The organism is Streptococcus loxodontisalivarius (assembly GCF_016908645.1).
Lineage (GTDB): Bacteria > Bacillota > Bacilli > Lactobacillales > Streptococcaceae > Streptococcus > Streptococcus loxodontisalivarius.
Map to the genome: position 1 here is coordinate 1 of NZ_JAFBEH010000011.1, position 53500 is coordinate 53500.

Here is a 53500-nt window from a genome sequence, read left to right on the forward strand (position 1 = left end):
ACGACTTAACAAGACACCTCTACTTTAACACAAAGAAAAAGTAGTGAATACTCTCTCCCGTCGGAGATTTCCTCACTACTAATCTTAGTATGTTTTTGTATTTTTAAAAATAAATTGACAATTCTGACATTTTTGAGTAATCTAGGAGCAAAGGAGTCACGATATGAAATTACCACGTTTTGGTGTTGAAGAATGGTTGAATACTTATGAAAAATCTGCCACTCACGATATTGCAGGAGTATCAATATCTGCTTTAACTTTAGCAGAGCTTTTTGAATTGACTGGAGATAGTCAAGTAGACTTTTTAGAGCAGGTCAGCCAGACCAAGTTAGACTATGGTTGGATAGAAGGTTCGCCGCAATTTAAGGAAGAAGTGTCTAAGTGGTATTCAAATACCAAACCCCAGCAAATTCTTGCTACCAATGGTGCAACAGGTGCTAATTTACTTGCCCTTTATGCCCTTATTGAGCCAGGTGATCATGTTATCTCGCTTTATCCGACCTATCAGCAACTCTATGATATTCCAAAATCATTAGGAGCAGAAGTTGATTTTTGGGAAGTTAAAGAAGAATTGAATTGGCTTCCCGACTTGGAGGGTCTGCGCAAGCTTATCCGCCCTAACACCAAGATGATTTGCATCAATAATGCCAACAATCCCTTTGGAGCGCTTATGGATAGAGCTTTTCTGGAGGAGTTGGTGACCATAGCAGATCAGGTTGGAGCCTATATCTTATCTGATGAGGTCTATCCGTCATTTCAAGAGGGGCTTGATGTCCCTGCTATTGTAGATATTTACAGCAAGGGAATTTCGATTAACAGCCTTTCCAAGTCACTCTCTTTGCCAGGAATTCGTGTTGGCTGGGTGGCTGCCAATCTTGATGTGATTGATCTGCTTCGTGATTACCGTGACTACACCTTGATTTGTACCGGTGTTTTTGATGATCTGTTGGCGACCTACGCTTTGCAGCATAAGGAACTTATTTTGGAGCGTAACCGCCAGATTGTAGAGACTAATTTTTCGATTTTGGAAAAATGGCTGGCGCAAGAACCTAAAGCGTCAGCGATTCTACCAGAAAAAGTATCTACTAGTTTTGTCAAACTAGATGTAGAACAACCGATAGAAGAATTTTGTATTCGACTACTAAACGAAGAAGGCGTCCTTTTGGTGCCGGGAAGTCGCTTTGGAATCGAAGGTCATGTGCGCCTAGGCTACTGTGGAAGTCAGAAGATTTTGTCAGAGGCGTTGGAGAAACTTTCAAAAGTTTTACATACAAAATAGTTTGTATTTTTATACTGAAATCATTGACTAAAACTCCTCTATTCTGTATAATAGACAAAGTGTTATAAGAAAACTTTAAGGAGTATTTGACTATGAAATTGAAAAAAATGCTTTTGGGAGCTCTTGCAGCTCTCTCAATCGTGACGCTTGTAGCCTGCTCGTCATCATCTTCATCAACAAATGAATTAGAATCTATTAAAAAAGCTGGTAAATTAGTAGTAGCAGTTAGCCCTGACTATGCACCGTTTGAATTTAAGGCTTTGGTAGATGGTAAAGATACGGTTGTTGGTGCTGATATCCAACTTGCGCAAGCTATTGCTGATAAAATCGGTGTTGAACTTGAAGTTTCAACAATGAGCTTTAACAATGTACTTTCAAGTGTCAAATCAGGAAAAGCCGACTTGGCAATCTCTGGTTTGTCTGTGACAGAAGAACGTAAGAAAGCTTTCACTTTCTCAGATTCATACTATGAAACTGAAAATGCTATTCTTGTTCGTGCAGATCAAGTTTCAAACTACACATCACTTGACAACTTTAGCGGTAAAAAAGTTGCCGTTTTGAAAGGTACTATCGAAGAAACCTTGTCTAAAGACCAATTATCTGATTCAAATATTGTTTCCTTGACAACAACGGGTGAAGCAATCAATGAATTGAAATCAGGTACTGTTGATGCTGTTGACCTTGAAAAACCAGTTGCAGAAGGTTACTTGTCACAAAACTCTGACTTGGCACTAGCATCAGTTGCTCTTACCGTAAGTGACGGTGATGCCAAAGCAGTTGCAATGCCAAAAACAGGCAGCGATGAACTTGCAGACGTTGTAAATGAAGTTATCAAAGATCTAAAAGACAACGGAACTTACAAACAATACATCTCAGATGCAGCTGCACAAACAAGCTCACAAGTAGAATAAGATAAAAGAGTGGAATTTCCACTCTTTTTCTTTAAAGACAAAGTCTTTTTTCGATACTTTCCTTAAGTGATGGCGGACGTCAGCGAATTCCTACAGAATTTCATGACTAATATTTGAGCCTAGTGTCTCAAATATTCCGAGTGTAAGAAATGTTTCATATAGTCATTTCTTACACTTTCATCACGGCGGAAGTATCTTGAGGGGCTTGCGAAAATAGAAAAATATATTTAAGGGAGCAGAGCTTTGTATCCTGTTCTGTTGAAAATTAGGTTCGTCTATATTCTTAAGAGTGGAAATTCCACTCTTTTTGGTTTTGTGGAGATTTTAAAATTCTAGGAATGGTTATGAAAAAGGTGTATAATGGTAACATGTTAAAAAAACCGACGTCAGCTTATGTGCATATTCCATTTTGCACACAGATTTGTTATTATTGCGACTTTTCAAAGGTCTTTATCAAAAATCAGCCTGTTGATGCTTATCTGCAGGCTCTTATTCGTGAGTTTGAGTCCTATGATATTAGAGACTTGAAGACTCTCTATATTGGTGGTGGGACGCCGACATCAATTACGGCGCAGCAGTTGGATTATCTTCTGACCAACCTAACGAAAAATCTCAACCTAGACTTGCTTGAAGAGTTCACCATTGAGGCAAATCCTGGGGATTTGACGGCGGATAAAATCGCTGTGCTGGAAAAATCAGCGGTCAATCGTGTGTCTTTGGGAGTGCAGACTTTCAATGACAAGCACCTCAAACAGATCGGTCGTAGTCATAATGAAGCTCAGATTTATGAAACGATTGATGCTCTAAAAGCGGCAGGTTTTGATAATATTTCCATCGACCTCATCTATGCCCTGCCCGGTCAGACCATGGAGCAGGTCAAGGAAAATGTTGCCAAGGCTTTGGCTTTAGATATTCCCCATCTCAGTCTTTATAGTTTGATTTTGGAACATCACACTGTTTTTATGAATAAAATGCGTCGTGGGAAGCTTAATCTTCCGACCGAGGATTTGGAAGCGGAGATGTTTGACTACATCATTGCTGAGCTTGAAAAGAATGGTTTTGAACACTATGAGATTTCCAACTTTACCAAGCCCGGTATGGAAAGTCGTCATAACCTTATGTATTGGGAAAATGATGAATACTACGGAGTTGGCGCAGGTGCCTCTGGCTATCTTGATGGGGTGCGTTACCGCAATCGAGTTCCTATTCAACACTATCTCAAGGCTGTTGATGAGGGCAATGCTAGACTGACTGAGGAGCATCTGACTAAAGAGGAGATGATGGAGGAGGAGTTCTTCCTTGGTCTTCGCAAGAAATCAGGTGTTTCCATGTCAAAATTTGAGAAGAAGTTCGGCTTGTCATTCGAGGAGCGTTATGGTCAGATTGTGGCTGGTCTTGTAGCAGACGGTCTTTTGAAGATTGACGGTGCCCGTATTCGCATGACCAAGAAGGGGCTTTTCTTGGGAGACAATGTTGCAGAGCAATTTATTATTAATTAGAAAGTAGGGTGTTATGGGACATATTTTTAGACGAGATTATCAGATTCCCTTTTACGAAACGGATGTCAATCACGAGGTCAAGTTACCGCATCTCTTGTCGGTTGCTTTGCAGGTGTCAGGTGAGCAGTCATTAGAGCTCGGTGTTTCTGATGAGGCGATTTTTGAAAAATACCATTTGGTATGGGTCATTACTGAGTATAATATTGACATTAAACGTATGCCTCGTTATGCAGAGACAGTGACCATTGAGACTGAGGCGATTTCTTACAATAAATTATTTTGCTACCGCTATTTTAGAATTTTTGACCAAGCTGGTGAGCAAATCATGACCATTTTCTGTCATTTTGTTTTGATTGATTTTGATAGTCGTAAGGTTGCTCAGGTACCAGATGAATTGGTTGCACCTTATCAGGTTGAAAAGATCAAAAAACTTATTCGAGGTCATAAATATCAAGACCTGAAAGAGGCAGAAGAAACCCTCTATCATGTTCGCTACTTTGACCTTGATATGAATGGGCATGTCAATAATGGCAAGTATCTGGAGTGGATGTATGATGTCTTAGATATCGATTTTCTGCGCCAGCATTGTCCTCAATCGGTCAACCTCAAATATGTCAAGGAAATTCACTACGGTGGTGATATCCAGTCTCGTGTGGAAAGAGATGGACTGGTCAGTCATCACGATATCACTTCGGAAACGGGCGTGAATGCGCAAGCTATTATCACATGGAAGGAAAGAGAAAATCATGTATAAGGGTTATTTAATCGACTTAGACGGAACAATTTATAAGGGCAAGGAGCGTATCCCAGCAGGTGAGGCATTTGTTCATCAACTGCAGGAGCGTCAGATTCCTTATCTTTTTGTGACCAATAATACCACTCGTACACCTGAGATGGTGCAGAATATGTTGGCTCAGCAGTTTAATATCCAAACAGGTATTGAGACTATCTACACGGCAACTTTAGCGACGGTAGATTATATGAAAGACCTCAACAAGGGAATGACTGCCTATGTTATCGGCGAAACAGGCTTGAAGACAGCTATTGAGGCAGCAGGATTTGCTCATGATGATGAGGCACCTGCCTATGTTGTGGTTGGCTTGGATACTGAACTCACTTATGAAAAGTTGGCAATTGCAACGCTGGCGATTCAAAAGGGAGCGGTCTTTATCGGAACCAATCCCGACCTCAATATTCCAACTGAACGTGGCATGCTGCCAGGAGCGGGGGCTCTTATTGCTCTTATTGAAGCAGCGACTCGTGTCAAGCCAGTTATTATCGGAAAACCTGAAGCGGTTATCATGAATAAGGCCTTGGATGTGCTTGGGACCAAACGTTCAGAAACAGTCATGGTTGGCGATAACTATCTGACTGACATCACTGCAGGGATTAAGAATGATTTTCCAACCCTGCTGGTGACTACTGGCTTTACCAAGCCAGAAGAAGTAGCTGGGCTACCGATTCAGCCTGATCATGTTTTAGCCAGTCTTGCTGACTGGGATTTTGATGCTCATGACTAAACTAAGACTTCCAGCCCTCCTCTTGTGGCTCTTGTCCTTTTCAGTTTTGGCAACTATCTACCTAGCTTGGTTAATCTATCCTTTGGAAATTTCTTGGTTGGGTTTAGAAAAAGTGGTTTACTTGTCATCAAAGACCATCTCCTATAATTTCAACCAGCTCATGCAGTTTTTGACGATTCCTTGGGTATCTGAATTGAAGATGGCTGATTTTCCGACTTCTGACAGCGGTTTGGGACATTTTGTTGATGTCAAACACCTTTTTGTTTTTTGTCAGCTTGTCTTTCTAGTTCTTCTTTATCCTAGCCTGGTCTGTCTACGTCAGCTTTTCCAGAAAAAAGGGCTTTGGCTCCATCAGAAAGCCTTTCTATTAGCGGCAGTCTTGCCACTTGTGATTGCTGTTATGGCGGCCTTGATTGGTTTTGATGCCTTTTTCACACTCTTTCACCAGGTTCTTTTCCCCGGCAATAGCTCATGGCTCTTCAACCCTTACACTGACCCTGTTATCTATATCCTGCCCGAGGATTATTTCCTGCATTGCTTCTTGATTTTCTTTGTCATCTATGAGTTGCTCTTTTTTGGACTTTATGGACTTGGGAAATGGCAGTGGCGCAAAAGACAGTGATAATCTTCTCTCTTTGAAAGTGGAGTTAGCAGGTGTCCTGCTTGCTATTTAGAATTTGTTTTCGGAAAAGTATCTGAAAATTTACTGAAAAATAATTTCGTGTTACAATGGACTCTGACTAAAAATGGAAGTGGATTGTAATGGAAAAAACATTTTTTATGATTAAGCCTGATGGCGTTGAACGTGGCTTGGTAGGAGAGGTCTTGAAGCGTATCGAACGTCGTGGTTTTGTGTTGGAACGTTTGGACATGCGTCAGATTGACCGTGCTAGTTTAGAAAAGCACTATGAGGATCTTGTAGACCGTCCTTTCTTTCCAGCGATTGCAGACTTTATGATGTCTGGTCCAGTTGTTATGGGAATTATGTCAGGACCATCTGTTGTGAAATCATGGCGTGATATGATGGGTGCAACCAACCCTGCAGAAGCTGCGCCAGGTACGATTCGTGGTGACTTTGCGACTGCACCAACAGGGAATTTTATTCCTAATATTGCCCACGGTTCAGATTCTCTCGAATCAGCAGCACGTGAAATAGCTATCTGGTTTCCAGAAGACTAAGTAAGAATATCTAGTTGCAGGTCTAGTCTTGCGATTAGGTATTCTTTTTACTTTGAATTATTCCCGTTGTTTTTTAACCCAATCCTGATAAGGCTTTGCTGAATCTCAAAAAATTAAATCGCCACGAGAAATTAGGGATTTCATCATATAGGATTGGAGGTTAATTTTTGAAGCGAAACTTTATGCGTACGAAGTACACCGCCTTCGATAGTCTCCGCCGTGGTGCTAAGAGCGACAAAGTCGCTCGGGGGAGAGGAAAAGACCCTAGGCTTTTCCTTTAGTAATGAAACTGAAGGTTTGCTTACGACCCCACCACTTAAGGAGAATATCGAAAAAACAAAAACTCAAACAACGGGAATGATTCACTTTGCAAAAGAGTTCCTTATCTAGGGGAATTTTGCTATAATAAAAAGTAAAGACTATTTTTAGAACAAGCCCTGAGCATAGGGTCAGATGAGCTCGTCTCTTTGACTTTGTGTTTATAGGATTTTGTATATTAGAAGGACTATTTAGAACGATATGGCAATTGATTTAAATGAACTGAAAAAACGACAGGAGAAGATTCGTAACTTCTCGATTATCGCCCACATCGACCACGGGAAATCAACCTTGGCAGACCGTATTTTGGAGAAAACAGAGACCGTTTCAAGTCGTGAAATGCAGGCGCAGCTCTTGGACTCAATGGATCTGGAGCGTGAGCGTGGAATTACCATTAAGCTGAATGCGATTGAACTTAATTACACAGCTAAAGACGGAGAAACTTATATTTTCCACTTGATTGACACACCAGGACACGTTGACTTTACTTATGAGGTTTCGCGTTCCTTGGCGGCTTGTGAGGGTGCTATTCTTGTTGTAGATGCTGCGCAGGGTATTGAAGCTCAAACACTTGCCAATGTCTATCTTGCGCTTGATAACGACCTTGAAATCATGCCAGTTATCAATAAGATTGACCTTCCAGCTGCGGATCCAGAACGTGTTCGTCAAGAGGTTGAAGACGTGATTGGTTTGGATGCTTCTGACGCTGTTTTGGCATCTGCTAAGGCTGGTATCGGTATTGAAGAAATCTTGGAGCAAATCGTTGAGAAAGTGCCTGCGCCAGCTGGTGACTTGGAAGCTCCGCTTCAAGCTCTTATCTTCGACTCTGTTTACGACGCTTACCGTGGTGTTATCCTGCAAGTTCGTGTGGTTAACGGTATGGTCAAACCAGGCGACAAGATTCAAATGATGTCAAATGGTAAAACTTTTGATGTCACAGAAGTCGGTATCTTCACACCTAAGGCAGTCGGTCGTGACTACCTAGCGACTGGTGACGTTGGCTATATTGCAGCTTCAATCAAGACTGTAGCTGATACACGCGTCGGTGATACGGTGACTCTGGCTGATAATCCAGCAGATGAACCGCTTCACGGCTACAAGCAAATGAACCCAATGGTCTTTGCCGGTCTTTACCCAATTGAATCAAACAAATACAACGATTTACGTGAAGCTCTTGAAAAATTGCAACTGAATGATGCCAGTCTTCAATTTGAACCAGAAACTTCTCAGGCCTTGGGATTTGGTTTCCGTTGTGGTTTCTTGGGTCTCTTACACATGGATGTTATCCAAGAGCGTTTGGAACGTGAGTTCAACATCGACCTTATCATGACAGCACCTTCCGTAGTTTACAATGTCAATACGACTGACGGTGAAATGATTGAAGTGTCAAACCCATCTGAATTCCCTGACCCAACACGTATTGACAGTATCGAAGAACCTTATGTTAAGGCTCAAATCATGGTGCCACAAGAATACGTTGGTGCTGTTATGGAATTAGCCCAGCGTAAACGTGGCGACTTCGTAACCATGGAATATATCGATGACAACCGTGTTAATGTCATCTACCAAATTCCGTTGGCAGAGATTGTTTTCGATTTCTTTGATAAGCTCAAATCATCTACGCGTGGCTATGCCTCATTTGACTATGAAATCTCTGAATACCGTCGTTCAAACCTTGTCAAAATGGATATTCTCCTCAACGGTGACAAGGTTGATGCGCTCAGCTTTATTGTCCACAAAGAGTTTGCCTATGAACGTGGAAAACTTATCGTTGATAAGCTCAAGAAAATCATTCCACGTCAGCAGTTTGAAGTGCCAATCCAAGCGGCTATCGGTCAAAAAATTGTGGCTCGTACAGATATCAAGGCTCTTCGTAAGAACGTTTTGGCTAAATGTTATGGTGGTGACGTCTCTCGTAAACGTAAACTTCTTGAGAAACAAAAAGCTGGTAAGAAACGTATGAAAGCCATCGGTTCTGTTGAAGTACCACAGGAAGCCTTCCTCAGCGTCCTTTCAATGGATGAAGATGAGAAGTAGAAAAATAGACAAGTAAGAGTAGAGAAAAATGATGCAAATTAAAGCTCTTGAACTACAATTCTCAGTTTGCAAAGTTGAAGATTACAGCCAAGTGGACTTGGTAGCAGATTTCGTTTTTCTGTCAAAAACAGATGAGGAAAATTCTCTGATTTTACCGACTGAGCTGGTACCGACAAATACTATTGAACGTGAGGATGACTGGTCTGCCTTTCGTATTCAAGGTGTCTTAGATTTCTCATTGATTGGGATTTTAGCAAAAATTGCAGGGCTTTTGGCAGAAGAAAAGATCTCAATTATTGCTCTGTCGACCTTTAATACGGACTATGTTTTGGTTAAGTCTGACCAGTTCGAGTCTGCCCTCAATCTTCTCGATAAAGCGGGCTATCACATTTTAAAATAAGATAAAAAGCTTGTTGTTCCTAGAAGCCTGTCTTTCTATGACGACAAGCTTTTTCTTTTTCCCATTATAAGTAGAAATATGTTATAATAGACAATGATTGTATCTTTAGAAGAAGGAATTTTCGACCAGATACAGAATTAAATAGAATACCATGTATTAGAATGAGGTAAAACCTTGCGCCATGTATTTATTATCGGAAGTCGTGGTCTTCCTGCCAAGTATGGCGGATTTGAGACTTTCGTTGAGGAGTTGGTGTCTCACCAACAATCAGACCAAATCAAATACCATGTTGCCTGCCTCAGTGATGAGGAGCACGGTACACACTTTGACTTTAAAGGTGTGGATTGCTTTAAGGTAAAGGCTTATGCCTTGGGACCAGCGCGTGTTATCGCCTATGATATGCAGGCTCTTGACCTTGCCTTGGCTTATATCAAAACAGAAAAAATTACTAACCCAATTTTTTATATTTTAGGAAATACAATCGGTGCCTTTATTGCACCTTATGCTCGAAAAATTCACAAGAGCGGCGGTCGCCTTTTTGTCAATCCTGACGGTCTTGAGTGGAAGCGTAGCAAGTGGTCACGACCAGTTCAAGCTTATCTCAAGTATGCGGAAAAAGTCATGACCAAACATGCTGATCTGATTATCTCAGATAATGTCGGCATCGAAAATTACATCAAGAAGTCCTATCCCTGGTCTAAGACTAGCTTTATTGCTTACGGAACAGACCTGACGCCATCAGGGCTCACAGCTAGCGATAGCAAGGTCAGAGATTTTTTTGGAAAATGGCAGAGCAGTGAGAAAGAATACTATCTCATTGTGGGGCGTTTTGTTCCTGAAAACAATTATGAAACAGCCATCCGAGAGTTTATGGCCTCTAAGACAGAAAGAGACCTGCTCATTATCTGTAATCATGAGGGTAATGCCTACTTTGACAAACTCAAAGAAGCGACCCAGTTTGACCAAGATCCACGTGTCAAATTTGTTGGGACGGTCTACGACCGAGACCTTCTAGCCTATATTCGTAAGCAAGCTTTTGCTTACATTCATGGTCACGAGGTTGGAGGAACCAATCCAGGTCTGCTTGAAGCACTAGCCCAGACAGATTTGAACCTTGTTCTAGGAGTTGACTTCAACCGTCAGGTTGCTAAGGAAACAGCTCTTTATTGGTCAAAAGAAACTGGCTCTCTAGCGCAGCTTATTGACCAAAAGGACCAAGAAAGTGACTTCACTCAGCTAGGTCAGGCTGCCCGTAAACATATGGCAGACAACTACACTTGGCAGAAAATTGTTGCAGAATACGAGGAGCTATTTTTAAATGAAAGTTAATATCCTCATGTCAACCTACAATGGTGAGCAGTTTCTGGCAGATCAGATTAAGAGTATCCAAGCACAGAGCTTTACCGACTGGACGCTCTTGATTCGTGACGACGGTTCAAGTGACCGCACGCCTGAAATCATCGCCTCCTTTGTAGCAGAAGATGACCGAATCCACTTTATTAATGCGGATAATAGGGAAAATTACGGTGTTATCAAGAATTTCTACACGCTTTTGAAGTATGAAAAAGCTGATTTCTACTTTTTCTCTGATCAGGATGATATTTGGTTGGAGAATAAGCTGGCGCTGACTCTAGAAAGAGCCCAAAAAGAATCACAAGACAAGCCTCTCTTAGTCTATACAGATTTAAAGGTGGTTAATCAAGATTTGGAAGTCATGAATGACAGCATGGTAAGAAGCCAGTCTCATCATGCCAATACACGCTTGGCCGAGGAAATCACAGAAAATACGGTGACTGGTGGTACAGCTCTCATCAATCATGCCTTGGCAGAACTATGGACTTCTTATGAAGACCTCCTCATGCACGACTGGTACCTAGCCTTGATTGCTTCAGCTATGGGGAAATTGGTCTACATTGACCAGCCGACTGAGCTCTATCGTCAGCATGAGTCAAATGTGCTGGGAGCTAGAACCTGGTCAAAACGCATGAAAAACTGGCTGATTCCTCACAAACTTGTTGCCAAGTACTGGTGGCTGATCGGTGCCAGTCAAAAGCAGGCAACTTTTCTGTTGGATCTCGATCTGACTGAGGAGAATCGTCAGTTGGTTGAGGCATTTGTAAGCATCATGGATCAGCCTCTAAACAAGCGTCTAGCAATTTTAAACAAATATGGTCTCCGAAAAAACCGTGCCTTCCATACGCTGGTTTTCAAGACCCTAATTATTACCAAATTTGGTTATAGGAGAAAATAAGATGGATTTATTTAGCAAAAAGAATCGTATTTTGTTAAAAGAATTGATTAAAACCGATTTTAAACTGCGTTACCAAGGTAGCGTGATTGGCTATCTTTGGTCAATCCTCAAACCAATGATGATGTTTGCCATCATGTATCTGGTTTTCATTCGCTTCTTGCGTTTGGGTGGGGATGTTCCTCACTTTGCCGTTGCCCTTTTGCTTGCCAACGTCGTTTGGTCATTCTTCTCAGAAGCAACATCAATGGGGATGGTTTCTATTGTTACCCGTGGTGACCTCTTGCGAAAACTGAGCTTTTCAAAGCATATCATCGTTTTATCAGCAATCTGCGGAGCAATGATCAACTTTGGTATCAACCTGATTGTTGTGCTCTTGTTCTCAGTCATCAATGGTGCTGTGACATCATGGCGTGCAATCTTTGCCATTCCGCTCTTTTTAGAACTCTTTGTCTTGGCATTCGGAATTGCGCTTATCCTTGCGACACTCTTCGTTAAATTCCGTGATATGAATCAGATTTGGGAAGTCTTCATGCAGGCTGGTATGTATGCCACTCCGATTATCTACCCAATCAGTTTCGTATCTAATCAAAGTCTTCTTGCAGCCAAAGTGATAATGCTTAATCCCTTGGCTCAAATCATCCAAGACCTACGTTATATTTTGATTGACCCAGCTAATACACCAATTTGGAAAATGTCAAATCATATTTGGTATATCGCTATTCCATACATCTTGCCATTTGTCATTTTTGCTATTGGTCTTGCTATTTTCAATCGCAGTGCTAAGAGATTCGCGGAGATTATCTAATGACAGAAAATAATATTGCAGTAAAAGTTGACCATGTCAGCAAGTTTTTCCGACTTCCGACAGAAGCGACACACAGCTTGCGCACAGCTATGGTCAATCGTTTTAAAGGAATCAAAGGTTATAAAGAACAGCACGTTCTTAAAGATATTTCCTTCGAAGTTAACAAGGGTGACTTTTTCGGTATCGTTGGACGTAATGGTTCAGGGAAGTCAACACTTCTTAAAATTATTTCTCAGATCTATGTTCCTGAAAAAGGATCAGTGACTATCGATGGGAAATTGGTTTCCTTCATCGAGCTCGGAGTTGGTTTTAACCCTGAGCTGACTGGTCGTGAGAATGTCTACATGAATGGTGCTATGCTTGGTTTCACAACTGAAGAAATCGATGCCATGTACGATGACATTGTAGAATTTGCAGAGCTAGAAGACTTCATGAACCAAAAACTCAAGAACTATTCTAGTGGGATGCAAGTTCGTCTTGCCTTCTCAGTTGCCATCAAGGCACAAGGTGACGTTTTGATTTTGGACGAAGTCTTGGCCGTTGGTGATGAAGCCTTCCAACGTAAGTGTAATGATTACTTCATGGAACGCAAGGAATCTGGAAAAACAACGATCCTCGTTACCCACGATATGGGAGCAGTTAAGAAATACTGTAACCGTGCCGTTTTGATTGAAAATGGTCTCGTTAAGGCTTATGGAGATCCTGAAGATGTTGCCAACCAATACAGTTTGGATAATACAACTGTTCAGGTAAAACCAAAAGAAACAGTTAAGGAAGAAAAATCAGACTCTGATGTAGAAGAAGTTGTCGAAGAACCAACAGTCTTGGTTGATAACCTTCAAGTTAAACTCTTGTCACCAACTCAGGTAACACAAGATGATTTAGTAGAGTTTGAAATCTCTTATGATGTGCTTGAAGATATTGAAGCACATCCAGTCTTTTCTATGACAGATATTGACCGTAATATCTGGATCTACAATGACAATGCCTATGACTACCCAACTAAGACTAAAGGTCACAAAGTATTGAAATACTCATGCAGTCTGGAAAGTGTTAACAATATCAAGTTGAAATTACAAGTGACGATCCTAGGAAAATCACGTGAGATGTTGGCTTTTGCAAACTCAGAAAATGCACCAATTATCATGGTTACACGTTCTGATATCGCTCGAGATGACTTCTCAGCAGTGGATTCTGCAGCTGGTCTAATTCGTAGAAACGGAAGCTGGGTCATCACAGAAGAATAAAAGGAGGCAGCTATGTCCAAACCTCTTGTTTCCATTGTTTGTACCGTCTACAACAAAGCGCCCTGGTTGCGTGAAACGATTGACAGTTTCTTAAAGCAAGAAACAGATTTTCACTATGATATCCTTTTGATTGACGATTGTTCAACAGATCAGTCAGCTCAGATTTTGGAGGAGTATGCGGAAGGTTTTCCAGATAAGATTCGTCTTTTTAAGAACGAAGAAAATATGGGAATTGCTCGTACTTGGTTGAAAATTTGTGATTTGGTGGAAGCTCCCTATCTGGCACGTTGTGATGGTGACGATGCCTGGACAAATCCACAAAAATTGCAGTTGCAGCTGGATGCATTGCGCAAGCAAATGGATTCAAAATGGGTAACAACCGATATTGACTTTGTCGATGAAAGTGGACAGATTATAGGAACTTCTATTTTTGAAAGTCACCAAATGCCTTATGTGCATGACTTTGAAACCATGCTTGCAACAAGAGGTTTTTTAGCACCCTCTACTTGGTTGATTGAGACAAAACTGATGCAAGAAATCAATCATCAAATCGATTTAAATACGGCTGATGATACCTTTGATATGCAATTGGATTTGTTCCAAAAAACCAAACTAACCTACCTTCCAATTTCAACGGTTGCCTACCGTATCAACCAAGGTTCTGATTCTAGACCAAAAGATTTTGAAAAGATAGAAGAGCGTTTTAACAAACTGCTCTCTACTCAAGAAGCCTATCTTGATAAGTATCCTGATAGCAATTATCGTGAGATGCTGAGAATCTTGCTAGAGCGAAATAATAGTTATGAGCTTGAATTGACAAGACATCAGGCAGGTCTAGCTAAACTTGGAATGGAGAAGGTAACCATCTATCTGGATTGTGGTCAGGGCTTTCGTCAGGAAGACATTCTGCAGTACCCTCTTGCTAATGAAGATGACATCAAGTTCATTTTGCCTGAGAATTGTCGCTGTATTCGAGTGGATTTATCAGAAAGTCCAAGCTTTTACAAGGAAGTTCGTTTGGTATCACTTACTTATCAGACAGAAGTACTCCCTAAATTTACCAATGCTATAGTGCTGGGAAACAGTTATGTTTTTCCAAACCCAGATCCTCAGATGATTTTTGACATTCAAACAGACTTATATGGACGTGAGATGGCCTTGCGTTACAGTTTGTTTGAAATCAATGATATCTATTCAGATAACTATGTTGCCAAAATTTTGGCACAAGAATTGCTTGATGTGAAACATGAAAAAGAAAGGTTGCACCAAGCACTCCATCAATACAAAGCCCAGTATGACAATCTGACAGAAAAAGTGGAAAGACAACGAATTGATCTCGAAGAGGTCACTCGTGTCTATAATTCCGTAACCCATTCTCGTCGCTGGACAATTCCAACCAAATTGATTAATTTCTTTAGGAGAAAATGATGAAGCGTTTGCTTTTGTACGTACACTTTAACAAATATAATCGACTCAGTCAGCATGTCCTCTACCAACTAGAAGAAATGCGTCCGCTTTTTACCAAGCTAGTCTTTATTTCAAACAGCCAATTATCACAAGATGATCAAAATCTCCTTTTTGACAAAGGCTTGATTGATGATTTTATTCAACGTGAAAATAAAGGGTTTGACTTTGCTGCTTGGCGAGATGGAATGAATCATGTCGGTTTTGATCAGATTAAAACTTACGATTCTGTGACTGTCATGAATGATACTTGTTTTGGTCCACTTTGGGACATGGCACCGCTTTATCATAAGTATGAGGCTGATGAGTCAACAGACTTCTGGGGGATGACAAATAACCGTGAGACAGCTAAATCACGTCACACACAAGGTTTCCGTGAACACTTGCAGTCTTATTACATGGTTTTCAAGTCTCCTGCTATCAAGAGTTCGGCCTTCAGCAATTTTTGGCAAAATGTTGTTGATTTTGATAATGTTCAAGATGTTATTGACCATTATGAAACACAGGTAACAACAACCCTTTTGGATGCTGGATATCACTATAAGGCGGTCTTTGACACAACCAAAGAAGATGCCAGTCATCTGCTTCATGCCGACTTTTCTTACTACCATCCGACAGCGATTTTGGAGCACCGAGTTCCATTTATCAAGGTAAAGACTATTGATGCCAACCAGCACATTACGCCTTACATCCTCAATCATATTACTGAGATTTCATCTTACCCAGTTGACTTGATTGTGAGCCACATGTCAGACATCAACTATCCTGACTTTAAGTATCTCTTGGCTCGCAAGTATTTGGATAAATCTAAAGCTTTGGTAACTGTTTCTGGAAAAATTGCAGTGCATCTTCACGTTTTCTACGTTGACTTATTGCAAGAATTTCTAGATGCCTTTAAAGCCTTTCACTTTGACTATGATCTTTTTATTACAACAGATAATAGTGAGAAAGAAGCGGATATTGAAGCAATTTTGATTGAGAACAATCAGTCTGCGCGTGTCTTTGTGACAGGTAATGTTGGACGTGACGTCCTTCCAATGCTTAAACTCAAAGAATATCTAGAAGCTTATGATTATGTTGGTCACTTCCACACTAAAAAATCAAAAGAAGCAGATTTCTGGGCTGGTGAATCATGGCGTAAAGAGTTGATTGATATGTTGGTTAAGCCGGCGGATGCTATTCTCGCGTCTATGGAAGACCAGTCTGATCTAGGTCTTGTCATCGCTGATATCCCAACCTTCTTTAGATTTAATAAAATCGTTGATGCCTGGAACGAAAATCAAATCGCGCCAGCCATGAATGACCTTTGGCAAAAAATGGGAATGACCAAGTCAATCGACTTTAACAGTCTTCATACCTTTGTCATGTCATACGGAACCTATGTCTGGTTCAAGTATGATGCTCTAAAACCTCTCTTTGACCTCAACCTCTCAGAAGAAGAAGTGCCAGCTGAGCCATTACCACAAAATTCTGTTCTGCATGCTATCGAGCGATTATTGATTTATATCGCTTGGAATGGTCACTATGATTTTCGTATTTCACAAAATCCAGTTGCCCTGACACCATTTATCGATAACAAATTGCTCAATGAACGTGGTGATACAGCTCCGCACACCTTTGTTGATTTCAATCATTTAGGAGGAATAAAAGGTGCGCTTAAATATATCGTGATTGGCCCTGCACGAGCTGTCAAATATATTGTTAAGCGTTCTTTGGAAAAAGTTAAGTCATGAAACGTCGATTAAAACATAGCAAGTGGGCCTATTATTGGGATTTGGTCAAAGATTACACTAAAGATTATTCATCTGAAATCATGATGGCACTTAAGTTTATCTTTCCATTTATTCTTGTCATCATGGCAGCCATCTCAATGGGGCAGTTTGCCTACTTTTTAGTAGGAATCTTTGAACTTGCAAGTATTCTTATCATAACCAATATTATCTACACTAGGCACGAAAAGTGGGCTTACGCCTTCAACTGTCTAGCCTTGCTAGTATTTAATATTCAATTCTTTGTTCTTTATTATGGTGGTTCCTTTGTGACTTTGGTCATGTTGACCAATGTTGATTCACTAGGTGCTCTGAGTGGCAAGTTGCCTCTCTATATTATTGGGATTTTAGTCATGCTGGTTATGACCTTCCTTCCAATCATGGAATTGGAGTATCCTTTTGAACATGCTAAAATGCTTTCTGTTGTAGTCATTTTGGATTTGATTTTCACTCTCTTTGCCGGGAATGGCTACTCTGCAGCCTTTGGCGTTTTCGATATTTTTCAACAATACGCTGAAAATCGACAAATGTTACAAAAGATTGCTGATCAGGACAATGTTGCAGAAACTTTTTACCAGGCTGGAATCCAGAGTGCCATTGATAAACCTGCTAACCTAACTCAAAATCCAAATGTGATTGTGATTTTTGTCGAAGGGCTATCACAGAATGTCATTGATGACGAGCAGAATATTATGCCCAACGTTGCCAAATTTCAGGAGCAATCGCTGAGCTTTAAAAATTATTACAATCATACCTTTGCTACCTACCGTGGCTTGATCGGTCAACTCTTTTCTGGATACCAGTTGGACAACTATGACAAGAACAATTTGGTTTCAATGCAGAGCATTCTTGCCTCTCAAGGTTACCAAACATCCTTTGTCAATACAGAGCCTGAAAACACCCAGTTCACTTCTTATCTAGAAAATCTGGGTTACAATGAAGTGATTTCTGATACTTCTAAAACATCTGGTTCTGAAAATACGCTTTCGGATAAAGAGGCCTTTGACAAACTCTTTGAGGTTGCTAGTCAGCAGGAAAGTACAGGTCAGCCTTTCTTCACAACCATGTACACTTTTGGTACCCACATGTCGCTTGATTCGACAGATGAGAAGTATGGCGATGGAAAGAGTGCCTTTCTCAATAAGTTCTACAATTTTGACTATCAGTTCAACGAATTTATGAAGAAATTCAATAACAGCTCTCTATCTGATAATACTGTTATTGTCTTTACAACTGACCACTCAACCTATACGGATAATGATTATTCAGAAGCCTTTCCAAGTTATACCCGTGAAAATGGAGATGTGGATCAGGTGCCATTCTTTATCTACTATAAAGGAATCACTCCTCAGGAAATCGATGTTCAGGGCCGTAACTCACTAGACATGGTGCCGACAGTGCTGGACTACTTGGATATTTCAGAAGAAAACTACTTCCTTGGAGTCAGTCTCTTTATGCCAAAAGAGAATAATAATAATTACGATACAGTCTTCCATGATAACTCAAATCTTCTATCAACTGATGGCGCAAGCATTTCAGCCCTGACTGCTAGTCAGCAAGAAATTATTGAGAATCAATTGACCAAGTATTTTGCAGCAAAATTGGAAGTTGTGAGGTAGGAGATGTCATTAAAACGAATTATTTTAAATGCCTATTATTTGGCAGCTAGTTTGATTTTCTTGATTGAAGCAACGACCTTTATTAAAAGAAATGGTGACCAGATTTGGTTTGCTGAACGAGCTCAACATCTAAATTACAATTATTTGGGTTTTGCTATTGAACGTTATATGACATGGAGTAGCCGTCTCTTGATTGAGTCTGCGACCATGTACTTCTCAGTTCATACCATTCTCTTTCAAGTTGTCTTATTTATAGGTAGCTTTGTCTTTCTCAAGCTCTTTAAAAATTACTTCTTCAAAGGAAATCTTATCCTGGAATTGACTCTACCAATTCTCTTTTTAGCAACATTCTTCCCAGATACTTATACAAGTGCTGGCTTGATTGCTACGGTAACCAACTACCTTTTCCCAACATTTACCTTCATGATTGCTTGGTACATGACGGAGAAGAGAGGTCCTAAATGGTTTTACGCTTCAATTCCTTTCTGGATTTTTACCTGCATGCAGGAACAATTTGCCATTATTACCTTTATCCTCTGTCTTTTCCTTTTAGGTAGAGAACTTCTTATGGCAAAAGGAAAAGTCAAAATGCTCAATGTCTATCGACTGTCAGCTTTTGGATTTGGTATCTTGGGAATCTTATCAGCCCTTGTATCTCCTGGTAGTGACATTCGTTCAAAATCAGAGATTACAAGCTGGTACAGTCAGTTTTCAAAATTGACAGTCCTTGATAAGATTTATCAAGGATTTGTGGAGACTAACCGAATGGTTTTCCTCAATTTAACCTTCTCAGTTGTCTTTCTCTTACTAGCGGCTTTGGTCTTGTTAGCCTTTCTTAAACGTGATTGGATTTCAGGGCTGATCAGCCTTGCCGTTTCAGCCTTACTCATTCTGACAAAATTGGAAATGATCGACTGGTTGAAATCAATTATCAAGGCAATCACTGTTAAGGATATCTATAAGGGACTTGTTTATAATCTTGCTAAGCAGGATTGGTTAACACCGACCTTATTCTTCCTTGTACTGATTTTGCTACTAGTAATTGTTATCTTCCGAGTCTTTGATAAATCGCATGCCTACCTAGCATTCTCAATGGTTGCTGCAGGTTATGCCTCAAGAATGTTGATTTCATTCTCACCGACAATTTATGTTTCGGAAGAAAGAACCTACACGCCATTAATTTTTACACTGTTCTTTGTATTGATTATGGCATCACTTGATATTTACAATGAGCTGCGCAAGCCATTTCTAAAATCAGAAGAAATATAAAGACTAAATAGGAGTAGTGAAAGTTCTCTAATGCAAAAAAAGAGTTCTTTACCTGCTCCTTTTTATGTTACAATGAAAACTATGAAAAGAAAAAATGAATTATCCAAATGGAGTCAGTATGCATTAGTTTTACTGGTGAGCGTGATGTGCCTCTTATCACTTTATTGGTTTTATGCAGCAACAGGGCTCTTAGCTGGCTTAGACCTAGCCATAGTCTTAAGTGGTATCCTAATACTGGCTTTGCTATTCGTTAGTAAAAAAGGGTTGAGATGGGCTGGACTTGTCCTGCAAAAGGCGATGCCTATTAGTCTGATTCTTCTAGTCAGCTTGCAGATTGCTATGTTGCTGTCGACTAATCTTATGATTCGTTCTGATGCTGCCATGGTTTATAATGGTGCTAGTAAATTAGTTGATTCTGCTATTATCTCAAGCTATCTGACTGAGAATACCAACAATCTGACTCTCTTTTTGTATGAGCGCTTTTTCTATAATATCTTTGGAAGTAATGCGATTTGGGTCTTGCAGGGCTTGAATATGCTTTTTGTGGATAGCGCAGCCATTGGTTTATACGGTTTAGCTCTGCGATTTTTCAACAAGAAAACCGCAGTAATCAGTTTTTATGCCTATCTTCTGATTTTAGCAGCTACGCCGCAATTTCTAGCCATGTATACAGATGTTATGGCCATGCCTATAGTCGTTTGGCAGCTTTATCTTGTCTTTAGCTTAATGGATCAAAAAAGTCTGGCTTGGAGTGGAGTTCTGATGAGAGGAGTCTTTCTTGGCAGCTTATCAGGTTTAGCCTATGCCATTCGTCCACCACTTTTGGTTTTGATGATTGCCTTTTTCATGATGCTTTTTCTTTATGGAAAAGCCAAGCTACTCTTGCAGGCTAGTCTTGGTTTTCTTCTAGGATTTGCCTTACTTTTTGTGACATTGACAGTTATACAAAAAAATCAAGATCAGGTTGAGATTACCTATGGTCAGAGTAAAACCAGCCTAGCCTTTATTGATCTAGGACTGACCTATTTGGGAACTGATCAGGCGGATTTCCAATCTGGGCTGGCGCTTTTTACTGATGAAGTGACAGACGGTAGTTACGATGGTCGCTATTCAAATGAGGTTGTCCTCAAAGATATCAAGCGCCGTTTAGAGGATTATAGCTTGTCGACATTTGTAGGTCATTTACTCCTCAAATCGAGTTTGACCCTGCGTGACGGAACTCTAGGTTGGACTTATAAGGATGCCAGCTTAGAAGGTGCCTCCTTCCAAAATCCTCTTTATGAAAAATTCAAGGATCAGTCATGGGCAAAATGGATTAGCAGTCATTTAATCTATACTGACCAAGAACATTTTGTCTTTGCTAGAAGCTATTTGCAGCTGGTTTGGCTGGTGCTGATTTTGGGACTGCTACTTGTCTTTTTATGGCCAAGGTCGCTCGGTATAAAAGAGCATTTTCTCTTGTTAGCTCTACTAGGAGGTTTTCTCTTCCTTATGGTCTTTGAGGGGAGCAAGACACGTTACATGATTCAATTTCTACCTCAGTTCTTGCTATTAAGCGCAGCGGGATTTGACAAGCTGATAACAAGACGTTTATCTTAATATCACTGGCTAGTATTTGATTTGACGAGAGTATGAGTTAAATACTGGTCTTTTTGTTTTCTCTTTTTACGAATAGTATGATTAGGAAGCCCTTTCAGGAAGAAGGGGTTATCAAAAATCTATTTTGATAAGAGGAGAATTTTATTGAAATTTATTAAGACAGCTCTCTATGCAACCGCAATTCTTAGTACCTTTGCAGCAGGATCAGCAAGTGCTGACAGTTTGGATGCTCAGTCACAGGTCTTGAATTATTCAGAACAAGCATCTGAATTTGATGTCCTAACACAAAAGGTTGGTAAGGACATTCAGCAGATTGATGTGGCAATTTGGTCTGAGGAGGGAGGTCAAGACGATATTCGCTGGTATTCGGCAAGTACAGACACAGATCAAGCTTCAATTCACTTTTCGCTTGCTAATCATGGCAACAGGGCTGGGACTTATAGAATTCATGCCTATACTAGCTATAAAGATGGGAGTCGTAGCGGTAGCGATTTAGGAAGTTATCGTATTTTACCGACTGCGCCTCAAATCAATCTAGATTTGAATACGGTCAGCTTACAGTCAGAACGACTAGCAGCAACTGGTAGCAAAATAGTAACAGCAGTCTGGTCGGATCAAGATGGACAGGATGACCTGAGATGGTATGAACTTAATGACACAGGACGAGCCCAGTTTGATGTGACTAACCATAAAGGTTATGGAGTCTATCAAGCTCACTCTTATCTCAGTCAGGATGGCAAGATGATTCCGATTGGAAATCAAAGCTTTGAAGTCGCACGACCACAGTTGACACCACGATTTGAAAAATTGTCTGATACTCGCTATGATGTCTATATCGATAATGTTCCAAGTCATATAAGTTCTTTGAAAATTCCAATCTGGAGTGACACTAATGATCAGGATGATATCCAGTGGTATCAGGCACAGAAGGTAGCTCCAAATACTTACAAGGTCAGTCTTAATCTCAAGGCGCATGCATTTACCTTAGGAAGCTATCAAGCTCATATCTATGGTGAGAGCAGCCTTGCTCAAGGTTTAGAAGGTTATGGTGCAGGATTGCTGACAGTTGATACCATTTCCCACTTCGATGAGCCAGAAAGACGGATTACAGATAAATCGTCTGAGGGCTTTCGTGTCAGCGTTTCAGAGACCGACGCATCAAAAATGATTCAGTCCGTCAGCCTAGCCGTTTGGTCGGAAGCTGATAACAGCAATCTGAAATGGTACCAAATTAATCAAGCGACTGAGGGACAATTCACTGCCAAGGTCAATGTCAAAGATCATGGGAATAAAAGTGGTCTCTACCAAGTTCATGTCTATGTCACCTTTAAGGATGGCAGTGTCTCAGGTTATGTTTTGGATAGTCAAGAATTGACTGCAAGTAGCCAAGTGGCAGCTAGTCCAGTCATTACTAGCTACATCTCAGAAACTAATAGCTATCCAGTTGGTCAGTGTACTTGGGGAGTCAAGGCACTAGCTCCTTGGATTCCAAATAGTCTAGGAAATGCTAAGCACTGGGCAGCGAATGCCAGTCGGCTTGGGTTTAGAATTGGAAATCAGCCACAGGTCGGTTCCATTGCCGTATGGCCAAGAGATGGTGGCGGATATGGACATGTTGGCTATGTTGTTGCCGTAGATAATAGTCATCGCATTCAGATCAAAGAGGCGAATTACAAGGGAAATCAGTATATCAGTAACTTCCGTTCTTGGTTTGATCCTCTGGAAAGCATGTGGGGTGGCGAGGTAGTCTATATCTACCCCAACTAGTCTCTTGGAAAATAGCAGAGCAGATTTCTTGTCTGCTCTTTTGTTTTGTGTTAAAGTATGACTATGAAGTTGTACCGATTGGTACAGATCTATCGTAGCCAAAAGTTGAGACAGCTTGGCAAATATGATAGAGTAGGGTAAGAATTTAAAAATAAAGATAGGAGTTCACATGGTTAAAGAATACGACTATATCGTTATCGGTGGTGGTTCAGGAGGAATCGCAAGTGCTAACCGCGCAGCAATGCATGGTGCAAAAGTTATCCTGTTTGAAGGAAAAGCAGTTGGTGGTACCTGTGTCAATGTTGGCTGTGTCCCTAAAAAAGTTATGTGGTACGGAGCTCAGGTTGCTGAGACAATCAACCACTATGCAGCTGAATACGGTTTTGACGTAGAGCAAAAAGCCTTCAATTTTGAGACTTTGAAAGCCAATCGTCAAGCCTACATCGAACGTATTCACGGATCTTACGAGCGTGGTTTCGATAGCAATGGCGTTGAGCGTGTCTATGAGTATGCAACATTTATCGATGCCCACACTGTGGAAGTGGCAGGTGAGCGTTATACTGCGCCGCATATTCTGATTGCGACTGGTGGTCATGCTCTTTATCCTGAAATTCGTGGTGCTGAGTACGGAATCACTTCAGACGGTTTCTTCGAATTGGATCAACTTCCAAAACGTACTGCCGTAGTTGGTGGTGGCTATATTGCTGTTGAGGTTGCAGGTGTACTCAATGCTCTTGGTTCAGAGACACATCTCTTCGTTCGTCAAGATCGTCCGCTCCGCAATTTTGACAAAGAAATCATTACCACTCTTGTGGATGAAATGCAGGTCAATGGTCCACAACTTCACACCTATTCAGTTCCAAAAGAAGTCTTGAAAAATGAAGATGGCAGCTTGACACTTGTTCTTGAAAATGGTCAACGCCACATCGTTGATACTCTTATCTGGGCAATCGGTCGTCGTCCAAACATTACTGGTTATGGTCTTGAAAATACTGGCGTTGAATTGAATGAACGTGGCTTTATTGCGACAGATGACTTTGAAAATACAAACGTTGAAGGTCTTTATGCCATCGGTGATGTTAATGGTAAAATCGAATTGACACCAGTTGCCGTTAAGACAGGTCGTCAGCTATCTGAACGCCTTTTCAACAATAAACCAAATGCCAAAATGGACTACAAGGATGTGGCGACTGTTATCTTTAGCCACCCAGCCATCGGTTCAATCGGTTATTCAGAGGAAGCAGCTATCGCTGAATTTGGCGAAGATCAAATCAAAGTATATCGTTCAAGCTTCACACCTATGTACACAGCTTTAGGAAACCACCGTCAACCAAGTAAGATGAAACTTGTTACACTTGGTAAGGAAGAAAAAGTTATCGGACTTCACGGTATCGGCTACGGTGTTGATGAGATGATTCAAGGCTTCGCAGTTGCCATCAAGATGGGAGCAACCAAAGAAGACTTTGACAATACAGTTGCCATTCACCCAACAGGAGCAGAAGAATTCGTTACAATGCGATAAGAGAGTGGGATAGTAAAACTATCTGGGAGATAGTTTTAGCATCTAATGAAGGAATTCGATTTTGTCAGCAAGTTTTGACTTTCAGTTGCTGACCTGAAACAGTCTATCCCCAGACTGTTTCACTCCCACCTCCGCATAGCTCAAAAGGTTTGGGAAACCTTTTGAGGTTGCAGATAAAATCAAGCGAAGTTTGATATCAAATTAGGGCTGTAAGAGTTGATTTATCAACGAATTAGAGCCCACTCAACCCCTGCGTCTTGCAAATCAGAACAGAATAAAAATAATTTCTACTGTTGTCTGAATGCCTTCAATTGAAAGTGACTTATGGCTGAAGCCATAACCTCCCTTAGTTATTGACTAAGGGAGCCATTCACCCAACAGGAGCAGAAGAGTTTGTTACAATGCGATAAGTTCTTTAAATAATTTAAAACTGGCTTGAAAGCTGGTTTTTTATTATAATCAGTTTGGAGGAAGTTCGCTATGAAAAAAATCTATTTTTTGGATGGCTTGGGTAGCAATCGTTATTATTGTCAGAAGTTTAAGGATGTTTTGTCAAAGGCTGGTTTTGATCTTATTTATTTAGAATATGATACTAATGATATTAGCGATGAGAATTATTTTATCAGTTGGTTTGAGGAGAATATTTCTGAAGAAAAAATTATTCTTATGGGATTTTCAATAGGTGCTGACTTGGCGAATGCCTTGGCTTATTTGACGAATAGAGTCTCACAGTTGATTTTGTTAGATGGTGGGCTTAATGTTCACGCTATTGATCAAATGTCTTTGGATGATGAAATTAATGAAAATATAAGTTACCTTCAACATAATCAATTCCAAAGTTTGAATGAGTTGATATCAGAAGAGATAACTAGCTCTCCAAAATCTGCTGATATTATTGAAAAGGCTGTGAGAGAATCATACTTTTGGGATGAGAATAAAAAAGTTTACAAATTGAAAATTACAGAAGACTATCTAAATAACTTACTAAGATTAAGAAGATATTTTTATACTAAAAATAGTCAGATTCACCTCAATCAACCTATCTTGCTTTGTCTATCAGGACAGCCTGAGGAATACTATCGTGATAAACTGTTGCGTCTCGAGCAGTTTAAAGATGATAATTTTTATTTAACTACTTTTGAAAACGCCAGTCACCAGATATATTTAGAAGAAGTCGATGCTCTAGTTGAAACAATAGAGTATTTTGTAAGAACTACATAATGAAAAACTGAGATTGACGATTCAATCTCAGTTTTGATTTTCCAGTAGGTATTCCCTGACTTGGGAAATGAAGTAGAGTGAGCCTGTGATGACGTAGAGGTCTTCGGAACCTTGACTCTTTTGTATCCAATGGCGGAAGTCTGTGATTTTAGCAAAATGGTCATCGTAGTCTTCCAAGGGCATGGCTTCAAAGAAGTCAAAGCTGGTGACGGTGATATCATAGTCCTTGAGGATTGCAAGCATGTCGCCGACTGGCTTTCTTTTGAGTCCTGCAAAGAGGATATGGACGGTCCTATCAGGAAAATACTGGTCTAACATTGCTTTGAGGCTTTCCAAACCTTGCGGATTATGGGCGCCATCCAGAATCAGATTATCTGCCAGCCATTCACTTCGTCCAGGCCAGCTGGTCGTTTCCAGTCCCACCTTGATGTTTGCTAAGCTAATTTGAGGAAAATCCTTAGTCAGCACAAGACTAGTCATGCTTGCCAGCGCAGCATTAGCAACTTGATGTTGTCCTAGCATCTTGAGTCTAATATCAGAGATTTTCTGATCACGATAGCCAAATTCAAAAGCTCTGCCATTTTCCAAAACGGAAAAATCTGTACCTAAAGCATAGGTCTCAGACTCCTGCTCTTGGGCAGTTTTGGTAAATAGCTGGCGCAGCTCAGGAGTTAGCTGAGGGAAGATTATGGGAACCTGCTTATCAAGTGCTCCCAGCTTGTGTCCAGCGATATCAGCTAGACTCGTCCCCAGCTTATCCGTATGGTCAAATCCGATAGAAGTGCAGACCATAGCCTTGGCGGTAAAGACATTGGTAGCATCTGTTTTGCCGCCGATACCAGCCTCAATCATGGCAATATCAACCTTTTCATTGGCAAAGTGCTGGAACATGAGTAGGGTCACCAATTCAAACTCGGTCACAGGTCCGAAATCAGTCTCCTGATCAACTGTATCAATAATAGGTCTGAGGCTGTCAACCAGCTCAATCAGTTTCTGATCAGAAATTTCTTCAGAATTGATAGCAATGCGCTCGTTGAAGCGACGGATAAAGGGTGATGTGAAACTCCCAGTTTTATAGCCAGCCTGCTTGAAAATCTCTCTGAGATAGGCAGTGGTAGAGCCCTTTCCATTGGTTCCGACAATGTGGACAGCAGGGAAAGTATTTTGAGGATTTCCAATTTTATCTAAAACCCATCGCATACGCTCAAGGTTGGTCGGGCGTCCCTTGGCTTTGAAAGAATGGATGTAGTTCAGTGTTTCTTGATAGTTCATAAGTCTAGTTTACCATAAATGCCTTGCAGATATAAAAAAGACCGAGCTCTTTAAGCCCAGTCTTTCTACACTTATTGCGATGCATTGCTGTCGCTACTTGCAGCTGTGTCGGTATTTGATCCAGAGTCAGTATTGCTATCAGAAGATTGATCTGATGAATACTGACTATCTGAAGAAGCACTTGACTGATAGCTATCAGTATCAGAACTGCTAGAGTAGCTGTCATAACTATCACTACTTGATGACTGATAAGTGTCAGATGAAGAACTATCTGTCTGACTGCCACTACTGTCTTTGTAGACAATGGTTGTAGATGTTGACTTATTGCTACTGTCACTTGTTTTATCTGAGTTCATATAATTTGTGATAGTGATAGAAGCGACGATAATGGAAAAGATAGAAGCAATGGTAGCAACTGTTTTCTGAAGTGCAGAGAAACCAGTTTTCACATGAGTCGTCACTTTTTTATTTGACTCTTCTTGTTGATCTGGCTTGTGACTGCGGGAATAGTTTGACATTGAAAAAACTCCTTTTTAACATAGATCAGGTTAGACCTGCCCATGGATTTCTTTTCTAAAACCCATTATATAATTTTCTCTTAAAAATTGCTAAAGAAAGTATGACTTGTGACAATGGCACAGCCCTCAAACCTTATCAGTATAGGTTTTATAGGAGGAAAAAAGATTGAGCAGCGCAGCATTTTCAAGAAACATTGTCAGAGTGGGAAAGTCGCCTCATTTATGCTATAATGTCCCTTAGGAAAATCTAGAGATTTAGAAAGATAAACTGTAACAAATGATTTATTTCGACAACTCAGCGACGACCATCCCCTATCCTGAGGCCCTTCGTACCTATCAGGAAGTCGCAAGCAAAATCTGGGGCAATCCATCTAGTCTTCACAACCTCGGTAGTCAATCGACTCGTATCTTAGAGGCATCACGCAAGCAGATTGCTGGGCTTCTAGGCAAGGATAGCAAGGAAATCTTTTTCACATCTGGTGGGACTGAGAGCGATAACTGGGCCATCAAGGGGGTCGCTTTTGAGAAAGCTCGCTACGGCAAGCATATCATCGTTTCTGACATCGAGCATCCTGCCGTTAAAGAGTCAGCAAAATGGCTGAGCAGTCAAGGTTTCGACATTTCTTACGCACCAGTTGATGCGCGTGGCTTTGTGGATCTTGAAGCACTGGCTGCGCTTTTAAGACCAGATACCATTTTGGTTTCTATTATGGCAGTCAATAATGAAATTGGCTCTGTTCAGCCTATTCAGGAGATTTCACAACTCCTAGCCGATAAACCAACCATTACCTTTCACGTGGACGCAGTGCAGGCTATCGGAAAAATTCCGACCAGCCTCTATCTGACTGACCGAGTAGACCTAGCTTCATTTTCAGGTCACAAATTCCATGCTGTCCGCGGTGTCGGTTTCCTCTATAAAAAAGCTGGTAAGAAAATCGCTCCGCTATTGACAGGAGGAGGACAGGAGAGCGACCTTCGCTCAACGACTGAAAATGTGGCAGCTATCGCTGCTATGGCAAAGGCACTGCGCTTGACTCTAGATAAAGAGGAGCAGTCCTTGGTCAAAATCGCCAAAATGAAGGCTATTATCCACGATGAACTAGCCAGTCATCAAGATATCACTATTTTCTCAGAAAAAGGGGAGGACTTTGCGCCAAATATCCTAACCTTCGGTATCAAAAATGTCCGAGGCGAAGTTATCGTCCATGCTTTTGAAGAGCATGAGATTTATATCTCGACAACATCAGCTTGCTCATCTAAGGCAGGCAAACCAGCTGGAACTCTGATTTCTATGGGAGTTTCGAGTAAGATTGCCCAGACCGCTGTTCGCATCAGCCTTGATGACGACAACGATATGGGACAAGTCGAACAATTTTTAACCATTTTTAAACAAGTTTACGACAAAACTAAAAAGGTGAGATAAATATGGGTGAGTTAAAAAAAAGTTGGTCAATTTCATAGCATCACTATTGCACAGAATGCTAATCTTAACATTGGCCAGTGGGTAGAAGTGAGAAACTTTTCTAGTATTGAAGTATTTCCAAATGCTTCGCTTAATCTAGCAGATGGTGTCTTTATAAATGAGCACTGTACTTTAAGGTGTGCTAAAGAAATTAGCATTGGACCTTATACTATGCTAGGTGACGGTGTTAGAATCTATGATCAAGACCATTTTTTTAATAACTACACTTTTTCACGTCGCATTACTCAATCAGAGAAAGTTTCAATTGGTGCAAGATGTTGGATTGGAGCTAATTCAATCATCACTAAAGGAGTAAAGATTGGTGACAATGTTATCATCGGTGCTGGCTCTGTTATTACCAAGGACATTCCTTCAAATACAATTGTTTATGGAAAGAAAAATCTGATTATCAAAAACCGTCCGCAAGCCAAATATCATGCTTTGATACTTACGGCATCAGAACATCTGGAACATATAGCAGAGTTGTTGAAAACACTTCCTAAAATGGACTTTCATATTGCAGCTTATACGGATATGGGTGCGGGGCTCATGGAATTGCACAGCTATCAAAACTGTCAACTTTATCCCAAAGTTCATTTGGATTATAGTTTGAAATCATTAATAGAAAAGGCAGATATTTACCTGGATATTAATCATGGTATCGAATTAGATAATATTGTTGAACAGATTTTGTCTTTAGAGAAACCAGTTTTATCATTTGAAACGACCAACCATAGACCAGAAGATGAACGTATCCGTAGTTTTGAACAAGTCGACCAAATGGTTATTGCAATAAAAGAAATTATAGAAAGAAAATCGAAAAATAAATGACACTAACTTATTCAGAAATCATGGTTCGCTACGGCGAACTATCAACCAAAGGTAAGAACCGCATGCGCTTTATCAATAAGCTCAAGCATAACATTCAGGACGTTTTGTCTATCTATCCAGATGTCAAAGTGACTGCTGACCGTGACCGTGGACACGTTTTCCTAAACGGGACTGACTACGCTCCAGTTGCAGAGTCCCTCAAACAAATTTTTGGGATTCAAGCCTTCAATCCAGTCTATCGTCTTGAAAAAGATGTGACGGTTTTGAAAAAAGCTGTGCAGGACATCATGACAGATATCTACCAAGAAGGTATGACCTTCAAGGTTTCAAGCAAGCGTGCTGACCACTCATTTGAATTGGATTCACGTGAGCTTAATCAAACCTTAGGTGGAGCTGTATTTGAAGTGCTTCCAAATATTCAAGCTCAAATGAAGAAACCAGACATCAATCTCAAGGTAGAGATTCGTGATGAAGCTGCCTACATTTCCTACGAGGAGATTAAAGGCGCAGGTGGACTTCCAGTTGGAACCTCAGGGAAAGGGATGCTCATGCTTTCAGGAGGTATCGACTCACCAGTTGCGGGCTTCCTTGCCCTTAAACGTGGTGTTGATATCGAAGCGGTCCACTTTGCAAGCCCTCCTTACACAAGCCCAGGTGCTCTTAAGAAAGCTCATGACTTGACACGTAAATTGACAAAATTCGGTGGGAACATCCAGTTTATCGAAGTGCCATTTACTGAGATTCAAGAGGAAATCAAGGAAAAAGCGCCAGAGGCTTACTTGATGACCTTGACTCGTCGCTTCATGATGCGTATTACAGACCGTATTCGTGAGGTTCGTAATGGTCTCGTCATCATTAACGGAGAAAGCCTCGGTCAGGTAGCTAGTCAGACCTTGGAATCCATGCAGGCAATCAATGCCGTGACAACAACACCAGTTATCCGTCCAGTTGTTACCATGGACAAACTTGAAATCATTGATATCGCCCAAGAAATCGATACTTTTGAGATTTCTATCCAACCATTTGAAGATTGTTGTACGATCTTTGCACCTGACCGTCCGAAAACCAATCCAAAAATCAAAAATGCGGAGCAGTACGAACGCCGCATGGATGTCGAAGGTTTGGTTGAAAGAGCAGTTGCAGGCATCATGGTAACTGAAATCACACCAGTAGAAGAAAAGCAAGACCAAGTCGATGACTTGATTGATGATTTGTTGTAAAAAGGAGGCTGGGAAAAAGTCCCTAGCCTCTTAGTGTGTTTGTAGTCTGATGTGCAAGACGCAGTGGTTGAGTGGGCTCTAATTCGTTGATAAATCAACTCTTACAGCCATACTCAACTGTGCGGAGGTGGGACGACAAAATCGAATTCCTTCGGAATTACCGATTTTTGTCCCACTCTCTTTTTTACTTTAGCGATTCTTTAATTCACCTTTACAGATTAGCATCATGACTTGCTGTGCTATAATAAAAGTAAGAAAAAAGTTTAGGAGGACTAAGATGAGATTTCTTTATCAGAAGACCAGTTTAGCTTGTTTAGGTGTGATTGGACTAGCTTTTCTAGCGGCTGCTTACAGCGATTTTACTGGGCAATCAACTCAGCAAAGTTCAACAAGCAATCAAGAAACGACAAGTAGTCAAACAGCTCGTGTTGTTGCAAATGGCGATATCCTTTTGCACGATATTCTCTATACCAGTGCTTTGCAGGCTGACGGCAGCTATCAATTTGATGATTATTTCCAGTATGCCAAGGACTGGATTTCATCGGCAGACCTAGCCATTGGCGATTATGAGGGGACCATTAGCCCCGACTATCCACTTGCAGGCTATCCGCTTTTCAATGCACCTGCTGAGATTGCTACAACGCTTAAAGATACAGGCTATGACGTGATTGATTTGGCGCATAACCATATCCTTGACTCTGGACTTTCTGGTGCTATCAATACAGCACAAACCTTTGAAAGTCTTGGTCTCTCGACCATCGGTGTCTACAAGGAAGATCGTGCGAGCGAAGATATCCTTATCAAGGAAGTTAATGGCATCAAGATTGCAATCTTGGGCTACGCCTACGGTTACAATGGTAATGACGCAAGCCTCACAACGGAGGAGTATGAGGCACATATGTCGGACCTTGACGAGGCTAAGATTCAGGCTGATTTGGAAAAAGCAGAGCAGGAAGCCGATGTAACCATCGTCATGCCACAGATGGGAGTTGAATACCAAAGAACACCTACTGATGAACAGGTGACCCTTTACCACAAGATGGTTGACTGGGGTGCCGATGTCATCTTTGGCGGGCACCCTCATGTGGCAGAGCCATCTGAAACACTTGAAAAAGATGGACAGCAGAAATTTATCATCTATTCTATGGGGAATTTCATCTCTAACCAAAGGGAGGAGACTGTCGATGACATCTGGACAGAGCGAGGTCTTCTCATGGATGTGACCTTTGAGAAAACTGGCAATCAAACCATTATCAAGACGGTTCAGGCTCATCCTACCATGACCTGGTCTTGGGGCAAGGGAACTTACGATGCCACTTACGGCTACGAATACCGTGATTACCGTGCCATTATTCTTGAAGATTTTATCGAGGGTGGTCAGTATCGTGACCTTTTGGATGATAACATGAAGTCGCGCGTGGATACTGCCTACACAGAAATGAATGAATTGGTGAACCTACAATGGAAATAAGTTTCAAAAAAGTTCGACCATTCACGACTGTCTCAAGACAGGTCAAAAAACTCTATTTTGACGCTTTCCCAGCTAACGAGCGACTGCCTTACAGTCTTTTATTGGTCAATAGCTGGCGCAAGCAGTCAGATTTTTATGCCTTCTATGACAAGGAAGTCTTTGCTGGTCTGGCTTATGTTATAGCGGATGCTAAGAATTACTTTATTCTATTTCTAGCCGTAGATGGTCAGAATAGATCAAAAGGTTATGGCTCTGCTATTCTCCAAAAACTAAAGGGAGAAGCAGGAGAGCGTCCTGTGATTTTGACCATTGAGCCTATGGATGAGTCGGCGGAAAATATTGATCAGCGTCGTAAACGATTGGCTTTCTATGAACGTAATGGCTTCATCTTGACCAATCACTTTTACCATGAGGGTCAGGAATCCTATCAGGTTATGGTGACGGATGAGAAAGCATCGCTAGAGGACTTTGAGCGACTGATGAAGGCTGTTTTTCTAGGATTCTTGAAGGTTTCACTGGACTGAAAACAGTTTTATTAAAAAAGTGATGATAAATCCTTGAAAAAGAAGACTCAGAGTGATAAAATAGCAATGTTGACTAAATGCACATCCTGTGCAACCGCACGACTACCGTCCTAAGCAGTTTCGTACTCACGGTACTAGGCGAGTCTTCACAAGAGGTCTTCCTCAAACAAAATTTTATAGGAGGTGCATAATGAGCACATACGCAATCATCAAAACTGGTGGAAAACAAGTTAAAGTTGAAGTAGGTCAAGCAATCTACGTTGAAAAACTTGACGTTGAAGCTGGAGCAGAAGTAACTTTTAACGAAGTTGTTCTTGTTGGTGGAGAAACAACTAAAGTTGGTACTCCAGTCGTTGAAGGAGCTACTGTTGTTGGAACTGTTGAAAAACAAGGAAAACAAAAGAAAGTTGTTACTTTCAAATACAAACCTAAAAAAGGTAGCCACCGTAAACAAGGTCACCGTCAACCTTATACAAAAGTTGTTATCAACGCTATCAACGCTTAATCTTAAGCTAATATGATTCAAGCAACCTTTGTTCGCCAAGAAGGCAACCTTGCTAGCGTTGAGCTAACAGGTCATGCTGGTGCTGGTGAATATGGCTTTGATATCGTATGTGCAGCTGTTTCGACTCTCTCTATTAATCTGATTAATAGCTTAGAAGTCTTAGCTGGCTGTACTGTTGATTATGACATCAATGAGATTGATGGCGGCTACATGAAGATTGATATCTCCATGGCAGCCAACAAAAATGAGGAGAAGGTACAAGTTCTATTTGAAAGCTTTCTCCTAGGAATAACGAATCTTGCTGAAAATTCTTCAGAATTTGTAAGCTCGTCTGTTATTACCATTTAAAATAAGAGAGGACACAACATTATGTTAAAAATGAATCTTGCTAACTTGCAACTTTTCGCCCACAAAAAAGGTGGAGGTTCTACATCAAATGGTCGTGATTCACAAGCTAAACGTCTTGGTGCTAAAGCAGCTGACGGTCAAACAGTTTCAGGTGGATCAATTCTTTACCGTCAACGCGGTACACACATCTACCCAGGTGTAAACGTTGGCCGTGGTGGAGATGACACACTTTTCGCTAAAGTTGAAGGTGTTGTACGTTTCGAACGTAAAGGACGCGACAAAAAACAAGTTTCAGTTTACCCAGTTGCTAAATAAGCTTGTAAGCTGAATAAGAAAAGCTATCCAAATTTTGGATAGCTTTTTTCTTTTTAACAACTCAATCACGATTTTAGAGTCCGTTAATTTTTAATCTGTTCTGGTATGCCAAATTAAAAAGATAACGGTAAAGTGGTGTGATATCAGTCTTTTTAGGAAATTCGAATTTATGTGATGAAAATAGTTCGTTGTGAGTCTTCAAATGAACATTTTCAAGGTAGGTAATAGTAATCTCACTATCATCTAGACCAAATCCAGCTGTTTCCATTTCAACTTGTACTATGTTCATCAAGAAAATTGATTTGAAAGCAGTTTTCTTTCCAGTTGCACCTTGTTTGTCAACAAAGATAATTCGAAGATTAGTATGATAAGGTCGCGGATGAGGACATAACCATCGGTTATCTCTTCACCTTCAATTAGATATGCCTCATATTCTTTGCCGAGTTTATCCTTATCCTGTTTATTAAAGTTTCCTGCTAAGCCTTGAGCTAATTTATCGAGTCCAAATGCCATTTCAATCTCCTCCCAGCTTTTTACGTGGATCAGTTTTGCACGATATTATAAAGCGCTTTCTTAAAATTTTATCCTAAACTTATATGGTGGTCAATGAATTTTTCGATTATTTAATAATTTTAAAGATATGATTCGTTTATTTTAATCTAAACTTGTAAAAATGGTGAAAGATGATAAAATAACTGTAAAAAGTCAAGGAGGTCATTTATGGTTTTGAATGTATATGGACAAGAGGTCGGCCCAAATCTAGCCAATTACACAGTTGGTGCAATGCCAGATATAGCTCTTATTGAGGGAAATTATTGTCGCTTGGAACATATTGATGCACAAGAGCATTTAGATGATATCGCAGATTTTTATTGGAGGCATGTGAATCCCTCAGATTGGACCTACATGTATGGTCAGCCATTTACGTCAAAAGAAGCAGTGCGTGCTTGCTTAGAAGACTATCAAGCGTCTGAAAATCCTTACTTTTTTGCGATTCGTGAGAAACTTTCGGGTAAGGTGCTTGGGACCTTTTCTCTTATGCGAATTGATCCACAGAATCGTGTCCTTGAAATGGGGCGAGTTATTTATGCGCCAGCCCTACAGAAGACTAGAGCTGCAACCGAGGCTCAATATCTTGTTATGAAGTATGTCTTTGAGGAGCTCCTCTATCGCCGCTATGAATGGAAATGTGATAGTCTCAACAAGCCCTCCTCTCAGGCTGCCCAGCGACTTGGTTTTCGTTATGAAGGAACCTTTCGTCAGCATGCTGTCTATAAAGGTCGCACGCGCGATACAGACTGGTTCTCTATCGTTGATAGCGAATGGCCTGGTTTAAAATTAGCTTTTGAAAAATGGCTAGCGCCTGAAAATTTTGATCAAGATGGACAACAGAAGAAATCTTTAAAAGCGTTTAGGGAAAATTAAGAAATCGTAAAAGGAACAGGCAGATTGTCTGTTTTTTTGGTATAATAGAAAGAAGTATTGTAAGAAAGTGTGTCATAATGAATATACAACAATTGCGCTATGTGGTCGCCATTGCAAATAGTGGGACCTTTAGAGAAGCAGCTAATAAACTTTATGTTAGTCAGCCCAGCCTTTCAGTGGCTGTTCGTGACTTGGAAGCGGAGTTAGGATTCCAGATTTTTACCAGAACAACAACTGGTGCTGTTTTGACCAGTCAAGGGATGGCTTTTTATGAAAAATCGCTCGAAGTTGTTAAGAGCTTTGATTCTTTTGAAAAACAGTTTTCACAGTCAGATGATGATAATCAGCAATTCTCGATTGCCAGTCAACACTATGATTTTTTACCACCTCTGATTACAGCATTTTCAAAGGAACATCCCGAGTATCGTGATTTTAGAATCTACGAATCAACGACCATTCAGATTCTTGATGAGGTGGCTCAAGGTCATAGTGAAATTGGGATTATCTACCTTAATAATCAGAATACAAAAGGCATTCAGCAACGTATGGATAAGTTGGGGCTTGAGTCAGTCGATTTGATTCCTTTTCAGACACATATCTATTTGGCAAAAGACCATCCTTTGGCTGATCGAGAGAGTCTGGTCATGGAGGACTTGGTCGGACTACCAACCGTTCGTTTCACTCAGGAGCAGGATCAGTATCTCTATTATTCTGAGAATTTTGTGGATACCTCGGAGTCATCGCTTTTGTTTAATGTAACGGATCGTGCGACCTTGAATGGTATTTTAGAGAGAACAGATGCCTATGCGACTGGTTCTGGCTTTTTGGACAGCCGCAGTGTGAACGGCATTACTGTCATTCCCTTGGAAGACAATCTCTCTAATAAGATGGTCTATGTCAAACGTCGTGACACCAATCTATCAAGCTGTGCTCTCAAATTTATCTCAGTCATGGTAGACTATTTCGACAAATATAGACCATAGAGGAGGGCTTATGAGAAAAGTAGTTCTACCTATTATCATTCTTGTTCTAATCGGACTTGACCAACTCTCAAAATGGTGGGTGGTTTCAAATATCGCCTTGGAAGAGATTGTTAGCTTTTTACCTGGTGTTTTTAGTTTGACGTATTTGAGAAACTATGGCGCAGCCTTTTCTATGCTGCAGAATCAACAATGGCTCTTTGCCTTAATCACCTTTGCGGTTGTCGGTTTTGCTTTCTACTATCTTTGGAAGCATCTCAATGGTTCTTACTGGTTATTGACAGGACTGTCCCTGATTATTGCAGGTGGTTTAGGGAATTTTATCGACCGTGTTCGTCTGGGTTATGTTGTGGACATGGTGCATTTAGATTTTATGGATTTTGCCATCTTTAATGTGGCAGATTCCTATTTAACAGTTGGGGTAATCGTTTTGATGATTGCCTTTTGGAAAGAAGAGGAAAATGAAAGTAATCGTTAAAGAGGCTGGTAGCCGTCTAGATAAGGCTTTGGCAGACTTGTCAGAATTATCACGTGCTCAAGCAAATGAACAGATTAAGGCTGGACTTGTTTTGGTCAATGGCCAAGCTAAAAAAGCCAAGTATGCTGTCAAAGAAGGTGATGAAATTTCTTATCAGGTCCCTGAGGAAGAAGTTTTAGATTATCAGGCTGAGGATATTCCTCTTGATATTGTCTACGAAGATGCTGATGTCGCAGTTGTTAATAAGCCACAAGGTATGGTCGTTCATCCATCTGCTGGACACGCATCAGGTACCTTGGTCAATGCACTCATGTACCACGTAAAAGATCTTTCTTCAATCAATGGCGTTGTTCGTCCAGGTATTGTCCACCGTATTGATAAGGACACCTCAGGTCTCTTGATGATTGCCAAGAATGACCAAGCTCACAATGCTCTTGCTGAGGAATTGAAGGAGAAGAAGTCACTGCGTAAGTATTTAGCGATTGTTCATGGAAATCTTCCCAATGACCGTGGAATGATTGAAGCGCCGATCGGACGTTCTGAGAAGGACCGTAAAAAACAGGCTGTGACAGCTAAGGGAAAACCTGCTGTTACTCGCTTCCAAGTCCTTGAACGTTTTGGTGATTATACTTTGGTAGAGTTGACTTTGGAAACAGGTCGCACCCACCAAATTCGTGTTCACATGGCTTATATTGGTCATCCTGTGGCAGGAGATCCCCTCTATGGACCACGTAAAACGCTCAAGGGTCATGGTCAATTTCTACATGCTCAGACACTTGGCTTCACCCATCCAACTAGTGGTGAGTTGGTGGAGTTCTCAGCAGAAGCGCCAGCAATTTTCCAGAAAACCTTGCAAGAGTTGCGTTCAAAAGCAGAAAAATAAAAGCTGTCGGTCTTTCCTATCGAAGACCGATTTTTATTTAGGCTTCGTTCTTTTCTTGCAATTCTACCTATTATTTGCTATTATAGTTAGTGAACTAATATTCCTTTAATACTGTCCCGTGAGGCAGGCAAGGAGACCATGAGAAAAAGTGCGGGTGGACTGTACTTATATTTGTGTATCTCCTTGTTTTCAAGGAGATTTTTTTGTTATTTTGCTCCCAAAGAGTAAAAGGGTAAATGTAGAAAGGAAAATTCCTATGAAACGTAAAGAAATCGTTGATGATGTCACAATGAAACGTGCCATTACACGTATTACTTATGAGATTATCGAGCGCAATAAGAGTCTTGATAATATCGTTCTTGCAGGTATTAAAACGCGTGGTGTCTTCATCGCTCGTCGTATCCAAGAGCGTCTCAAGCAACTTGAAGGGCTTGATATTCCAGTTGGCGAATTGGATATCCGTTCTTTCCGTGACGATGTCAAGGTATCAGAAAACACAACTGAAATGCCTGTTGATATTACAGGACGAGATGTGATTTTGATTGATGATGTCCTCTATACAGGACGTACAATCCGAGCAGCTATTGACAATGTCTTTAGTCTAGGTCGTCCATCACGCTTGAGTCTAGCGGTCCTAGTTGACCGTGGGCACCGTGAGTTGCCAATCCGTGCTGACTATGTTGGTAAAAATATCCCAACAAGTTCTAGCGAAGAAATTATTGTAGAAGTGTCTGAGGTCGATGGGAAAGACAGTGTGTCTCTTATCGATCCAGCATAAAATTATTAGATTAGGAGTTATTCATTAACCATGAACGACGTAAAATATGATGTCCACGATATGCCAAAACCAGCTATGCTCTTTGGTTTATCATTCCAGCACCTCTTTGCCATGTTTGGCTCAACAGTTCTCGTACCAATCTTGGTTGGTATTGATCCAGCGGTCGCCCTTCTTTCAAGTGGTTTGGGAACCTTGGCTCACTTGTCAGTGACCAAATATAAAATTCCAGCCTATATGGGATCAAGTTTTGCTTACATTGCAGCAATGCAGATGTTAATGAAAACAGATGGTATCGCAGCAGTAGGACAGGGTGCTATCACCGGTGGTTTGGTCTATCTGATTGTTGCTTTGATTGTTAAGGCAATCGGTAATGATTGGATTGATAAGGTTCTGCCACCAATCGTCGTTGGACCAATTATTATGGTCATCGGTTTGAGTTTGGCAACAACAGCCGTCAATGATGTGATGTACAAGGACAGTGTTTATAGCCTGCCTTATCTGCTTATTGGTTTGGTAACACTCTTTGCGGTTATTCTCTTTAACATTTACGGTAAAGGGCTCTTGAGCATCATTCCTATCTTGATGGGGCTTTTGACAGGTTATGTCTTTGCGATTATCCTTGGATTTGTGACTGGTGATACTTATGTTGATTTTAGTTCAGTAGCAAGTTCAAGCTGGTTGTCAATGCCATCAGTTGATATTCCTTTTATTTCATATAGTTTTAAACTTTACCCAAGCGCTATTTTGACAATGGCACCAATCGCCTTTGTTACCATGACAGAGCACTTTGGTCATGTTATGGTTCTTAACAGTTTGACTGGTCGTGACTACTTTAAGGATCCAGGGCTTGATAAGACCTTGACTGGTGACGGGGTTGCCCAAATCATCGCTGGTTTTGTTGGAGCTCCTCCAGTAACATCATACGGTGAAAACATCGGTGTTATGGCGCTTAACAAAATTTACTCAGTATATGTTATTGCTGGCGCTGCAGTTATCGCAGTCTTGCTCAGCTTTGTTGGAAAGGTTTCAGCCCTTATCCAATCAATTCCAACACCAGTTATCGGTGGGATTTCAATTGCCCTCTTTGGTGTTATCGCAGCCAGCGGTTTGAAAATCTTGATTGAATCTAAGACTGATATGGATAATAAGAAAAATCTTTTGATTGCCAGTGTTATCCTTGTTTCAGGTATTGGAGGACTCATGCTTCAAATCAATGGTCTTCAAATCTCAGGCGTTGCCTTTTCAACGATCCTAGGTATTGTCCTTTACCAAATCCTTCCAGAAGATAAGGATTAAAATCAGTTTTTAAATCAAGTAAGGAAGCAAGTATGACCATTACAAACGGACAGGTGTCACTCAAACACTTGGTGACCATGGAAACATTATCAAACGAAGAAGTTCTGGGCTTGATTGAGCGAGGAATTGCTTTCAAAAATGGCTCAGCAGACTTTGACTTAGACAGACAGTATTTCGCTGCCAATCTCTTCTTTGAATCGTCAACCAGAACACACAAGTCTTTCGAAGTTGCCGAGAAAAAGCTGGGCTTGGATGTGATTGAGTTCGATGCTAAGGCGAGTTCGGTCAATAAGGGTGAAACGCTTTATGATACTATTTTGACCATGTCTGCCTTGGGAGTCGATATCTGTGTCGTTCGACATTCGGAGGTTGATTACTACAAGGAGTTGATTGACAGTCGTACGATTCAGACAGCTATCGTCAATGGTGGTGATGGCTCAGGTCAACACCCTAGCCAGTGCTTACTTGATTTGATGACTATTTATCAGGAGTTTGGTCGCTTTGAAGATTTGAAGATTTGTATTGCTGGAGACATCACGCATTCACGAGTTGCCAAGTCAAATATGCAGATTTTGAAACGCTTAGGAGCGCAGCTCTACTTTGCTGGACCTGAAGAGTGGTATTCAAGTGAATTTGACATCTATGGTCAACATATTGCTATTGAAGATATTATTGAAGACCTTGATGTCTTGATGCTTCTGCGCGTGCAGCATGAACGTCATGATAGCGCAGCAGGATTTTCTAAAGAAACCTACCATGACCGTTTTGGTCTAACCCAGGAAAAGTACGAGCGACTCAAGGAGTCAGCCATTATCATGCACCCTGCGCCCGTCAATCGTGATGTGGAAATCGCTGACCAGCTGGTTGAAGCGCCGCAATCACGTATCGTGGCTCAGATGCAAAATGGTGTTTACGTTCGTATGGCGATTTTAGAGGCTATTTTAAATGGCAAAGCTTAGTTTCAGACGTTAAAGAGACCCTGTGAGGTCTCTACGAGGAGAAAAAATGACAAAAAGACTTTTAATTTTAGAAGACGGAACAATTTTTGAAGGTAAAGCCTTCGGTGCAGATATTGATGTGACTGGTGAAATCGTCTTTAATACAGGGATGACAGGTTACCAAGAATCAATCACTGACCAATCTTACAATGGTCAAATCTTGACCTTCACTTATCCTTTGGTGGGAAATTACGGTGTTAACCGTGACGATTATGAATCAATCACACCGACTTGTAAGGGTGTTGTTGTTGCAGAAAATGCTCGCCGTGCAAGTAACTGGCGTAATCAGATGACCTTGGATGAGTTTTTGAAAGCAAAACGCATTCCAGGGATTTCAGGGATTGATACGCGTGCGCTGACTAAAATCATTCGTCAGCATGGTACCATGAAGGCTACGCTTGCTAATGCAGGGGACACGATTGAACATCTTCAAGATCAGCTTCGTGCAACGGTTTTACCAACAAATAACATCGAGCAAGTTTCAACCAAGACAGCTTATCCAGCTCCAGGTATCGGTAAGAATATCGTTCTTGTTGACTTTGGTCTCAAACACTCTATCCTACGTGAATTTTCAAAACGTGACTGTAATGTGACTGTAGTACCACATGATATCACGGCAGAAGAAATTCTCCACCTCAACCCAGATGGAGTCATGTTGTCAAATGGTCCTGGTGACCCAACGGATGTGCCTCATGCACTTGAGATGATTCGAGGTGTTCAAGGTAAAATTCCGATTTTCGGAATCTGTATGGGACACCAATTGTTCAGTCTTGCTAACGGTGCGACAACTTATAAGATGAAATTCGGTCACCGTGGTTTCAACCATGCTGTGCGTGAAATTGCGACTGGTCGTGTTGATTTTACTAGCCAGAACCACGGTTTTGCTGTTGACCGTGAAACTCTTCCTGACTGTCTCATGGTAACTCACGAAGAAATCAATGACAAATCAGTAGAAGGTGTGCGTCACCGTGACTTCCCAGCCTTCTCAGTACAGTTCCACCCAGATGCTGCGCCAGGTCCCCACGATGCAAGCTATCTCTTTGATGAATTCCTTGAATTGATTGATGCCTTTCAAGCAGAGCAGAGAAATTAACCAGCTGGTTGCTATAAAAACAACCACTTAACTTATTTAATGTCAACCTGAGAGTTGACACATAGAAAGGTCTGAGTATTCTCAAGGGCTAGCAAGCTAACTCCTTGAGAAATGCCAAGCACTAATCTGCCTGGCTAACTCATACACTAGTTCGAAAATAGATTATTATCGAATCTATTTTCTCACGTCGGAGACTTATTTAATGTCGATCTGAGAGTCGACAAATAGAAAGGAGAAGGTACAAGTTCGCGAAAGTGAACACGCCCTAACGACTGGGTGAAAAAGAGAAAGTTTCTAGATGCAGGAGCATCTGCGAAACGTTTCCTATTTTCACGGTGTCGTTAACGGGCTTTGTATCATAAATTATGCCTAAACGTACTGATATTAAAAAAATTATGGTTATTGGGTCTGGTCCGATTATTATTGGTCAGGCTGCTGAGTTTGACTATGCTGGGACTCAGGCTTGTCTTGCTTTGAAGGAAGAGGGTTATAGTGTTGTTCTTGTTAACTCTAACCCTGCAACAATCATGACTGACAAGGAGATTGCAGACAAGGTTTATATTGAACCGATTACCTTGGAATTTGTCACTCGTATTCTTCGTAAGGAACGTCCAGACGCACTTCTTCCAACTCTTGGTGGTCAGACTGGTCTTAATATGGCAATGGAATTGTCAAAAGCTGGTATTCTTGATGAGCTGGGAGTTGAGCTTTTGGGGACAAAATTGTCAGCCATCGACCAAGCCGAAGACCGTGATCTCTTCAAACAACTCATGGAAGACTTGGAACAACCAATTCCAGAATCAGAGATTGTCAATACAGTCGAAGAAGCGGTAGCATTTGCCAACCAAATCGGCTACCCTGTTATCGTTCGCCCTGCCTTTACCCTCGGTGGTACAGGTGGCGGTATGTGTGCCAATGAAGCAGAGCTGCGTGAAATTGCTGAGAATGGGCTCAAGTTGTCACCAGTTACTCAATGTTTGATTGAGCGCTCTATCGCTGGTTTCAAGGAAATTGAGTACGAAGTGATGCGTGATGCCGCTGACAATGCTCTTGTGGTATGTAACATGGAAAACTTTGACCCAGTTGGTATCCACACAGGGGACTCAATTGTTTTCGCTCCAACACAAACACTTTCTGATATCGAAAACCAAATGCTTCGTGACGCCAGCTTGAAGATTATCCGTGCCCTTAAAATTGAAGGGGGTTGTAATGTTCAGCTTGCCCTTGACCCACACAGCTTCAAGTACTATGTGATTGAGGTTAATCCTCGTGTGTCTCGTTCATCAGCTCTGGCCTCAAAGGCAACTGGTTATCCTATTGCTAAGCTAGCAGCTAAGATTGCGGTTGGTTTGACCTTGGACGAGATGATCAACCCTGTTACAGGAACAACCTACGCCATGTTCGAGCCAGCGCTTGACTATGTGGTTGCTAAAATCCCTCGCTTCCCATTTGATAAGTTTGAACATGGTGAGCGTCGCCTCGGTACGCAAATGAAGGCGACTGGTGAGGTTATGGCAATCGGTCGTAACATCGAAGAGTCTCTTCTAAAAGCCTGCCGTTCGCTTGAAATCGGCGTTTATCACAATGATATGCCTGAGCTTGTAGATGCCAGCGATGACCAACTCTTTGAGAAAATTGTTAAGGCTCAAGATGACCGTCTCTTCTACGTTTCAGAAGCTATCCGTCGTGGCTTTAGCATTGAAGAAATTGCAGAGCTGACTAAGATTGACATCTTCTTCCTAGACAAATTGCTTCATATCTTCGAAATTGAAGAAGAGCTCAAAGCGAATGTCGGTGACCTAGACGTCCTTAAAGAAGCTAAACGCAATGGTTTTGCGGACCGTAAGATTGCTGACCTCTGGAATACAGAAACAGCAGCAGTTCGTGCCCTTCGTACAGAAAATAAGATCTTGCCAGTCTACAAGATGGTAGATACCTGCGCAGCTGAATTTGAATCATCAACGCCTTATTTCTACTCAACCTACGAGTGGGAAAATGAGTCTACCAAGTCTGATAAAGAATCTGTTATCGTTTTGGGTTCAGGTCCAATCCGTATCGGACAAGGGGTCGAATTTGACTACGCAACCGTTCACTCTGTTAAGGCTATTCAAGCTGCAGGCTATGAAGCCATTATCATGAACTCAAACCCTGAGACTGTCTCAACTGACTTCTCAGTCTCTGATAAACTATACTTTGAGCCATTGACATTTGAAGATGTTATGAATGTTATCGAATTGGAACAACCAAAAGGTGTTGTCGTGCAATTTGGTGGACAAACAGCAATCAACTTGGCAGAAAGTCTGTCAAATGCTGGCGTTAAAATCTTGGGTACTCAGGTTGAAGATTTGGACCGTGCCGAAGACCGTGACCTCTTTGAAAAAGCCCTCAAAGACCTCGACATCCCACAACCTCCTGGACAAACTGCAACCAATGAAGAAGAAGCTGTCGCTGCTGCTCGTAAGATTGGCTTCCCAGTACTTGTTCGCCCATCTTATGTTTTGGGTGGTCGTGCTATGGAAATTGTTGAAAATGAAGAAGACCTTCGTTCATACATGCGTACTGCGGTTAAGGCTAGTCCAGAACATCCAGTCTTGGTGGACTCATACATCGTCGGTCGTGAGTGTGAAGTGGATGCTATTTCAGATGGTACAAATGTTCTTATCCCTGGTATCATGGAACACATTGAACGTGCGGGTGTCCACTCAGGTGACTCAATGGCGGTTTATCCACCACAGACACTTTCTCAAAAAGTGCAAGAAACCATTGCAGATTACACCAAACGCTTGGCAATCGGTCTCAACTGTATTGGTATGATGAACATTCAGTTCGTTATTAAGGATGAAACGGTCTATGTTATCGAGGTTAACCCACGTGCTAGTCGTACTGTACCATTCTTGTCTAAGGTGACCAATATCCCAATGGCTCAGGTTGCTACTAAGCTTATTCTAGGTCAGTCACTGACTGAGCTTGGTTATGAAGATGGTCTTTACCCAGAGTCACAAGAAGTGCATGTTAAGGCACCGGTCTTCTCATTCACTAAATTGGCTAAGGTTGACAGTCTCTTGGGACCAGAAATGAAGTCTACTGGTGAGGTTATGGGGTCTGATTTGACTCTTGAAAAAGCGCTCTATAAAGCCTTTGAAGCGTCATATCTCCACTTGCCAGCCTTTGGTAACGTGGTCTTCACAATCGCAGATGATACTAAAGAAGAAGCTCTGCTATTGGCACGTCGTTTCGATGCCATCGGATACGGTATCTATGCAACTGAAGGAACACAGAAATTCTTCGCAGAAAATGGCTTGGATACTGTCTTGGTCAACAAACTGGGTGAAAATGATGATAATGATATTCCAGCTCTTGTTCGTTCAGGAAAAGTGCAAGCTATCGTCAACACAGTTGGTACAAAACGTACCTTCGATGAAGATGGGGCAGCTATCCGTAGCTCTGCTATCGAAGCAGGAATCCCACTCTTCACAGCTCTTGATACTGCAGCAGCAATGCTTAAAGTTCTTGAGAGCCGTGGCTTTATGACAAAAGCAATTTAATGATAAAAAACTCTGGTAAGTGAACATTTACCAGAGTTTTTTGCATTCAAAAGTTATGATAATCTGTCTTGCAGCATTTGAATAAGGACCTTGTTGTTTGCAAGGAGCATATCAGCTTGTTCTTCAGTGAAGCCTTCTAATTGTCGAAAACAGGTCAAGACCTGGCTCTCAATCTCCTTACGAAGCGCTAGCCCAGACTCAGTAAGGTGGACAAAGAGTTGACGTTTATCTTTCTCAGGCTTGGTTCTGAGCACCAGCCCTTTTTCCTCCAAGCGCTTAAGAAGCGGTGTCAGGGTATTACTAGCCAAGTCCAAATCCTTGCCCAGATCTTGAAGCTGACGGTGGTCTTTTTCCCAGAGAGCGACCAGGACCAGGTACTGGGTGTAGGTTAGGTCATAGGGCTCTAGGGCCTGCTTGTAGAACTGGTGGAAGAGGCGATTGATGGTGTAGAAGGAAAAGCAGAGCTGCTGAGAGAGTTTTGGACTGGGTTGCATGGGATCTCCTTTAAAAATCGTGTACGATAGATATATGATAACAGAAACTTATTTCCTTGACAAATATAAGTGATAAGAGTAGAATGAGAACAATAAATCGCGTGCGATTAAAAGAGGTAATAAAATGACAGAAACACAAGAAGATTTGAAAAAACGTATTGGAGATTTGGCATACGCTGTTACGCAAGAAGCTGCGACTGAGTATGCATTCTCAGGTGAATATGATGACTTTTTTGAAAAGGGTATCTATCTTGATGTGGTCAGCGGACAGCCTCTTTTCTCATCGCTAGACAAGTATCAGTCTGGTTGCGGCTGGCCTGCATTTACCAATCCGATTGATAATCGAAGTCTTACAAATCATGAGGATCTGTCTTATAATATGCGCCGTATCGAGGTTAGAAGTCGTCTGGCTAACTCTCATCTAGGGCATGTCTTTAACGATGGACCACTTGAAAAAGGCGGGCTACGTTATTGTATTAACTCAGCTGCCTTGGAATTTGTTCCCTATGACGAGCTAGATGCCAGAGGCTTATCAGACTATAAAACACTATTTGAGGAGAAAAACTAATGTACCAATATGATGTTACTTTTATCGGTTCAGGACATGCTTCATGGCATGCTGCCGTGACACTTGCACAAGCAGGTAAGAAAATTGCTATTATTGAAAAGGATGTGACAGCTGGGACTTGTACCAACTACGGTTGTAATGCCAAGTTCTTGTTAGAGAGTCCATTTGAATTTATGGATGGTCTTGCTCGCTATGAAAAAGCAGGCATTGCTAAAGCAGGTGAGATCTCATGGGAAAAACTCATGGTCTATAAAAAAGAAGAAATTTCAAGCTATGCACCATTTATGGAAGGCATGTTTGACCACATGAATATCGATCTTATCCGAGCTCACGGTCAACTCAAGGACGCTCATACTGTTCTCGCTGGTGATCAAGAGCTTACAACGGATTATGTCGTAATTGGAACTGGTCAGAGACCAGCTAGACTCAATGTTCCAGGAAATGAACACTTCCATGATAGTCGTGATTTCCTTGATTTAGATAAGATGCCAAAACGTTTGGTCTTTATCGGTGCGGGTATTATTTCACTTGAATTTGCGACAATGGCTGCCAAACTCGGTTCAGAAGTTCATATTATCGAATTCGCAGACCGTGCCTTGGCTGCCTATCCCGAAAACTATGTGGCGACAGTCATTGAAAAAATGACTGAGGAAGGAGTTACCTTCCACTTTGGCCAGGCTGTCTCAGAAGCGCAAGCAATTTCCAATGGCTACCTTGTTAAGACAGCAGCAGGACTTGAGATTGAGACGGACTATATCATCGATGCGACTGGTCGTGTGTCAAATGTTGAGGGACTGGGCTTAGAAGATTTGGGGATTGAGACTGACCGTCTTGGAATCAAGGTAAACGATCATATGCAGACAGCGGTGCCTACCATCTTTGCCTCTGGGGATGTGGTTTCAAAAACTATCCCTAAATTGACACCGACAGCAAGCTTTGAGTCTGACTACATCGCTTCAGTAATCTTGGGAAATCAAGAGCCAATCAAGTACCCAGTGGTGCCAAATATCGTCTTTGCAATGCCACGTATTGCTCAGGTCGGTGTGACTGTGGAGCAAGCGCGTGAAAATGCAGATGACGACAAGATTGTGGAAGTGCCATTCGGTCAGCAACTCAAATTCCAAACTAAGTTAGAGGCAGAATCTCACTTTACCCTTATCGTCGGTAAAGACAAGAAGCTCAAAGGTGCTGCCCTTATGAGCAATGAAGCTGGCGAGATGATTAACCTCATCACCTTGATTATTAACCAAGGTTTGACAGCCCAAGACCTCAATCAGATGATTTTTGCCTTCCCAGCAGTAACCAACGGTCTTCTAAACAGCCTTAAATCAGCTCTAGCCTAGACTCCAGAAAGGAATCCCATGTCAAAAGTAATCGTCATTACAGGTGCTTCATCAGGTATTGGTGAAGCAAGTGCTGCGCTTCTAGCAGCAGATGGACATAAACTTGTACTTGGTGCCCGTCGTCAAGATAAGCTCCAAGCTGTCGCAGCACGAGTAGAAGAAGCTGGAGGACAAGTCGCTTACGCTGTGACTGACGTCCGCCAAAATGCAGAAGTCGCTGCGCTAGCGCAGTTAACCTTAGACCGCTTCGGACGAATTGATGTCTGGATCAACAATGCAGGAATCATGCCTCAAGCTCCATTTATGGCTGGAACAGTTGACGAATGGGATTCTGCAATTGATATCAATATCAAAGGTGTCATTTACGGTATCAATGCTGCCCTCCCACAAATGGTCGCACAGAAGTCAGGTCAGATTATCAATGTCGCATCTGTTGAAGGTCACCACAGTCATGTCGGCGGTGGCGTCTATTCTGGCACCAAGTACGCGGTTAGAGCGATTTCTGATTCTCTTCGTGAAGAAATGGCTCAGCTAGAAGGTCATTTGCGTTGTACAGTCATTTCACCAGGAGCAGTTACGACTGAGCTCTTGGAGAGCGTAGCTGACGATGGTATTAAAGAACGTTATGAAGATTTTTATGCGACCCATGGCATCCCAGCAGACCGTGTTGCCACAACAATCAAGCAGGCAATTGACCTACCTGAAGATACTGCTTGGAACGAAGTTGTGATGCGCCCGATCAAACAAGTACTTTAAAAGGAGAAATTCATGAAAGATATGTCATTTAAAGAGGTGATGACTGGTCGTCGATCAGTGCGTTCCTTTGATCCAGATTTTAAAATTTCCCACGAGGAAATGCTCCAGATGATTGATGAGGCGGTTACCGCACCTTCATCGGTAAATATGCAACCATGGCGTTTTGTCATCGCTGAAAGCGATCAGGCTAAAGAGACACTCAAACCTTTGATTCGTTTTAATACTCTTCAAAATGAAACATCATCAGCCATGGTCATTATCTTTGGCGATATGATTTCCCAGGAAAATGCTGACGCAATCTATTCTCAAGCGGTTGAAGAAGGAAAAATGCCAGAAGAGGTCAAAGATAAGCAACTGGCTTCCATTGTACCAATGTATGACAATGCACCTCGTCAAGTCATGAATGACATTGTTCATATTGATGCCAGCTTAGCAGCTATGCAATTTATGCTGGTAGCAAGAACACATGGCTATGAAACCAATCCTATTGGAGGTTTTGACAAGGAAAATCTCGCAGCTGCTTTTGGACTTGATCCTGACCGTTATATTCCAGTAATGATCATTGCTATCGGTAAGGAAAAAGAAGCTGGATATCCATCAGTCCGCCTGTCAGCAGACAAAATCACACAATTTAAATAAGGAGAAGAGATGACAAGAGCTCTTATCGTTTTAACAAATATTGAAAAATACAGCCCAGCTAATAGACCGACAGGTCTATGGTTGAGTGAATTGACACACTTCTATGATGAACTCGTCCAAGCAGGTATTTCAGCTGATTTCGTTAGTCCAAAAGGTGGCTATGTTCCTTTAGACCCACATAGTTTGCAGAATATGGACGAGACAGACTGGAAATATTACAGTGATGAAGACTTTAGAGATAGCGCACTAGCAAATACGCTTAGTCCGAGTCAAGTCCGTGCGGATGCCTATGACCTCATCTATTATGCAGGTGGACATGGGACCATGTGGGATTTTCCTGATTCAGAAGCGCTAGCTAAAATTGCTAGCCAAATCTACAGTAAAGGTGGCTTGGTAACAGCAGTTTGTCATGGTGTTGCAGGGCTATTGCCAATCAAAGACACTGATGGAAAAAACCTTATCAAAGGCAAGAAGGTCACTGGTTTTGCAAATAGCGAAGAGGACCTTAATGGAACAAGTGACCTTGTGCCATTCATGACTGAGGATGAGCTTGCCAAAAAAGGCGCTCAGGTAGAAATCGCCGCGCCATTTAGCAGTCATGTTGTGGTAGACGGTCGCCTTTTGACAGGACAAAACCCACAATCAGCTCGTGAGCTTGGTCAAATGACTCTTAAAGCACTTGGTAAATAGCCGAGCAATTTAACTAGAGGAGGTCTCTCGTGAAATTATCAGTTTTGAATCTAGTCCCTCTCAGACAAGGGCAGAACTTTAAAGACGCCATGGATGCCATGGTCAGACTGGCTCAGAAGGTTGAAGACTTAGGTTATGAACGTTACTGGATTGCAGAACACCATAACATGAAATCAATCGCTTCAAGTGCCACTCAACTTCTGATTCAACACACTCTAGCCAATACAGACAAGATTCGTGTTGGTTCTGGGGGTGTTATGCTGCCCAACCACAGTCCTTATCTGATTGCTGAGCAGTATGGTACCTTGGAAACACTCTATCCTAATCGTCTTGATTTGGGATTGGGGCGTGCACCTGGGACAGATATGGAGACTGCTCGTGCCCTCCGACGTAGTGATGATTTGAATCCTCATTTCGCTGATGATTTGGCAGAGCTAGCTGGTTATTTCAAAGATAGCAATCCTGTTCATGCTTATCCAGCAGCTGGTATGGACCTACCTTTTTACATCTTGGGTTCTAGCACTGACTCCGCTTATCTAGCTGCTGAATTGGGTCTGCCTTATGTCTTTGCTTCTCACTTTGCACCACGCATGATGGAAGAAGCAGTAGCTATTTACCGTCGCAATTTCAAGGCATCCGAACATTTAGACAAGCCATATGTCATCTTGGGTGCCAATGCCGTTATGGCTGATACGGATGAAGAAGCTCGTCGTTTGGCAACGACGCAATTGCAGAGCTTCTTAGGTATCGTGACTGGTAGTCCAGTGGGGCTTCGCCCACCGCTCGATAAGGAAGCAGACGTTTGGAAGGACTATATTGCTGCCCACAAGGTACCTCACTTTGGACCCATTGCCTTTGAAAGAGATGATATCGTTAACCGTGAACGCTATATTGTAGAGGAGATGTCTCGAGTTTCTCTCATCGGTAGTCCTGAAACGGTCAAGCTGGAGCTTGAGAGATTGAAAGAACAAGTAGACTTTGATGAACTTATCATCAATTCTTATATCTATGACGAAGAAGCACAGCATCATTCTTATGACTTGCTAGCTCAAACCGTTCAAAAAATGAATGCTTAGAAACAAGAAAGAGTTTGATCTTATTATGGAGGTCGAACTCTTTTGATTTATCAAAGTGATTTCGTGTGATTATCTGTCATTTGGTGATAAAAAATAACAATTCAAGATAAAATAGAACATTTCAAGACAAAAAACTAACATTTCAAGACTTCTTCGTTTACTTTTGAGCAGATTGGCATATAATAGACTCATAAAGATATGGAGCCACTCTCCACTATAGCTTAAATGAGTCGTGATAGTTATGATTAATTATTCTCTCTCTCTTCACAATAACAGTATCGACTATGACACAAGAACTTATTTAGCTTTTTTCTATAAATGACGCAATCCGCCTCCGTATCTGACTACTACTTTATTTCTTTCCTTTATCTCACTCTCCTAATTTTGAGATAAAAGCAGAAGACCAGGTTTCGTACCTGGTTTTCTTTTTGTTTTCCCCAAGACTTGTGATATGATAGGAGAAGTAAGAAAAAAGAGGTTACTTATGACAATTAGACAGGCAGAGCTTAATGATATTCCTCGTTTGCAGGAGTTGTTGGCGCAGATTCTTGAAGTTCACCATATCGCAAGACCAGACTTATTTCATCCTGTTGGTAGTAAGTTTACAGATGAGGACTTGAAAGAAGTGATTGAAGATCCCCAGAAATCAATCTTTGTATATGAAGATGAGTCTGGAGAGGTCCAAGGGCACCTATTTACCATCGTTGAGGAAACCAAAGAAGAGTCAACGACTCAGGTCAAGCATAAGACGCTTTTTATCGATGATCTTTGTGTGAATCAGGCTGCGCGTGGGCAAAAAATTGGTGAGCAACTCTATCAATTTGCTATTGAGCATGCTAAGCAGCTCGGTTGCTATAATCTCACCTTGCATGTCTGGAATGATAATGCTGGCGCTTTGCGTTTTTACGAGCGTTTGGGCATGAAACCACAGTACACTGCAATGGAAGAAATTCTATAAAATGAGAGGAAAATGTGTAAAACGTTTTCTTCTTTATTTTGGCGAAATTTTACTTACGAAGAAAAGTTTTTTATGCTAGACTAGAATTATTGGTATAAAAGAGGCCGCCTAGAGCGGTTTTCTTATGTTCGCCCTTGATTCGAACCTATTCGATTAGGAAATCCTTGAGTCAAGAGTAAATTAGAAATGGAGTATTATAATGCCACGTAATTTTAAAGAAGCTATGATTTTCACCTGCCTCATGTGCGGGATGATGGTCTTTGGAATGAGTATCTGGAACTTGATTGCTGCAGGTCATTTTTCATGGAGCCATGTTTTCCTCGGTTATATTCCAGGATTTATTGTAGCCTTCTTGCTTGATGTTCTTGTTGTTGGACCTATTGCTAAAAAGGTAGCAATCTCTATCATTATGAAAACACCTCATCATGAAAAACGTTGGGTAAAAATTGTTGGTATTTCAGGATGTATGGTACTCGGTATGGTTAGCTGTATGTCTTTATATGGTCTAATCTTTAACCTTGGTTGGTCTGGCGTTAGCTGGTCAGCATACGGTCAAGCATGGATTACAAACTTTGTTGTTGCTTTGCCACTTAACTTTATCATTGTTGGACCAATTGCACGTTATATTTTGGGTCATTTCCAAAAACCTTTCCCAGGTGAAGAGAAGGTTGAAGACTTCGAGGATGACGAAGAACTTCCAACGATTGTTTAATCTGATTTAATTTGTCTTTTTAAACCGTTTGACGAGACTTTTTGCCAGAATAAGTGCATAATAAGAGTATGTTAGCTTGAAATGAGTTGAGTGCTCAGCTATTTATCATGCATCAGATGGTCAAAGGGGGCTTGAAATGGATATCAAAGACTTTATGGCGAGCAAGTGTGCTTATATTTATGAGATGTTCGCTACAATCCCACGTTTAGATATACAAGGGCTACGCTTGGAATTAAAGGTTGCTAATGAGATTGGCTTGATTTACAATTGCCAGTTTTTGGCATCTGAGGATCCCTATTCAAATGATGTCATCTTAGAGTGTCGCATTATGTTTGAAAATGATCTTCAACGGATTTCCATTGATTGTTCTCAACTGCCGACTATGCAGTCAGTTGATGATTACCTTATCTATTTTGATCAGTTTGAGCTCTTAGAAAAGCAATTAAATTTTGAATATGCAATCAATCATTGAAGAAAGTGAGGCTGGGCAAAAACTAGCTTCAGAATAGAAAAAAAACGAGCACTTCCGCAGTCGGAGATGCTCGTTTTCCAGGCTCTTTGTCAACTGTAGTGGGTTGACTAAATAATTAAGCACGAGAGAGAATCAAATTGGTTCTCTCTTTTGTTGCGTTCAAAGCGAGAAGAA

Annotated in this window: 50 protein-coding genes, 1 pseudogene and 1 other annotated feature; of the genes and pseudogenes, 47 read left to right on the forward strand and 4 right to left on the reverse strand. The window is 41.3% G+C overall.

Going from position 1 to position 53500, the window contains the following annotated elements; translation table 11 throughout:
* Nucleotides 1-163: 163 nt before the first annotated feature.
* The 21 genes from JOC28_RS03505 (at nucleotide 164) to JOC28_RS03605 (ending at nucleotide 25676) form a co-directional block, all read left to right on the forward strand.
* Nucleotides 164-1279, forward strand: coding sequence for an aminotransferase (locus tag JOC28_RS03505; RefSeq protein WP_205009266.1), 1116 nt, complete (start codon nucleotides 164-166; stop codon nucleotides 1277-1279).
* Between the two features lie 92 nt (nucleotides 1280-1371).
* A complete protein-coding gene (locus JOC28_RS03510) occupies nucleotides 1372-2190 on the forward strand; it encodes a transporter substrate-binding domain-containing protein (RefSeq protein WP_205009267.1) in 819 nt (272 codons plus the stop codon).
* 368 nt (nucleotides 2191-2558) lie between these two features.
* Complete coding sequence (hemW, locus tag JOC28_RS03515; protein ID WP_205009308.1) at nucleotides 2559-3689, forward strand: radical SAM family heme chaperone HemW; 1131 nt, start codon at nucleotides 2559-2561, stop codon at nucleotides 3687-3689.
* Between the two features lie 13 nt (nucleotides 3690-3702).
* Complete coding sequence (locus JOC28_RS03520) at nucleotides 3703-4443, forward strand: acyl-ACP thioesterase domain-containing protein (protein ID WP_205009268.1); 741 nt, start codon at nucleotides 3703-3705, stop codon at nucleotides 4441-4443.
* On the forward strand, nucleotides 4433-5209 hold the full coding sequence (locus tag JOC28_RS03525) for a TIGR01457 family HAD-type hydrolase (RefSeq protein ID WP_205009309.1): 777 nt from the start codon (nucleotides 4433-4435) through the stop codon (nucleotides 5207-5209). Before JOC28_RS03520 ends, JOC28_RS03525 begins: the two co-directional genes overlap by 11 nt.
* Complete coding sequence (locus JOC28_RS03530; RefSeq protein ID WP_239548857.1) at nucleotides 5202-5831, forward strand: TIGR01906 family membrane protein; 630 nt, start codon at nucleotides 5202-5204, stop codon at nucleotides 5829-5831. Before JOC28_RS03525 ends, JOC28_RS03530 begins: the two co-directional genes overlap by 8 nt.
* Nucleotides 5832-5971: 140 nt before the next feature.
* Nucleotides 5972-6388, forward strand: coding sequence for a nucleoside-diphosphate kinase (gene ndk / locus JOC28_RS03535; RefSeq protein WP_205009270.1), 417 nt, complete (start codon nucleotides 5972-5974; stop codon nucleotides 6386-6388).
* A 519-nt stretch (nucleotides 6389-6907) separates the two neighbouring features.
* Nucleotides 6908-8743 carry a translation elongation factor 4 gene (lepA, locus tag JOC28_RS03540; RefSeq protein ID WP_239548865.1) on the forward strand — a complete coding sequence of 612 codons (1836 nt, stop codon included), beginning with the start codon at nucleotides 6908-6910 and terminating at the stop codon, nucleotides 8741-8743.
* 31 nt (nucleotides 8744-8774) lie between these two features.
* The gene (locus tag JOC28_RS03545) at nucleotides 8775-9143 is read left to right on the forward strand and encodes an ACT domain-containing protein (protein WP_205009311.1); all 369 of its coding nucleotides are present in this window, start codon (nucleotides 8775-8777) and stop codon (nucleotides 9141-9143) included.
* A 174-nt stretch (nucleotides 9144-9317) separates the two neighbouring features.
* Complete coding sequence (cps2T, locus tag JOC28_RS03550) at nucleotides 9318-10472, forward strand: beta 1-4 rhamnosyltransferase Cps2T (RefSeq protein WP_205009271.1); 1155 nt, start codon at nucleotides 9318-9320, stop codon at nucleotides 10470-10472.
* Nucleotides 10462-11394: a glycosyltransferase family 2 protein gene (locus JOC28_RS03555; protein WP_205009272.1), complete on the forward strand. Its 933-nt coding sequence runs from the start codon at nucleotides 10462-10464 to the stop codon at nucleotides 11392-11394. Before cps2T ends, JOC28_RS03555 begins: the two co-directional genes overlap by 11 nt.
* Nucleotide 11395: 1 nt before the next feature.
* Nucleotides 11396-12199, forward strand: coding sequence for an ABC transporter permease (locus tag JOC28_RS03560; RefSeq protein ID WP_205009273.1), 804 nt, complete (start codon nucleotides 11396-11398; stop codon nucleotides 12197-12199).
* Nucleotides 12199-13446, forward strand: coding sequence for an ABC transporter ATP-binding protein (locus JOC28_RS03565; RefSeq protein WP_205009274.1), 1248 nt, complete (start codon nucleotides 12199-12201; stop codon nucleotides 13444-13446). The genes JOC28_RS03560 and JOC28_RS03565 overlap by 1 nt, the downstream gene beginning before the upstream one ends.
* Nucleotides 13447-13458: 12 nt before the next feature.
* A complete protein-coding gene (locus tag JOC28_RS03570) occupies nucleotides 13459-14874 on the forward strand; it encodes a glycosyltransferase (RefSeq protein ID WP_205009275.1) in 1416 nt (471 codons plus the stop codon).
* Nucleotides 14874-16643 (forward strand): rhamnan synthesis F family protein, encoded by a 1770-nt coding sequence (locus JOC28_RS03575; protein WP_205009312.1) that lies wholly within the window; start codon nucleotides 14874-14876, stop codon nucleotides 16641-16643. Before JOC28_RS03570 ends, JOC28_RS03575 begins: the two co-directional genes overlap by 1 nt.
* Nucleotides 16640-18298, forward strand: a complete 1659-nt coding sequence (locus tag JOC28_RS03580) for an LTA synthase family protein (protein ID WP_239548867.1) — start codon at nucleotides 16640-16642, stop codon at nucleotides 18296-18298. The genes JOC28_RS03575 and JOC28_RS03580 overlap by 4 nt, the downstream gene beginning before the upstream one ends.
* Before the next feature lie 3 nt (nucleotides 18299-18301).
* Nucleotides 18302-19567, forward strand: coding sequence for a hypothetical protein (locus JOC28_RS03585; RefSeq protein WP_205009276.1), 1266 nt, complete (start codon nucleotides 18302-18304; stop codon nucleotides 19565-19567).
* Nucleotides 19568-19648: 81 nt separating this feature from the next.
* Nucleotides 19649-21166 carry a glycosyltransferase family protein gene (locus JOC28_RS03590; protein WP_205009277.1) on the forward strand — a complete coding sequence of 506 codons (1518 nt, stop codon included), beginning with the start codon at nucleotides 19649-19651 and terminating at the stop codon, nucleotides 21164-21166.
* 144 nt (nucleotides 21167-21310) lie between these two features.
* Complete coding sequence (locus JOC28_RS03595; RefSeq protein ID WP_205009278.1) at nucleotides 21311-22933, forward strand: GBS Bsp-like repeat-containing protein; 1623 nt, start codon at nucleotides 21311-21313, stop codon at nucleotides 22931-22933.
* A 169-nt stretch (nucleotides 22934-23102) separates the two neighbouring features.
* Entirely contained in the window at nucleotides 23103-24455 is a 1353-nt protein-coding gene (gorA, locus tag JOC28_RS03600) for a glutathione-disulfide reductase (protein ID WP_205009279.1), read from the forward strand.
* Between the two features lie 480 nt (nucleotides 24456-24935).
* Entirely contained in the window at nucleotides 24936-25676 is a 741-nt protein-coding gene (locus tag JOC28_RS03605) for an alpha/beta hydrolase family protein (protein ID WP_205009280.1), read from the forward strand.
* Between the two features lie 27 nt (nucleotides 25677-25703).
* Here JOC28_RS03605 and JOC28_RS03610 read toward each other — a convergent pair whose 3' ends face one another.
* Both JOC28_RS03610 and JOC28_RS03615 read right to left on the reverse strand, forming a co-directional pair.
* A complete protein-coding gene (locus JOC28_RS03610) occupies nucleotides 25704-26948 on the reverse strand; it encodes a bifunctional folylpolyglutamate synthase/dihydrofolate synthase (RefSeq protein WP_205009281.1) in 1245 nt (414 codons plus the stop codon).
* Between the two features lie 71 nt (nucleotides 26949-27019).
* The gene (locus JOC28_RS03615; RefSeq protein ID WP_205009282.1) at nucleotides 27020-27466 is read right to left on the reverse strand and encodes a DUF6556 family protein; all 447 of its coding nucleotides are present in this window, start codon (nucleotides 27464-27466) and stop codon (nucleotides 27020-27022) included.
* 277 nt (nucleotides 27467-27743) lie between these two features.
* Between JOC28_RS03615 and JOC28_RS03620 the strand changes: the two genes are divergently transcribed.
* The 8 genes from JOC28_RS03620 to rpmA all read left to right on the forward strand — a co-directional run bounded on the left by JOC28_RS03620 (nucleotide 27744) and on the right by rpmA (nucleotide 34142).
* Nucleotides 27744-28889 (forward strand): cysteine desulfurase family protein, encoded by a 1146-nt coding sequence (locus JOC28_RS03620; protein ID WP_205009283.1) that lies wholly within the window; start codon nucleotides 27744-27746, stop codon nucleotides 28887-28889.
* An 87-nt stretch (nucleotides 28890-28976) separates the two neighbouring features.
* The gene (locus JOC28_RS03625) at nucleotides 28977-29759 is read left to right on the forward strand and encodes a DapH/DapD/GlmU-related protein (RefSeq protein WP_205009284.1); all 783 of its coding nucleotides are present in this window, start codon (nucleotides 28977-28979) and stop codon (nucleotides 29757-29759) included.
* Nucleotides 29756-30979, forward strand: coding sequence for a tRNA uracil 4-sulfurtransferase ThiI (thiI, locus tag JOC28_RS03630; protein ID WP_205009285.1), 1224 nt, complete (start codon nucleotides 29756-29758; stop codon nucleotides 30977-30979). The genes JOC28_RS03625 and thiI overlap by 4 nt, the downstream gene beginning before the upstream one ends.
* Nucleotides 30980-31256: 277 nt before the next feature.
* The gene (locus tag JOC28_RS03635) at nucleotides 31257-32450 is read left to right on the forward strand and encodes a CapA family protein (protein ID WP_205009286.1); all 1194 of its coding nucleotides are present in this window, start codon (nucleotides 31257-31259) and stop codon (nucleotides 32448-32450) included.
* Nucleotides 32441-32974 carry a GNAT family N-acetyltransferase gene (locus JOC28_RS03640; RefSeq protein WP_205009287.1) on the forward strand — a complete coding sequence of 178 codons (534 nt, stop codon included), beginning with the start codon at nucleotides 32441-32443 and terminating at the stop codon, nucleotides 32972-32974. Before JOC28_RS03635 ends, JOC28_RS03640 begins: the two co-directional genes overlap by 10 nt.
* Before the next feature lie 82 nt (nucleotides 32975-33056).
* Nucleotides 33057-33130, forward strand: a sequence feature (ribosomal protein L21 leader region).
* Nucleotides 33131-33164: 34 nt separating this feature from the next.
* A complete protein-coding gene (gene rplU / locus JOC28_RS03645; protein ID WP_018376867.1) occupies nucleotides 33165-33479 on the forward strand; it encodes a 50S ribosomal protein L21 in 315 nt (104 codons plus the stop codon).
* 12 nt (nucleotides 33480-33491) lie between these two features.
* On the forward strand, nucleotides 33492-33827 hold the full coding sequence (locus JOC28_RS03650; RefSeq protein WP_205009288.1) for a ribosomal-processing cysteine protease Prp: 336 nt from the start codon (nucleotides 33492-33494) through the stop codon (nucleotides 33825-33827).
* Nucleotides 33828-33848: 21 nt separating this feature from the next.
* Entirely contained in the window at nucleotides 33849-34142 is a 294-nt protein-coding gene (gene rpmA / locus JOC28_RS03655; RefSeq protein ID WP_002985110.1) for a 50S ribosomal protein L27, read from the forward strand.
* 73 nt (nucleotides 34143-34215) lie between these two features.
* Here the strand turns inward: rpmA and JOC28_RS03660 are convergent.
* Nucleotides 34216-34655, reverse strand: a pseudogene (locus tag JOC28_RS03660) (PH domain-containing protein).
* Between the two features lie 207 nt (nucleotides 34656-34862).
* Here JOC28_RS03660 and JOC28_RS03665 point away from each other — a divergent pair.
* The 9 genes from JOC28_RS03665 to carB all read left to right on the forward strand — a co-directional run bounded on the left by JOC28_RS03665 (nucleotide 34863) and on the right by carB (nucleotide 45618).
* Nucleotides 34863-35567: a GNAT family N-acetyltransferase gene (locus JOC28_RS03665; RefSeq protein ID WP_205009289.1), complete on the forward strand. Its 705-nt coding sequence runs from the start codon at nucleotides 34863-34865 to the stop codon at nucleotides 35565-35567.
* Nucleotides 35568-35644: 77 nt separating this feature from the next.
* On the forward strand, nucleotides 35645-36550 hold the full coding sequence (locus JOC28_RS03670; RefSeq protein ID WP_205009290.1) for a LysR family transcriptional regulator: 906 nt from the start codon (nucleotides 35645-35647) through the stop codon (nucleotides 36548-36550).
* A 10-nt stretch (nucleotides 36551-36560) separates the two neighbouring features.
* Nucleotides 36561-37025, forward strand: coding sequence for a signal peptidase II (lspA, locus tag JOC28_RS03675; RefSeq protein ID WP_205009291.1), 465 nt, complete (start codon nucleotides 36561-36563; stop codon nucleotides 37023-37025).
* The gene (locus JOC28_RS03680; RefSeq protein WP_205009292.1) at nucleotides 37009-37908 is read left to right on the forward strand and encodes an RluA family pseudouridine synthase; all 900 of its coding nucleotides are present in this window, start codon (nucleotides 37009-37011) and stop codon (nucleotides 37906-37908) included. The genes lspA and JOC28_RS03680 overlap by 17 nt, the downstream gene beginning before the upstream one ends.
* A 256-nt stretch (nucleotides 37909-38164) precedes the next feature.
* Nucleotides 38165-38686, forward strand: a complete 522-nt coding sequence (gene pyrR / locus JOC28_RS03685) for a bifunctional pyr operon transcriptional regulator/uracil phosphoribosyltransferase PyrR (protein ID WP_205009293.1) — start codon at nucleotides 38165-38167, stop codon at nucleotides 38684-38686.
* 30 nt (nucleotides 38687-38716) lie between these two features.
* Entirely contained in the window at nucleotides 38717-39982 is a 1266-nt protein-coding gene (locus JOC28_RS03690; protein WP_205009294.1) for a uracil-xanthine permease family protein, read from the forward strand.
* Nucleotides 39983-40014: 32 nt separating this feature from the next.
* On the forward strand, nucleotides 40015-40941 hold the full coding sequence (locus JOC28_RS03695; RefSeq protein ID WP_205009295.1) for an aspartate carbamoyltransferase catalytic subunit: 927 nt from the start codon (nucleotides 40015-40017) through the stop codon (nucleotides 40939-40941).
* Between the two features lie 46 nt (nucleotides 40942-40987).
* On the forward strand, nucleotides 40988-42073 hold the full coding sequence (locus JOC28_RS03700; RefSeq protein ID WP_205009296.1) for a carbamoyl phosphate synthase small subunit: 1086 nt from the start codon (nucleotides 40988-40990) through the stop codon (nucleotides 42071-42073).
* Nucleotides 42074-42438: 365 nt separating this feature from the next.
* On the forward strand, nucleotides 42439-45618 hold the full coding sequence (gene carB / locus JOC28_RS03705; protein WP_205009297.1) for a carbamoyl-phosphate synthase large subunit: 3180 nt from the start codon (nucleotides 42439-42441) through the stop codon (nucleotides 45616-45618).
* A gap of 53 nt (nucleotides 45619-45671) precedes the next feature.
* On the opposite strand, the gene JOC28_RS03710 is transcribed toward carB, so the two are convergent.
* Nucleotides 45672-46112, reverse strand: coding sequence for a MarR family winged helix-turn-helix transcriptional regulator (locus JOC28_RS03710; RefSeq protein WP_205009298.1), 441 nt, complete (start codon nucleotides 46110-46112; stop codon nucleotides 45672-45674).
* Nucleotides 46113-46236: 124 nt separating this feature from the next.
* On the opposite strand from JOC28_RS03710, the gene msrB reads away from it, so the two are divergent.
* The 9 genes from msrB (at nucleotide 46237) to JOC28_RS03755 (ending at nucleotide 53326) form a co-directional block, all read left to right on the forward strand.
* Nucleotides 46237-46680 (forward strand): peptide-methionine (R)-S-oxide reductase MsrB, encoded by a 444-nt coding sequence (gene msrB / locus JOC28_RS03715; RefSeq protein ID WP_205009299.1) that lies wholly within the window; start codon nucleotides 46237-46239, stop codon nucleotides 46678-46680.
* Nucleotides 46680-48023, forward strand: a complete 1344-nt coding sequence (locus tag JOC28_RS03720) for a dihydrolipoyl dehydrogenase family protein (protein WP_205009300.1) — start codon at nucleotides 46680-46682, stop codon at nucleotides 48021-48023. The genes msrB and JOC28_RS03720 overlap by 1 nt, the downstream gene beginning before the upstream one ends.
* A gap of 18 nt (nucleotides 48024-48041) precedes the next feature.
* Nucleotides 48042-48779: an SDR family oxidoreductase gene (locus JOC28_RS03725; RefSeq protein ID WP_205009301.1), complete on the forward strand. Its 738-nt coding sequence runs from the start codon at nucleotides 48042-48044 to the stop codon at nucleotides 48777-48779.
* A gap of 12 nt (nucleotides 48780-48791) precedes the next feature.
* On the forward strand, nucleotides 48792-49418 hold the full coding sequence (locus JOC28_RS03730) for a nitroreductase family protein (protein WP_205009302.1): 627 nt from the start codon (nucleotides 48792-48794) through the stop codon (nucleotides 49416-49418).
* 9 nt (nucleotides 49419-49427) lie between these two features.
* Nucleotides 49428-50108, forward strand: coding sequence for a type 1 glutamine amidotransferase domain-containing protein (locus JOC28_RS03735; protein ID WP_205009303.1), 681 nt, complete (start codon nucleotides 49428-49430; stop codon nucleotides 50106-50108).
* 29 nt (nucleotides 50109-50137) lie between these two features.
* Nucleotides 50138-51184: an MsnO8 family LLM class oxidoreductase gene (locus JOC28_RS03740; protein ID WP_205009304.1), complete on the forward strand. Its 1047-nt coding sequence runs from the start codon at nucleotides 50138-50140 to the stop codon at nucleotides 51182-51184.
* 484 nt (nucleotides 51185-51668) lie between these two features.
* Nucleotides 51669-52142 carry a GNAT family N-acetyltransferase gene (locus JOC28_RS03745; protein ID WP_205009305.1) on the forward strand — a complete coding sequence of 158 codons (474 nt, stop codon included), beginning with the start codon at nucleotides 51669-51671 and terminating at the stop codon, nucleotides 52140-52142.
* 199 nt (nucleotides 52143-52341) lie between these two features.
* A complete protein-coding gene (locus JOC28_RS03750; RefSeq protein ID WP_205009306.1) occupies nucleotides 52342-52854 on the forward strand; it encodes a DUF2798 domain-containing protein in 513 nt (170 codons plus the stop codon).
* A 136-nt stretch (nucleotides 52855-52990) separates the two neighbouring features.
* Nucleotides 52991-53326, forward strand: a complete 336-nt coding sequence (locus JOC28_RS03755; RefSeq protein WP_205009307.1) for a hypothetical protein — start codon at nucleotides 52991-52993, stop codon at nucleotides 53324-53326.
* The last annotated feature ends 174 nt before the right edge of the window (nucleotides 53327-53500 follow it).

Bases quoted from the DNA above. Each gene is read 5' to 3' on its own strand.
- JOC28_RS03505 (WP_205009266.1), top strand. From the start codon at position 164: ATGAAATTACCACGTTTTGGTGTTGAAGAATGGTTGAATACTTATGAA.
- JOC28_RS03510 (WP_205009267.1), top strand. From the start codon at position 1,372: ATGAAATTGAAAAAAATGCTTTTGGGAGCTCTTGCAGCTCTCTCAATC.
- hemW (WP_205009308.1), top strand. From the start codon at position 2,559: ATGTTAAAAAAACCGACGTCAGCTTATGTGCATATTCCATTTTGCACA.
- JOC28_RS03520 (WP_205009268.1), top strand. From the start codon at position 3,703: ATGGGACATATTTTTAGACGAGATTATCAGATTCCCTTTTACGAAACG.
- JOC28_RS03530 (WP_239548857.1), top strand. From the start codon at position 5,202: ATGACTAAACTAAGACTTCCAGCCCTCCTCTTGTGGCTCTTGTCCTTT.
- ndk (WP_205009270.1), top strand. From the start codon at position 5,972: ATGGAAAAAACATTTTTTATGATTAAGCCTGATGGCGTTGAACGTGGC.
- lepA (WP_239548865.1), top strand. From the start codon at position 6,908: ATGGCAATTGATTTAAATGAACTGAAAAAACGACAGGAGAAGATTCGT.
- JOC28_RS03545 (WP_205009311.1), top strand. From the start codon at position 8,775: ATGCAAATTAAAGCTCTTGAACTACAATTCTCAGTTTGCAAAGTTGAA.
- JOC28_RS03555 (WP_205009272.1), top strand. From the start codon at position 10,462: ATGAAAGTTAATATCCTCATGTCAACCTACAATGGTGAGCAGTTTCTG.
- JOC28_RS03560 (WP_205009273.1), top strand. From the start codon at position 11,396: ATGGATTTATTTAGCAAAAAGAATCGTATTTTGTTAAAAGAATTGATT.
- JOC28_RS03565 (WP_205009274.1), top strand. From the start codon at position 12,199: ATGACAGAAAATAATATTGCAGTAAAAGTTGACCATGTCAGCAAGTTT.
- JOC28_RS03570 (WP_205009275.1), top strand. From the start codon at position 13,459: ATGTCCAAACCTCTTGTTTCCATTGTTTGTACCGTCTACAACAAAGCG.
- JOC28_RS03575 (WP_205009312.1), top strand. From the start codon at position 14,874: ATGAAGCGTTTGCTTTTGTACGTACACTTTAACAAATATAATCGACTC.
- JOC28_RS03580 (WP_239548867.1), top strand. From the start codon at position 16,640: ATGAAACGTCGATTAAAACATAGCAAGTGGGCCTATTATTGGGATTTG.
- JOC28_RS03585 (WP_205009276.1), top strand. From the start codon at position 18,302: ATGTCATTAAAACGAATTATTTTAAATGCCTATTATTTGGCAGCTAGT.
- JOC28_RS03590 (WP_205009277.1), top strand. From the start codon at position 19,649: ATGAAAAGAAAAAATGAATTATCCAAATGGAGTCAGTATGCATTAGTT.
- gorA (WP_205009279.1), top strand. From the start codon at position 23,103: ATGGTTAAAGAATACGACTATATCGTTATCGGTGGTGGTTCAGGAGGA.
- JOC28_RS03605 (WP_205009280.1), top strand. From the start codon at position 24,936: ATGAAAAAAATCTATTTTTTGGATGGCTTGGGTAGCAATCGTTATTAT.
- JOC28_RS03610 (WP_205009281.1), bottom strand. From the start codon at position 26,948: ATGAACTATCAAGAAACACTGAACTACATCCATTCTTTCAAAGCCAAG.
- JOC28_RS03615 (WP_205009282.1), bottom strand. From the start codon at position 27,466: ATGTCAAACTATTCCCGCAGTCACAAGCCAGATCAACAAGAAGAGTCA.
- JOC28_RS03620 (WP_205009283.1), top strand. From the start codon at position 27,744: ATGATTTATTTCGACAACTCAGCGACGACCATCCCCTATCCTGAGGCC.
- thiI (WP_205009285.1), top strand. From the start codon at position 29,756: ATGACACTAACTTATTCAGAAATCATGGTTCGCTACGGCGAACTATCA.
- JOC28_RS03635 (WP_205009286.1), top strand. From the start codon at position 31,257: ATGAGATTTCTTTATCAGAAGACCAGTTTAGCTTGTTTAGGTGTGATT.
- JOC28_RS03640 (WP_205009287.1), top strand. From the start codon at position 32,441: ATGGAAATAAGTTTCAAAAAAGTTCGACCATTCACGACTGTCTCAAGA.
- rplU (WP_018376867.1), top strand. From the start codon at position 33,165: ATGAGCACATACGCAATCATCAAAACTGGTGGAAAACAAGTTAAAGTT.
- JOC28_RS03650 (WP_205009288.1), top strand. From the start codon at position 33,492: ATGATTCAAGCAACCTTTGTTCGCCAAGAAGGCAACCTTGCTAGCGTT.
- rpmA (WP_002985110.1), top strand. From the start codon at position 33,849: ATGTTAAAAATGAATCTTGCTAACTTGCAACTTTTCGCCCACAAAAAA.
- JOC28_RS03665 (WP_205009289.1), top strand. From the start codon at position 34,863: ATGGTTTTGAATGTATATGGACAAGAGGTCGGCCCAAATCTAGCCAAT.
- JOC28_RS03670 (WP_205009290.1), top strand. From the start codon at position 35,645: ATGAATATACAACAATTGCGCTATGTGGTCGCCATTGCAAATAGTGGG.
- lspA (WP_205009291.1), top strand. From the start codon at position 36,561: ATGAGAAAAGTAGTTCTACCTATTATCATTCTTGTTCTAATCGGACTT.
- JOC28_RS03680 (WP_205009292.1), top strand. From the start codon at position 37,009: ATGAAAGTAATCGTTAAAGAGGCTGGTAGCCGTCTAGATAAGGCTTTG.
- pyrR (WP_205009293.1), top strand. From the start codon at position 38,165: ATGAAACGTAAAGAAATCGTTGATGATGTCACAATGAAACGTGCCATT.
- JOC28_RS03690 (WP_205009294.1), top strand. From the start codon at position 38,717: ATGAACGACGTAAAATATGATGTCCACGATATGCCAAAACCAGCTATG.
- JOC28_RS03695 (WP_205009295.1), top strand. From the start codon at position 40,015: ATGACCATTACAAACGGACAGGTGTCACTCAAACACTTGGTGACCATG.
- JOC28_RS03700 (WP_205009296.1), top strand. From the start codon at position 40,988: ATGACAAAAAGACTTTTAATTTTAGAAGACGGAACAATTTTTGAAGGT.
- carB (WP_205009297.1), top strand. From the start codon at position 42,439: ATGCCTAAACGTACTGATATTAAAAAAATTATGGTTATTGGGTCTGGT.
- JOC28_RS03710 (WP_205009298.1), bottom strand. From the start codon at position 46,112: ATGCAACCCAGTCCAAAACTCTCTCAGCAGCTCTGCTTTTCCTTCTAC.
- msrB (WP_205009299.1), top strand. From the start codon at position 46,237: ATGACAGAAACACAAGAAGATTTGAAAAAACGTATTGGAGATTTGGCA.
- JOC28_RS03720 (WP_205009300.1), top strand. From the start codon at position 46,680: ATGTACCAATATGATGTTACTTTTATCGGTTCAGGACATGCTTCATGG.
- JOC28_RS03725 (WP_205009301.1), top strand. From the start codon at position 48,042: ATGTCAAAAGTAATCGTCATTACAGGTGCTTCATCAGGTATTGGTGAA.
- JOC28_RS03730 (WP_205009302.1), top strand. From the start codon at position 48,792: ATGAAAGATATGTCATTTAAAGAGGTGATGACTGGTCGTCGATCAGTG.
- JOC28_RS03735 (WP_205009303.1), top strand. From the start codon at position 49,428: ATGACAAGAGCTCTTATCGTTTTAACAAATATTGAAAAATACAGCCCA.
- JOC28_RS03745 (WP_205009305.1), top strand. From the start codon at position 51,669: ATGACAATTAGACAGGCAGAGCTTAATGATATTCCTCGTTTGCAGGAG.
- JOC28_RS03750 (WP_205009306.1), top strand. From the start codon at position 52,342: ATGCCACGTAATTTTAAAGAAGCTATGATTTTCACCTGCCTCATGTGC.
- JOC28_RS03755 (WP_205009307.1), top strand. From the start codon at position 52,991: ATGGATATCAAAGACTTTATGGCGAGCAAGTGTGCTTATATTTATGAG.